Raw genomic sequence first — 57,671 nt, forward strand, 5'->3', positions numbered from 1 at the left:
ACAAAAAAACCGCACACCACCCCCCCCCCCCCCCCCCCCCTCCCTCGCACCTTTTTCTTTTTTTTTTCCCTTCTTTTTTCTCCCCCCCCCCCCCCCCCCCCCCCCCCCCCCCCCCCCCCCCCCCCCCCCCCCCCCCCCCCCGCTACATGCTAGTTGAGATCTAGCTTGAAATCGTAGTCAAGCTCGTCGATTAAAGACCAGCGATGCTGCTTGTTTTGTGTGCCTTTGCCAAGGATCCAGTAGTCATAGCTTTTGTTTATTTGCCCCTGACTGTGTTGAATTGTTAACCACGCATCGACAAAACTCAATATATCCAGGTTGCGCTTGGCGACAGCAAATCCAACTGGGTATTTTAGTTCGGCGCCTTTCGGTACGACAACGCCAAACTCTGGGTGGAACATACTCCAGGCAAAGCCAGCCTCAGCACTAATGACCATGGCATCAAATTGTTCATCTGCGTCGAAAAATGCCTGATGGCTTGATAGAGCTGAAACATCTATATGTTTATGTTTCTTGGCCAGATCTTGCATCAGTGGCGTATATTCAACATGTGCCAAACGCAAGTGGGTTTGGTTCAGTACCTGCTCTCGTGTCGAAAAATCCTTCAGACGATGATCTTTGGCTATTAGGGCTAATTGCAACTCAAGCACTGGATCACTGAATCTGACCTGGCTGAGATCTGCGATATTGATTTCTAATCCCGACATAGCGATGTCAAAAAAACCTTTGTTCAGATACTCGGCCAGCTGCGCTTTTTTAAACGGGATAAACTCGACTTTAACGTCCAGATCCGCAGCCAGTTTGTGTGCCAGGCTGATATCAAAGCCCACCAGTTCCCCTTTTTGGTTAAAATAGCTAAAAGGCACGTTGTCCACCAGATAGCCAACTCTGAGTAGATCCCGCTTCTTGATCACTTCAATATTGGTCAGTGAGAGTTCACCACTCTGATAGGCTTTAGGTACATGGTTGAGTACTTCCGCTGGAACTTTATCGGATACAACCATATTGGCAATGACTTCATCTGCGGCTTGTGTGCTCTGGGCCAAGTGATTGTTCGCAGAATAGCTCAGTAGCATAAAAGCCGGGAGGAGGGCGCTGAGCAGAGTCAGGTAGTAAACCGAGCGGATCCGCTTTAGGTGCAATTGGCGCTTAGTGTAAAAAATACTCAGCAGCACGAACGAGAAAATATAAATCACAGTAGTCGGCGAGACGATTTTGGCCGTCAGCACAGACATAGACAGATATAGCTGGTAACTGTCTGCGGGGATTTTAAGGCTATCGAGCAAGTAAGGGATTGCGATATGTACGTTAGCAAAGTAGCTCAGCATGGCCGACAGCGTTACATTTGGCATCTGTTCCAGTGAGACCGGGCTACCAGTCAGCCAGGCTGCAAAGGTAACGAACATCAGCGTTGTGAGTTTTCCGAGGCTTGGGAAAGTATAGGCGATGGGTACCAACACCTCTGCAATGTGGTCAGACTCTTCATCGCTTCGCTTAATTTTTGCCAGGTGGGCTTTAATTCCCTCCGTTATCACCGGTAATACGATAAAAACATTGCCCGTACTGAATGCCGTGATCCAGGCATTGCGCATGACCATGATGAGGTCTCGGTATTTAACCGGGGTAAGTGCAGCAACCAGCATAGGAAGCAGCGCAAACATCAGGTAAAAGCCCAGACACGTCACCAACACCAGGTAAATTTGCAGGTTGTTTAACTCCTCCATGCTAATGGTGCCTGCGGTACTTGCAGTCATGGCGAAGATCCCGATAGGGAAGAGCTTGATAATTTTCTTAGAGATCAGAGATAAACCCTGACCGACTACTTCCAGCACATCAAGCAAGTTATTCTTTTGACCATTTGAAATCAGGGAAAGTCCCAGCGCAATACAGAAAATAACGAGTGCGGGTACATTCCCTTCGGCCATCGAAGCAAAGGGATTGGCAGGAATATACTGACTGACAAAATCGACCTCTGGTGCACTGGCAACTAATGCGGGCGAGAAAAAAGTACCGGCATCATGACTGGGTAAGGTAAGGGAAAAAGCCCAGATTACAGCCAGCCCAACGAGCCATAGGCTGATCATCACTGTGGTTGCCTTAATTAGAATAGACTTAACCTGATCCGGATTAAATTTTCCCAGGCCAACGACCAGGCTAACGACAATATAAGGGAAAATGGTGATCTGCATCAGCTTAACAAAGCCTTCGCCAAGGGGTTTTAAAAATGCAACCCGTTCACCAAAAATCAGGCCACACACTATACCTAACAGCAGTGCCCACAGCATCCAATTGATGCGTTTTAACCAATCGATAACTAGCTTCATAATCCCAGTGCGCGAAATAAAAAGAGCGAGATTATATTGAGGTTAGCTGAAATTAATCTGAATGCAGTGTAAAGAAGGGGGAAAGTGATTGAATTAAGTGGCCAAATTACATCACTCGTAATTTGGCCGGTAGGGCGATTAGCACATTGCAGATGTACCACATGTTGCGCCTACACTCGGTGTACAAGTGTCTGTACATGCTCTGGTGTTACAGTAGTCCATAGCTGTGTAACGCAGGCCACCAGCGACCTGAGGTGTTGCGTCATTTACCAAAGTTGAGGCATTGATAGACAGGTTTTTCATTTTCTTTTTATTGATAACAAGCTTCATATTTAGATCCTTTGATTTTTTAGCACCCAACGTATCGTGGGCAAAACAGAAGATACTAGAAATAAATAAATTATCAACCTTTGTTTTAAATTATTATAAAAAAGTTGATAATCCGGTCGGCTTTTTCTAGTCGTTTTTTGCAACTGATGACGAGCAAACAGTGTTTTTTAACCTGGTATTTGGACTGCTTCACACGTGTATGGTTCCAGTTTGGCAGTGTTCTTAGCCGGAATCACAGATAGCGGGCATTTATTTGGTTGCTTTTGGCTGAAGAATGGACAGAGCCGTCAAATAGCTCAAATAGAACGTCAAGGGGCGAGGTTGTTAAAAAAACGCTGATTAGCGTATTAAAGTTACATGAAGAAAGCTCGATATAGCTAACATGTGTAAGTAGTCCAAAACCGCAGAAATACGCGCAAGTCAGAGGGGAGGCAATTCACAACGACACCTCAATGAGTGCATAAAGAGCGATGAGTTGGTTGTTGTCGTGTTGTGTGATTGACAGATGTCTCATCGTCTTTTTAGTACCGGTTTCATGCAATTCCTTTGATTTGCTTGTGCCTGAATCATTACGGGCACAAGCTTCATACCGAACTTGTATCGCATTTGCAGATATAGTTACAGGCTGTAATCTTCACCATTTTTTGCCCGATAGCACTTACGGTCTTGTTGTGTGACCAGGGCATGCTGTACGCCAGATACAAAGCTCATCCACATACGGCTGCCCTGTTCCCCTTCACCCGTGACTGGGCTGAGAGGCGTTTCATATTGCACATCATTTAAATGAGCGCGATCGTGTCGGCCCGGTTCACATGCGGTATCAAAACTCAGTTCAATATGCATAGCATCGGCCTTTTTCAATAAGATCGCACTGGGCGACTCGCGGTGACCACACAAAGCCACAAACTGTTTGCAGTCTTTCAACCCACAGTGCTGTCCGTCGGCGAAAAACACCATCAGATGGTTGTAGTAAACAACGTAAGAGCTCACATCTTTATGAGATCCGAACTCCAAAGGGCAGTGCTGATCCAGGTACTGCTTTGCGACGATCAGCTTTTGGCATTCTGTGCTGGTGTTTTCTAGTTCTGTATGCTGAATTTGTGCTTTCATGTGTGTATTCCCAGTTACCATTGTTACCCGATACCTGTTGTCAGTGTGAGGTGAGAGCGGATTGGCTCATAATTCACCGGTTGTCGTCACACGTCTAAATATCGCTACTATTATTAACATCCTGCACAGTCCTGTCGGCATGCAGGTTCTTCTGTTGACAAATTCAGTGTATGAAAAAAAGCCGGTAAATTTCACAAAAAGAATTTTACAGTGTAAATTTTACAAAAACTGGTCTGACCATGTGTTGTGGCATAGTAGTGAGGCGCAGGTTAGAGCCTTCATAGACGTAAACAGGAATGAAGCGGTGAAAAAAAATTCAGAACTCATGAGAAAGTCACACTTTCTGGGCACCAAAATTCGCAATTTACGCAAGCGAAATCACTTAACACTCGAGGATCTGTCCACGCGGTGCATTCGAGTTGATCCGCATTCAGCGCCTTCAGTGTCGTATTTATCCATGATTGAGCGGGGAAAGCGCACTCCCAGCAGCGAAATGCTGGAGAATCTCGCTGAGGTGTTTCAGAAACCGGTTGACTGGTTTTTGGATAACGAACCTGAAGCGAATGAGATTACCCCGCAAAAAGGCCGTCATGGCGGGATCAGCGGTATGGCACTGGAACCCAATTTTTTGTTTGATAACGAGATATTGCAGATTGCCATTCCTGAAATGTTATCTCAAACGGGGATCAGTGGACGCCAGTTTGCGCACCTATTGATCCGTGCGCACCAGGAACACCATCAGAATCACTTTCCGGATTTAGAACGAGCAGCCGAGGAGGTAGGAGGCAAAGATCTTTATCTAAACGCTGACAGCCTGTTATCCATGTTAAAGGCGCAGGGCCTCGTTGTGCACTGGTTTGATGAAGCGCCCAGAGAAGTCATTGATGAAAGTGGTCATATGTTTCAACGTGTGATCACCTCATACTTTGCCCCTCCAAACGAAGTACATGTCAATCGCATGCTACAGCACAATCAGCCCCGGCTGAAATACGATCTGGCGGTGCACCTTGGCCATGCGGTTTTGCACAACAGAGAAGGGCTTCAATGCGTGCTTGGTTCCGGGGGCGTCAGTGGTGGAACGAATGGCGATGAATCTGCACCTAACGCACAGGATATTCTATCTGCCTGGCATGATTTTGAATCCAGCTTTTTTGCTGGTGCTTTATTGTGTCCCAAAGTTGCCTATCGGCAGCTTTTGGACTCCTATGGATACGAAACACATATCCATCAGGCGCTTGGAATTTCACCTTCGGTTGCCATGCGCAGGATGACGGTTGCATCGCCATACCCTCACTGGCATTACTTTGACGCATATTTGCCAGGCAAGCTGAAGGCTGTTTATCGTGGCAATGGTATTCCGTTGCCCTGGGGCAATATGCGCAGTGTTGCGGATCCCTGTCAGCACTGGGCTGTGTTCAGGAAGTTTCAGCAACAGGCGATGCAGGCGAGTGCACAGCTCTCCGTACTTAATGTGAATAATCAGCCCAGACTCTATTGCTGTGAATCCATTAAAGTCAATGATGTAGCAGATAATCCACATGTGCTGTGTGCCGGTATTGATTTAAATCCGGCGATTGCAGCGCAGGGGTTAGATGCCAATGAAGTGGTGCAGGAATTACAGGCATTATGTATTAAACAAGGGGGGGCAAGTGTGGTGCCGTGGCATTTGAAAAAGCAGCTGCAAAGTGTCGCTAAGATTCTCAATATCAACTGGATAGAGCGGGGCATAGCCAACGATGTACGCGTTATCTGTACGCGCGGCAAGGCCTGTCCCCGACAGCCCGGGTGTTATGATTAGAGAATAGAAATCGCGATTTCGACTTCGTTGCTCTGATGATAAATCTCTATGTCCTGGCCAAAGGCACGTTGATACGGGCAGTCACTTTGTTCAAAGTAACGCCAGACCAGCTCCCAAAGCCGAATCGCCGTTTGGGGCATTTCGCCTTGTGCTGCGAAGCTTAAATAACGCCCGCCTGAAAAACGGTAGATCTGCAGTGCGTTGTCGTTATCGACTCGCTCTGAGAGACCAGGTGCATCGCAGGCCACCGTGATGTTGTAGTCACCATGTTGATCTGATTCATAATGTGAATAAATACCATAGAGTGTCGTGTTGTGCTCTATCAGAGAAGCGTAGTTGTGATAAAAACTCTGCCATAAATGAGCTATTTTACCATCTGTCTCTGTTTGTTCATGATGATTATTGGTGCGGGTACTGATCCCCACAAACTGACGTGAAGTCAACGTTTTTACTTCCATTAGATTCCCTGATTACTCGTCGTATATCGCGAAAATTGCTACTACTCCGAATATCTGTCCCTGTCTGCTGGCATAATCACAACGCTGAGTGTGACCTTTTAGCGTTTCAATAGAAGGTGGAGATTGCAATTTTATATGTATATTAAATAGCCACTTAGACTAATTTTAAAGCGAGAGAATGGTAACACAGTGTGAACTTTAGGCAAGCGAGTGGGAAGAAAAATCTCCATGTCTTTAGGCGTATTGTGGCGGCTGGGAACGCACCACAATACAATTCAACAAAGTGTGAGTGTTACTGTCCATCTTGTCCGCGCCAGTCCCAGTCAGGATAAAATGTGCCATTTACCGTGGCGTTGAGACCAGAAATAATAGAATTGGGTTTATCGACAGATTGCCACCCGCTTGCAGAGGCGTTTTTAAGTTCAAAAACCACATTGCCCCAAAGCCAGTAAGGGCCAGCAATGGAAGACTGATTGTAAGCTGCAAACAGGGTCTGACCACCCATCATGATTTCCTTGACGGTACTTTGATTGTCAACTTCTGCAACGGCTTTGCTCCAGATCTTGAGTAGCGTGATACTGGATTGGTTGTCGCCCAGAAAATACCCGTTACCAGAAACTTCGACGTCATCAAACTGATTGCTGCTGGTTGTTCGGGCCATTGAGGTATCCAGGATATTAAGCGCAATTTTTTGATTTCCTTGCATTAGATTTGCTACTGAACTACCCGAGACCTGAAGCTGAAAGTTGCTTTGGTTCTTAGCAAACAAGGTACTATTATCATCAGCAACAAAGGGATAAAACGGTGCTTTTGGATTGAATACATAGGCTGTTTTCAGGCCATCAATGGTGACAGTGGCATTGGCTTCAATGCGCAGCGCCCGGATCTTATCGGGCGTATCAATAGTGAAGTTTCTGAGTGACGATACAGCCGAACTGATGACAATGGCTGTTTGTTGTTGGTGCGAACTGTGCAGTGAGATGGTTGCATTGTCCGGCGAGCTGCCGCTTAGTGATAACCCGTCTCGCTCAATGAGGATAGGCCCTTCACATTGCCCCGAAAACACAACGGTCATCTCAAGCGACAATGAATGGAGGTAATCAAGCATACGCCTGAGCGCCTGTGGATCATTGTGACAATTGACGATGATTTCGTGATAACTGTTCAGTTCAGCCTCGTTATCGTGCTCTTCAATTAGCTGCTGTGCCGAGACACTGCAAGCTGAAATGCATAAGGGTGCGATGATCCTCGCGAGTGCGTTTAGTGATTTCATTCCTGTGACCTTTCATGTTGCTGTAATGAAAATAAAATGTAGCTTTGGTTGTTCTTTTGGTCAATTGATTTTACTAATTTGATTGCCCGTGCTTGCACATTAACCTGGTACAGGAAAATATAATGAGTAATGTCAGAGAGCTATGCCGGGGTGATTCACCCGGCATAGTGCAATCAGCGTCTTTAGTTCATTAGCTGACGTATGAATTTAACCGGGGCGCTGCCATAGCTCAGAAATTGCTCATGGAATGCTTTGAGGTTGAAATCGCCCTGCAGTTTTGTCTTTTGCTCTTCGCGCAGGTCGTAAATTTCACGAAATCCACTGTAATAACTGGTTAACTGCACCTGACTCAGTGTTGCGCGTCGCCACTTACCTTCTGCTTCTGCCTGCTCCTGGAAAGCCCCATTCATGAGCAGATCTAATCCCTGCTCTTTGCTGATCCCTTTAACCTGAATGCCGTAATCCAAAATGGTGTTACAGATCACACGGAGGTTCCATTTATAGTACATTAGCCACATTTCTGGCTCGAAATTACCATAGCCCTCTTCAAGCATCATACGTTCTGTATACACAGCCCAGCCTTCAACCATAGCGCCGTTACCGAATATACTTTTGACCAGAGACGGAGAGGTATTGGAATAAACAAGCTGGGTGTAGTGCCCTGGAACTGCTTCATGAATGTTGAGGATCTGCAATATCCAATGGTTGTATTCACGCAATAAAGAACCGGCTTGCTCATCGGTCAGGCCGTCGAGTGGCTCTACGTTGTAATACGTGTTTTCTTTTTTCTCATAAGGACCTGGTGCCGAAATGGATGCCAGCGCAAAGCCTCGCATGTAGTCTGGAGTCTGTCGAACAACCAGAGGTTTTTCCGGATCTAAAGTTAGCAAGTCCTTCTCCATGACAAAGCGTTCCAGTTCCGGGATCTGGCGCTTAATTTCATCTACAAACTGGGATTTATCGACATGGCGCTGAGACAGGTGCTTTATCAGTGTAGCAATGGCTTGGCTGTCATCTTCAGGGCGCGCGGTTTGCGGGAAGTATTTCGGCCAGAGCTGTGTAGTCAGCGTGACCATTTCCGCAGTGACCCGTGCTTTGTCGGCAAGTGCTTTTTCATACATCTGTTTAGCGGTGTAGCCCGATTGAATATCAAAAGCAAACTTCTCTTCATAGAGCGCTTCTCCAATCCGGAAACTGCGTGCTTTACCGGTTTTCTGCATTTCCTGCTCAAGCTCTGACAGGAAATCTATGTAGCCGTTAATTGCGGTTTTCGCGTTGGCAAAACGCTGTTTAAACAGCGCTTTTTCCTGTGCACTAAAAGAGGAGAGTGCATCAGCACGGGTTAATAAGTCATCGGTTAGTACGCTAAATGCCCCTTTATTTTGCTGGATCGCTAGTTGAGTATATTCTTGCGTCGGATCATCAATGTTGGCCTGTGCGGCACGATAATAGTCAGGGACGTATTGTAGCCGATTAAGAACCTGGCGGAGCTTTTGTTCTTCCGATTTAAAGCGGCTGTTCAGGATATTTGCGAACCCGTATGACACGTTGTAACTGCTCGGATCCCACTGCCAGCGTTTAAATTTTTCCTGGCCCCAGCGGGTACTTTTTAATTCGTTTTCAATCAGATAGTAGTCAATTTTCAGATTGTCACTGAGTTGCTCTGCATCGAAAGATTGCAGACTGGCCAGTTGCGCGTCAATAAAAGCCAGGTTTGCTGCACGATTAGCGGCATCGGGAATGGTGATCACGTCATCGTACTTGCCGTAGCCTCGATATACTGACAGTTCGGGGTATTGTTGCCAATATTGCTCAATAAATTGATTTGAAAAGGTTTTGAAGGCGGCATCTTGTTGTTGTTGGCCGGTTACTGAAGCTGTTGTCTGTATGCGTGACTGGTCTTGAGTTTGAACACAGCCAGCAAGGGCAAAGATGGCAGCCAGAGAAAGGCTGATCACCGTTTTTTTCATTCGCTTGTTCCTTTAATGTGGTTTTTCTTATCATAACAAGATTTCACGACCTTTGCCTGCTCTGGACTATCAATGAGCACAGCACCTGTACCCGCCTGAGCCATCACATCTTCAGGGTTGTACATAGGACAGCGGCTCATGGATAAACAGCCACACCCTATGCAGCCATCCACCATGTCACGGACACGCTGCATGTAGGCGATTTTTTCGTCCAGCTTTGCCTGCCACTGTCTGGACATATTTGCCCAGTCTTGTTTGCTCGGAGTGTCGCTATGTGGCAATGCCAACAGCGTTTCTTTGATTTCAGCCAGGGTGATCCCCATTTTTTGTCCCGCTTTAATAACGGCAATACGGCGTAAAACATCTTTTTTGTATCGTCTTTGATTTCCGGTATTACGCCAACTGCGGATCAAGCCTTTATTTTCATAGAAGTGAAGTGCAGACACTGCGACGTCGGCACGTTTTGCGACTTGTCCGACACTGAGTCTCGGCTCGTCTCGTTCCGGTTTATTGTTTGTCGTCATTGTTTCGCTTTACCTGAATCTTGGTTGAGGTTTTAGAGTAACAGCAAATAATACAATGGAGAACCACTATGAAATCAGTCATTTTATACTCAAGTTCAAAAAAACACGGGAATACTGCGCACTCAGTACAAAAGTTGGCACCAAAATTACAAGCAGATTGCATTTATCTCGATGATTATGAAATTAACGACTATTGCTATAACCACACCAATAGTGATGATGGTTTTCGCACCTTGTTTCGTCGCTTACTGAACTATGATCATATTGTTTTTGCGTCACCAGTTTACTGGTATGCAACGACGCCCAGAATGAAGGCATTCTTTGACCGTATCACAGAGTTTATGGATGACGAAGCATTACAGCCAGAGTTGAGAAGGCTGCGTAATAAAGAGTTTTCAATACTTTCAAATTCGATTAAACAGGCTGCGCCAGAGTGCTTCGTTGAGGTGTTCCAAAGAACCTGTGAGTACCTTGGTATGACCTGTCGCAGCCAAATTCATCATCAGTATCCGTATGAGGGAGACAAATAAAAAATGATTTTTCTGGTTAAAAAATAGGCGTTAATTATTTCATTAAACTAAACTGTCATTGCTGTGACACAGAGACTCGATTATCAGGTTCTGTGCACAGCAAAAAATCAGTAACCGTCGAAACCAGGAATTACCCATGAAGATATACAAGCTGCGCAACTGGCTTGTTATATTGTCAGTTTTCATTCTTGCCTCCTGCCTGGGAGACGATGACGACGACAATACTAAAACGCCAGATACAACTGCACAAACCACAGAGATCAAAGTGAGCCCGGCTTTGGGATTAACCCGAAATGCTACAGTCAGGCTTGTTCTACTTGCCAATAATACGCCAATTGAAGGGGCAACCGGTAACACCGGAGAGTCCGGCGTTGCAACCATAACCCTTTCATCAGCTATCGATGAACCTTTTATCGTCGAGGTGATAGGCGGAGGGAGCGCTGAATATTTTGATGAAGCCAAAGGTACATTTCTGGCTTTGCCGGCAGATGCCACACTACGCGCTGTTTTGGGAGCTTTTCAGTCTGAAGTTGGGGTTACAACACTGACCGAAATTGCCGCAACAGCGATATTGAATACAGGGGCTACAAGTACAGCAGCCATAGAGCTGGTTAACGAGCAGGTACGTGTTGCTCTGGCTCCGGCTCTGACCGACATAACCGCTCCACCTCAGTTAATTGGTGCGAACAGCGGTGTGACTGCAAGCAGTGATCAGGCGGGCATATATGCTGTTTCTCTTGCTGCCTTAGCGCAGCTTGGTGATTCGTCGAGTTCACCGGCACTAGCGATTGTAGATGCGTTGCGCGCTGACTTTCTGGATTTAACGATTGACGGAAAGGTTGGCGATAAAGTGTTCGAATCACCTTTGTACAACGCCAGTAATTTTATCAGTGAATACACCAGTGCCATTGAGGCATACGCACAACAGGTAGGGTTAACAGCTGACCTCAATACAACTTTTTCTTTGGACAACATCAAGAAAACGCTTGAAGGGTTGGGTGACATTTTTGCAGGCTTGGATCTTGGCTCGCTTGAGCTGGATTTTGTACCTGGCGGTTTATCTTCTGGATCAGGAGGTGATTCAGGCGGTGACAATACCGGTGAAGGCAACACTTTGACCATCACTGGTACTTCGACCGTGGCGGGTGTCACGACAGAAATACCCAAAATCACTATCAATAACGTTCCTGCGCCAGATCCCAATGATCTTGAAACCATTAAAAAGCAGATTGAGGATTCGTTTGTTCAACAAAATCTGACAGTGAATGATCTGGTTTTTGAATTGGTGAGCAGTTCGGCAACCGAGATTGTGGTATCTGTGCGTTATTCTGTGACCACTCAGGGGGTAACTGTCTCGTCTGATTTAACTTATACCTGGACGCTGACCGGTGATGACAATAACGACGTGATGCTACCAGAAGTACTCAAAGGCCAGGCATTTGAATTGATGTTTATGTTAGCGAATAACGGCAGTAGCTATGCCGACGGTCAGAAAGTCAAATTTACTTTCTCAAGTTCTGGCATGATGTTTATAGACACTGACCCGGACGCGAGCAATGGAGACGAAATGTCGCTTGATGGTGTGATGATGGAGGGATCTGAATATGTCTACAAAGACGATGGCGGGTTTATGTACAAGGTATCTGTAACAGCCACAGGCATTAAGGAAATCAATCTGTTCACCATGGAAAATCAATTACTCGGCTCTTTTGTCGCTGCAGGTGTTACCAATTTGGATCTGGTAACGGCAAAAGCAGGGGAGTACAGAGTAACCGGCACGGGTCATGCGCGTGGAACAGTGGTGATTGGCTCTGATGGTGCCATCGACTTCGACACTGGCATTACTTATGCCCAAAGCGATATTACAAGAATTGATGATCGTACCGGACCGGAGCTGGAAGAGCCTCGTATCCAGGTGAATTATGGACAGGATGACGATGGGCCAGTGATCAACCTGTTTTTGTCGCAAGACCGTATGCAGATCACCAGTATCCAGTACAGAATACGTTCTGAAGGCGTGGATGTCATGGTGACGGTTGAAGGCACAGTGACGGGTGGTGGTGGCGGTTAATCACTAAACTTAATGAGTAAAAGCGGGTGAAAACCCGCTTTTACTGTTATATGACTGCCTGATTCAGGCACGCTTGTTTAGTGTGCTTACCACTTAAACAGTTTACACCTTTGCTGGGTGTTGCCCTGATAATTGGAGACAACCACGTGTCCAACTTTTGACTCGCGGATTGGGTCGAAGCTGAAGGTATTCATGTTGACGTCAATCGTTCCGTTGCTGTTGAGCTTGTATGACACTTGTAGCTTGGTGCTACCGACTTCAAACAGGCTTAAGAACTCATCGTTGAGCAGGTATTGGTCAATCACAACACCATTGTTTTCATCAATAGCATAATGGCCCAGGTTTTCGTTGATTGTCAGCAAACTATAGTTGCGAACATTTTTTCGCGCTCCCTCTCCATAGGTCACGATCCAGTCAGCCTTGTCGTCTACAGATTCGCCAATTTCCAGTGACATTGGAAATTGGTATAGCGTTCCGCGAACAGGGGAGATTACCTCGCACTGACCTTTGTAATATCCCTGCCATTGCTGTGGTGAAGCCTGTGCGGTTGCGCTCAGCATTGTTATTGTTGTGAGTGCCAAAGCAGATTTGATCATCTTATTCATACTATTTTCCTTTGTGATAGTGTTTACCCAATTAAGGTAATTGTAACCAGTTAAACTTGCAATACTGGATGTAATGCTTTGTAAATAGAGTGTCTTTTAAGTAGCCTGCTTGTATACTACCTGTTTGGGGACTTCGAAATCGGCAAAAGATTGTTATTAATATCAGATCCTTAACAACCAATTGCCAAAGCTAAATATGAGGATGAATATGTTTATAAGAACGGCGCTGGTTCTGCTGCTTTCTTTGTGTGTATCGCCAGCTCAGGCTCAGCCATTGGAATTCGCCGGTGGTGCTGACCGAGCGAATGTGATTGACGCTACAAAATTACTGAGTCTGGCGCCTCAGTATCATCAGAGCGAAGTAACGGTGAAAGGTAAAGTGACCAAAGTATGTAAAAAGCGCGGTTGCTGGATGACGCTGAATGTAGATAACACAGAGCAAATCACTGTAAAAGTGCGTGATGGTGATATGGTATTTCCAATGTCGGCGGTTGGCAAAACCGCCTATGCAACAGGCCGGTTTGAAGTGTTTGAACTGACATTGGAAAAATCGCGTAGGTATCTGGCTCACAAAGCCGAAGAAAATGGCGAAGTGTTTGATGCAGATGCGATACAGAAGCCGATTACTGTGTACAGGCTTAAGCCCCGCGCAGTCACGATTCTCTGAGCAAACGCCGGATATACTCCATAATGTTTCCACGGTTGTGTGCTGTACTTAGGTTTTACCTTTGTTATACCAAAAAGGCCACAATGTGACTGCAGACAGTAACTATGGACTCAAGCCCGTTCCAGAGTCAGCCAGAAAAGGAGGCATTGCTTTATCCCTGCTGATGCTGGGACTCACATTTTTCTCCGCCAGCATGTGGACCGGAGGCACCCTGGGGACGGGGCTTTCATTCGATGATTTTTTTCTGGCAGTTTTAGTCGGCAACTTATTGCTGGGCATATACACATCAGCATTGGGTTATATAGGTGCATCCACCGGATTGTCTACCCATTTGCTGGCACGATTTTCATTTGGTGTGAAGGGATCATGGTTGCCTTCCATGCTATTGGGCGGCACTCAGGTCGGTTGGTTTGGTGTTGGGGTGGCTATGTTTGCCATACCTGTCCACAAGGCAACAGGGTTTGATACCAATGTGCTGATCATATTGGCTGGCCTTGCAATGACCACAACGGTTTATTTCGGTATTTCCGCATTAATGGCGTTGTCTGTCATTGCTGTACCAGCGATTGCTTTGCTGGGAGGGTACTCCGTGTGGCTTGCTGTGCAAGAAGTGGGTGGGATCAGCGAGCTACAGTCGTTGGTACCAGCAGATCCTATGCCTATGAGTGCTGCAATCGCTTTGGTGGTTGGGTCGTTTATTTCAGCCGGTACGTTAACTGCCGACTTTGTACGTTTTGCTCGCCGACCCTCAAGTGCGGTGTTGATCACTCTGATAGCCTTTTTTTTGGGTAACAGCTTAATGTTCATTTTTGGCGCTGCCGGTGGTGCGGTAATGGGAGAATCTGACATCGCACAGGTGTTGATGCTGCAAGGTTTACTTATTCCCGCCATTGTGGTTTTAGGTCTGAACATTTGGACGACTAATGACAATGCACTGTATGCCTCAGGACTTGGCTTTGCGAATATCACCGGCTGGTCCAGTCGCAATCTGGCTGTGATCAATGGACTAATTGGCACACTCAGTGCGCTGTGGCTCTACAATCATTTTGTCAGTTGGCTTACCTTTTTGTCTGCGGCCATTCCGCCAATTGGTGGTGTACTGATAGCCGATTATTTAATAAATAAACAGCGTTACCATGCATTTGAGCAAATGCAATGGCAAACTGTGCGTTGGAGCGCCATTGCTGCTGTCTTTGTAGGCGTGTTGGTTGGGCATCTGTTGCCTGGTATTGTCCCCTTAAATGCCGTACTTTCGGCGGCGCTCTGTTATTCGGTTGTTTCTCGGTGGGAGAGCTGTATTGCGCGATAACTGCGGCTGAGTGTGCGTGCGGATTGATACCTAAAATGATACAATTCGTGCCCTTCACACTCTCATTTGGCACTCAATGGACGACACCGAAAAGTATTTTAATATTCGTGTAATACTACCGCTGTTAGCAAGTATTGTGGCAATTACTCCTTTAGCGATAGACATGTACCTGCCCGCAATGCTGGTGATAGCCGACAGCCTTGGTACAGACATGCCTCAGGTCCAGGTTTCGCTCAGTATTTATCTTGCTGGTTATGCTATTGGTATGATGGTATTTGGTCCACTGGCAGATCAATTAGGCCGGCGAAAATTGGCATTGTTTGGGCTGGGTGGATTTGCCGTTAGCTCATTTTTAATTGCATTTAGCAGCGATGTTTCGCAATTGTGGTTCTTGCGTGCTGCACAAGCGTTTACTGGCTCAGCGGCAACTGTCGTGGTGCCTGGGATCATACGACATATCTATCAGGCCAACACGGCAAAAGGTATGTCCTATGTCTCTATGATCATGATGGTCGCGCCCCTGATAGCCCCCAGTGTGGGATCGGCCATTATGGGGCTGGCAAGCTGGCAGTGGATTTTTCTTACGCTGGCAAGTTATGCCGTTGTGGTCATGATCCTCGCTTACTTCTATCTTGTGGAAGTGCCTATTTATAAAAGTGACAAGCGCGGTTTTCACTTGTTTCTGGATAGCTATGCAACGGTATTGGGTAAACGCAGTGCGTTGCCCGATATCCTGAGTTCTATGCTGGTATCTTTTGGCTTCTTTTGTTTTCTCACCTCTGTGTCCTTTGTTTATCTCGATTACTTTGGAGTATCTGAACAGCTTTTTGGGGTGCTGTTTGCCTTTAATGTTGTGGCGCTGATGCTGGGAAACTTTATAAATACGCGGCTGGTGCCTAAAGTGGGCTCACGCAAAATGTTGTATTACGGCCTGTTGCTTGGTTTGCTCAGTGCATCCGCGTTATTAATGTTTAGCCTGATGGATTTGTCTTTGTATTATATTGTGCTGAGTATTGCGCCTTTGATGATGAGCTTGGGGGTCAGCGCAGCTAACGCAGATGCGCTCATTTTACTGGAGTTTGAGAAAAACTCGGGTACAGCGACGGCAGTGATCGGAACGCTTAGGTTTGGTAGCGGGGCTTTAGTAGGGCCTTTGCTTGCCTTACTCCACGCTAACAACACGGTTCCTTTTTCGGCAATGATGTTTGGCGCGGTTGCTATCACGGCTTTGGTTCAGGGTTTGCATTTTATTACGCATCGCCACAAATAACCTGGCCAAAGAGATAATACCAATTTCACTTAATACCTGTTCAATTTGAAGGATCAAATATGACGCTAACTGTGTTAAAAATTTCTCATTTAGAACAACTAAATAGCAAAATTTTTGCCTGGTTATCGACCATATTTTCTCGCCTCAAAATAGAACACTTAATTAAGCAAATTGGTATTTGATAAAAACGAAAATGCCAGCCCGGGTAAGGCTGGCATAACTTAATTGGTCTGTGAAGTTGTCTGGATTACAGCTTATTGTTTACCAGCGCGTCTAATTCAGACAACGATGCCGCAATTTTCACACCAGGTACATTGGTACCTATGGTTGCTTCAAAAGAGCCTTCAACAGAAGAGCGGAACGACGTAAAGCCGATGCGATATACACCACGTACCAGTGCTTCAGTCGGGTTATTCATCGACGTTGTTTTACGCAACAATGAGTTATAGCTAGCGCCACTTGGATTCGCTGGCAATTCACTGCTGTCATCATTGCGCCCCAGGTTTTGCAGTACTTTCCCGCCGTCAGCAATGCTGCCGCTGTCTATGATGTTCATACGATCTAAGACGATATAGGTATCGAAAAACTTGTTGGCGTCCTTTGCCATACCTGGTTTAAAGTTCGCATGGACAAAGTCTTTGTCACCAGGCGTAGCAACGGCTGGTGAAATCATTGAAACGCCAATTTCATCTACTGCTGCGGGCACCCAGACATACAGGTAGTAAGTGTCTTTACCTTTATATTTACCCTCTGGCACAACAGATTTATCAACATAGCCAAAGTAGTTGCTGTAATTGGCATAAGGGAGACGTGCTTCAATCCCGGCTACACCTTCAGAAACAGAGCTTTTAAGGTGTGGGCCAGTACTCATACAACCTGCAAGAGTGGTTAGCGCAATAAGAGGGAGGATCTTTCCGGATAACTTCATTTTCATTGTGTTGACTCCATGTCACCATTTTAAATTCGTTCGAATTATAGGCATGTACTGGAGAAAGTAAAACAGTTTTTTACAGTTCAACTGCCGGTTAGGTGAAGCTAATTCGTACATAGAGATGCTTACACAGCTCTGTGGCAAGATAGCCCTGTGTTTCAAAGAGAATTTTGCGTGTTTTTAGGTACGCAATTTCTGTTTGATTGATTATGAATGACTCACTCTCGAATAGCCGATACGAAGTGGGTTTTACACGTGGCTGTGTTCAACTTTTACGTCAATTACTGCACCTTCGCGTCCTTTACAAGACTGAATTTTTTTGTGTCTGAGATACATTACTCCTGCTAATAAATAGCAAAAGCTAATTAGAAAAGTTATTAAAAAACATTATTTAACAAAGTGTTTTTCCGAATTGTATCAGTACTTGTTGCGTAGTTATTTCAAGTGAAATAATCGGAAACAATTTGAATTGAGAAAGTAATTGCCTATAGCGGTGTAAAGTCTGTATAAAAAATGACAAAGGTTTTCTTTGGTTATGTTTTGATGATAAATAAGTCTATATTAATAATTACAAATACAAATGACGTTCACGCACTTTTGTTCGGGAGTTATCTTAATAAAAACGGAGTTCATGTTGATTTCTGGTATTGTGATAAATACCCGAATTATTGTAACGCATCTATTGTTTTTTCATCAAAAGAGAGAACAAAAATAAAAATTCGTTTAAATAATGGTGTTGAAAAAATGCTATCTGAGTATGGACTGGTATGGCTAAGAAAGCTGAGCAGGCCGAAATTACAGGAGTTTGTTCATGAAGATGACTTAGCGTTTTCAGAATCAGAGTCCTATAAGCACCTATGCAATTTTTTGACTATCGCGTCTCGATACTCAAATTGGATAAATACCTTTGAAGCGACAGAGTTTGCTGAGCGAAAGCTCGTTCAACTAGAAGCAGCCAGGGATATCGGATTCAAACTTCCTGAGACAGTTGTAACCAGTATACTTCAAGAATCTCGCCCGCTTTTTGAACAGCATGAAGATGTTATATTTAAATCCTATACGCAAACTTCATGGTCAGTTGATGACGAACTTAAGTATAACCATACCGCAAGAATTGAATATCAAGAGGAATTTGCTGAGGGTTTAGCTTTTACACCGAGTATTTTTCAGAATTTTGTCGATAAAGCCTATGAACTCCGGGTAGTGGTATTCGGGAATGAACTTGTAGCAATGAAAATAAAATCAAGTTCAGAGGAGTCAAGAGTTGACTGGCGAGGTCATGAAAGTACTTTACAATATGAGCATTATTTACTTGATGATTCATTGAGTACGAAATGCCTTGCTTTGCTAAAAAAACTAAATCTGAAGTTTGCCTGTATTGATATTGTTGCGAGCATTGATGGTTCTTATACTTTTCTGGAGTTAAATACAGCAGGAAATTTTCTATGGATGGATGTTGAGTTTCCTGAGCTTAATGTATGCAATAAGTTATTAAGATACATTTTAAAAAGGTTGGGTGGAGAGGCCCATTGTAAAATAGATCTAAATGAATTCTACGATAGCGAGGTTTACCAAAATTGGTATGTTTCGATGTCATGAATACCACTAGTAATCATAAAAGTAAGGAAAAAGAAAATGAAAGAAAATAATAAACCTAGAGTATTAGCCCACACATTCTCACGCCAACTAAAAAAGGATGAAGCTTCACAGGTTGCTGGCGGGATCCGAATGCGAGCAACAGGTACGACTAATGGTAAAGGAGATCGATTTGGTAGTGGTGATGACGTGATCTGGGAGTGATTAGAGTCTGACTAGAAAAACCTGTGCATATAGGTGCACAGGTTTATTTTTAAACCATAAATACAGCAGGATGAGAGTGTATTTCGTTAACAAAATATACAGAGAAAATATAAAGACACCCAAAAATAAAAAATATAAAGACACCCAAAATATACAGATATAAAAAAGAAAAATATACAGGCGGCCAGTGCCTAAGTATATAGACACCCTGCGTTACCTGGCCCTATTATGGATCTTTAATGGATGGATGTGAGCGCTCTGTCGAATAAAAAGGTGTGAAACCACGAGAGGCCATTGGTGAGGAATTTTTGCTAAAAAATAAGTTATTTCAACCTTCAGGCACGGGCAAGCGCTGCCAGTGTGCGACAGCCATCACTTGAAGTTAGGATAATGGTAAGTCTAACCCAATAATTGTTCACAATTAGATAGATTAGGACGTCGCCTTTTTTGCAGATGTGCACAGTATTCATTCATAGCATGACGCCTGCCGACTGCACCATGGAAAACTTTGGTAAATTGCGTGGTGAGTTTTAGCCAGTTTTCGGGCTTAATTTGCAATCTGGCGAGGATAGGCTGGACTTCGCTGATATGACCTCGTTTGTCAGCTCGGATGCATCGGCCTGTGAGCTCGACCAGTTCAATGTAGTATTTAAGCTCAAAGGGTAATCCTTTAGGCATGTTTTGTCTGGGGTTGCCTGCAAAGGGCACAAGGTTCTCTGGTTGTTTGCCTTGCTGTGCATGTTCAATACGTTTTTTGATACTGGTGAACTCAGAGGTTTCGGGTGTGCTGGCCATTTTGGCCCGGATAGGGTTGAGGTCTACATAGGCCATGCAGGCGGCTAGAGCGGCTTCATCAAGTAACGCCTGGGATTTGAATCTGCCTTCCCAAAACCGGCCTGTACAGCCATCTTCTTTGTTTGCCCTGCGGGCAATGTCTTCGTTCAGAACACGCATAAACCAGCTGATGCTGGCCAGTCTTTCGCGATATTTTTCTATAATATCGTCGAGCATAATGCGCTCGGACGGATTAAGCTCGTTACCTTCGATGAATTTGTGCGTCAGCCAGTTTCCTTTAAAAAGCTTATGCCAGCGGATAACGATGGCTTTGTCATTCAATCGATTGGCTTTTTTATCATCCACATATAAAACGATGTGAGTATGGTTATTCATAACAGCATAAGCGCAGATATCAATGCAGAAAATGGATGCGAGCAGGAGTAGCTTTTCTTCAACCCATTCACGGCGATGCTCATAAGATTGGCCTGTTAATGGATCTTCACCGCATAAAAAGGCACGCCTGACACAGCGGGAGATGCAATGGTAGTATTTTGTGTCAACTAAGCTGACCTGGCTTTTCCGTGCCGTTGGCATTGGGTCCGTCCTTATCCTTGGAGCAGATTACAAGCATAGATGGTTGGAGTGTGGCAGACAAGTCTTTGAGTGGGTGTCTCAAGAGATCTTTTGTCTTAAGAGATATTTGCCTTGCTTAAGATTGCTTTGCTGGTGCTAAACCTCCTCCATTGGGCGCATATTAATCCCTGTCTTAATTTCGACACACTCGCCTGTTTCATCTGTGCCAAAACCGGTACGCCTCTTTCAGCCATCCATTAAGTTAAAAAGTAAAGGCAAATAAAAACAAAAGCTTATGATCTTTCAAATTCTGGTACATCCCTTGCGACGACTTCAGCAAGTTTGATCTACAACAGAAGAGAAAGGCAGGTGGATATACAAAGAAAACTTAGACCGTCTGTGCGCTGGAAAAAACTGAATTGTGTGTTGCTGGTTATGGTGAAAACGAAGAACAAAAACACAAAAACACAGACACCCAGGGTTATCTGTTGCTTTATAGCTCTGAGAGACAAGTTTTGAATGGGTGTCCCTTAAGATCCCCTTAAGATCCCTAAGATCTTACATGCCGTCGCACAGGTGTTTTTAAACCTACGTATGCCATGAGTCGCATTGAGCTATGTAACAAGGCATTAAATAGGGTTTGCGGCCTCGCCGTTAGCAGTGATGAAAAATTCGGTGAATGGTGATGAAACTTCATACATAACTTAATTTTACTCGCTGTGCTATTTGAGCTGTCCCTCTTATGGGATGATTTTTACTAATATAAGAAAGGAATAATATGCGCTTTTTAGTTAAAACCTGTTTGCTGGCAGGTTGTTTATCAAGTACTTCTGGTTGGGCAAATAGCCCTGTTAAATCGAGCTTTAACGAATATTTTGCGTTTGACTGGGGACCATGCCCAAGCCAGTTTCAAAGCCCTGATAACCGCAATGAATGTACTCTGGCTCAGGTGCCATTGAATTGGGATGACCCAACAGGCAAGCAAATTGACGTGTTAGTCTCAAAACATCCTGCACGTTCGGGTAACAGCCGCGGGCAAATATGGTTTTTACAGGGCGGACCGGGTGGTTCAGGGAGCTTTTTTGTTAATCAGTTTGACAGCTCACTGGCACCTTTTACGAATGACTACGACTTATATGTGCTTGAACACCGTGGGGTAGGCTGGTCGACCCATTTGGGGTGTAACAATCCACCTTCCCAAGATTACGAGGCCTATTGGCAAGGTTGTTTTGACGATTTATATAACCAGTGGGGAGAAGGGCTATATCAGTTTAATACCACTTCAGCCGCGAAAGATCTCGATTATGTGATAGGTAAAAGCAAGGTATTAGACTGGCTGCCAAGTCATGTTTATGGCGTGTCATATGGCACTTTTTGGGCACAGCGTTTCAGTCAGGTGGCGCCGACTGGCGCGCAAAGTCTGATATTAGATTCCGTGTTTCCTGCAACCGGGGCTGGGTTAGATCTTTGGGATGAGAACTACGGCAAAATTTTTACTCAGTTAAGCCATTATTGTGATCAGGATGCTCTGTGTAGTAGCAAGTTTCATGGCGAGGCAGATCAAGCAATTCGCTCGCTGTTACAGCGTGTGTTTAGTGGTGAACATTGTCCTGATTTGGCATTTATTCGCGACGAATTACAAGCGTTTGCAACCATATCTATGACGCGTTCGTTAGAACAAATATTAATGCCTGCTTTTTATCGTCTGGCACGTTGCAACAACGATGACGTCTTGGCGCTCAACAATTTACATCAGTTTATATTGAGAGGGGAAGGTCGTGAGTTAGTTCAACTGCCCGCCAAAGATCCGCTGGGTTATTCCAGTGTCATTGCACGGTTAATTAGTAATAATGAGCTCAATGACGTGGAGCGAGATTTAACACAGCGTTTGGCGTTCTGTCAGGATGCTGTAGCCTGTTATCCCACTTACTTCCTGCTGCAAAAGGAGGTTGATAAAACCATTTGGGGTAATCGCTACAGCGATGAATTTATCTATCAAAATATGCATCATTATATGCCAACCCTGGCCATCAATGGCGATGTAGATCCACAAACGCCACACTATGATATACCGCTGATACAAGCTACTTTTACTAATATTAATCAACGTTATGTGGAGTTTCAACAAACCGAACACGGTGTGGTTTTTGTCACACACATGAACGAGGGAAGTGAAACCTGTGGTGCTCAAGTTATGATGAGCTTTATTGAAAATCTATGGTCTGAGCCAGATACCAGTTGTTTGAGTAATCTCAAAGGGCTCAGCTTTGCAGCTTCTGAGTTTGAAAGTCTAATGCTCTTTGGTACAAGCGATGCCTACGAGGGGACAGTGCAAACCATGACAATCGAGCAGCGTTTGGCGCTCAAACAAGCTCAGCCGGAACAGTTTGCTCAAGCTTTTGGCACATTCACCAGGTTGGTAGACTGGTAAAGACGAACCAGGGTCCACCCCGTTTGAAAGTGTAGCCAGCATCACTTAAATAATATTGCGGGCTGCTAAAAACTCAATTGCTTATCGGCATAACGTGAATGGTGGCTGAGAGATTCGCGGTACTTGAATAGAAAAGACTGTTTATCGTTGGTAAGTCAGGCTTGGCCGGAACTAATTCGGTATATAGCCCGAGTTTGATGGCAGACTGGTAGAAAGTGTTCTAGTACGTATGGCGAGACACTAATACACTCTGAGCAACCACCATAAACAAAAAAGGCTTGCCAATCTGGCAAGCCTTTTATTTTTTTACCATAAAAACAGAAGTTTACTTATTCTTCTCTTTCACTGCTTTTAATTTAGCGGCATGGTCAATCTCATACTCAGGCATGTCTTTGTTGCCGTGGATCAGGTAATTGTCCATCCAGCGCATTAAACGCAGGCTGTAGTCGTACTGAGCCGCAACTTTGCGGTTACCATGGCCTTCACCCGGGTAGTAGATAAGACGTACGTCTTTGTCTTGCACCTTCATGTAGCGGTACAGCTCCATCGATTGAGCCGGGTGAACGCGCGGGTCGTCTTTACCATGCATGATTAACAGTGGCGTTTTTGACTGACCAGCCCAGTAAATTGGGCTGCGCTCAAGGTACCACTGCCATTTTTGCCACGGGTAAGAGCGGGCGTGAACCAGGAACATTTCGTTTGAAATGTCTGTAGTACCGAACTTAGACAGTTGGTTAGTCACACCTACAAACATGACACTGGCCGCGAAGTGTTCGGTCAGTTTAGTTGCGCCCCAGGCAGACGCATAACCACCGTAAGAGCCACCTGTGATACCAACGCGCTTGGTGTCAACCAGGCCCATGTTAACCAGGTATTCTTTCATGTCGACCAGATCGTCAAACTCTTTACCTGCATAGTCGCCCTGACCGAGTTTTGAGTAATCAACACCTTTACCTGTAGAGCCACGATAGTTCGGATAGAATACCGCATAACCACGGGCCGCACCCATTTGACCTGGATCCGAGTAGCTGGTCAGCCAGCCGTTTCTGTCATGACTCTCAGGACCACCGTGTACCGCCATGATCAGAGGGTAACGTGTGCCTTCCTGGTAGTCCAATGGGTAGATAAGCACACCACCAATCTCAACACCGTCACGGGCCTTGAAGCTAATCGCTTCCTGCTTTGCCAGACGCTTGGTGTTCAACCAAGGATTTGAATCGGTTAAGCGGGTTGGCTTTTTAGAGCGCACCATAAACACTTCGCTTGGGTGTTTCGGGCTTTCTGCACGTACGCCAATGGTCTTATCTGAATCAGATACTGACAGGCTGTGGGCGATGAACTTGCCTTCTTTAACCAGCTTTTTGTATTTGCTTGAACCTACTTTGACCTGGCCAATGAAGGTTTCAACGCCTACATCAGCAATAAAGTTCAGTACGTTTTTGCGGTTTGACCATTCGAAGTCTTTGAAGTGGCCCATAAAGTTAGGGATCCATTCTTCTACTTTACCGGTTTTGGCGTTGGCCAGATACAAACGGCCCTTGGCAGGATCGTGCTTATCTTCGGCACCCAGAATCGCAATGTACTTGCCATCATGAGAGAACTCAGCTTCTCCCAGTTTACCCTCGGTTTTGAATGAGGTGGTGATTTTCTGCGTTGCCACATCCATCACATGCCACTGAGATTTCATATACTGATCATCAATCAGCGCCGTTGGCTGGGTTTTTACCAATAATTTGCTGGCATCGTCAGACCAGTTAATGTCGCTCACATAACCCTCGACAGGCACAACGGCAGGCGTCAGGGGTTTGTTTGTTTGTACCAGGTCCACTAAATGTAGCTGTTTGTTTTTCAGACCAAGTTCATACACTTCGGCCATAAAGCCCAGCTTTTTAAGCTCTTTTTCGCTTGCGTCTTTGGCTGGCATAGCCAGAATTGCAACTTGCTTACCGTTAGGGCTCAGACGATACTTGTTGATTGAAGTGCCTTTGAGCGACAGTACTTTTTGGGCTTCACCGCCGTCTACTGCAATGCGGTATAGTGAGGTGAACTTGTCTTCTTTTTTCTTGGCTGTGAAGTAAATGAATTTGCCATCTGCAGACCATTCAATTTTACCTACGTTAATCTTACCTGTGATAAAAGGCACTTCATTGCCTTCGTCATCAACCACATATAATTCACTGTAGTTTTTACCATTGCTGTCTACATACAGCTCACGGGGTACGGAGCGACGAAACGCAACCGATTCGCCATCCGGGCTGACTGCTGCCTGAATCACGCGCTGAATAGTTGGGATATCTTCAACTGTGATGGTGTCATTTGCCGATGCGGCAAAGGTGCTGGCACTGGCAAGGCCAATAGCAAGCGCGAGGGTAGTTTTTATCAGTTTCATAAATGTTCTCTGGATTACACTTTTTATAAACTAGACCGCAGGGTGTAGTGCGAGTGGGCAACATTTTACGTTAGCATAGGCTGAAAACCAGTGTTTGCGATTAACTGTCAGCTTTATGGGATAAATAATTGCGACATATCAATTAAATGACATCTTTTAATGCTGAGGGGTCACTATGTCAGAGTCACAGAAACATCCTTTGGATACCAAAATACCACCTCCGGTTGTTTTATTGCTACACATGCTTTTGAGTTGGGGAATGGTCCAGATTACCGGGCACTTTACTATGGCCGAGTCATTTAAAATTGGCGGCACTTTGGTATTGAGTACGATAGGCGCTGTCGTGGCTCTGGCGGGTGTTTGGGCGTTTCGTCGTCATAAAACCAGCGTTGATCCGGTGCATGTAGATAAAGTATCGGCATTGGTCACTGGAGGCATTTATCACTTTACCCGCAATCCTATGTATGTGGGGTTGCTGTGCTTACTGGTTGCACAAAACTGGTATTTAGCATCGCCAGCTGGTGCACTCGTTGTATTGAGCTTTATCGGTTATATGACACGCTTTCAGATTAAACCTGAGGAGCGCTTTTTATTAAAAGCCTATGGCCAGGCCTATCGTGACTTTCTGAGCACAACTCGGCGCTGGCTCTGACTAGTCTAACGTGTTGAAACCTGGTTAAATTGCGCTCTGATATCATCCGGCATCCCCCAGGAATGCTTAACTAAAATGGTTTTGAACAGGTCTTGCCAGGCTTTACTTTGTTGATTAGCTAACAAACTTTGCTGCTTAATGAGCAGATGCTTTATTTCTGAGACGTTGTGGTAATCCGGCCATAGTGCTTCTGCTGCGGTAAATTGTGAAATTCAAATTAGATTTAATGCAAAGGGAAGTGAATTGGAATTTTTAGTGGGCAAGGGAATTACCGATACGTTCAAATCTCAAGGACGAAAAGCATAGCAGGCAACCCCGCAGCAAGCGTAGGTTGCCGTATATAGATTACAGGCTCTTTTTAGGTGGCAATGCCACATTGGCAAAGATAAGGCCCGCAATCAATGACATAAAGATTAAAAACGTTTGCTGGCCGATGTGGTCGGCGGCAACAAAGCTCTGGCCTTCTATCAGTGAATTCAGGCCAATATAGGTTTTGGAACCGGGTACCAGCACTATCAAGCCCTGCATGGCGACTATCGAAGCCGGTGCGTTAACGGTGCGGTTAAACACATTGCTGAACACGCCCACGGCAAAGGCGCCGACAAAGGTGCCCAGCGAATAATCCAGATAGACCGCGGAGCCGATACTGGCTGCATAGGCAATAAAGCCCGACGCAATCGACCAGCTGGCGTGCTTGAGCTTAGTGCGAAAAATCACAATCAGGCTGCTACACAGCAGTAAAATGGCCATCCAGGCAGTCCATTTCGGGAGCGGGTCGGGTTGTACATAGTCGCTCTGACCAAACAGGAAAAAGCCAATACTGATACCCAGAAACGCGCCAAAATAAAGCTTAAACAACAGCATAATAGCATCCATGACCCGTGCAGTACCCGACACCAGGTGACGAGCGGATAACTCTGCAAACCCCAGTGCCAATGCCAGTCCCGGAATGAATACGATAATGGCAGAGAGCACGACAAGACGAATGTTCACCATGGGATCCAGATAGGATGAAATGGCACAGGCCGCCAGCGCAGACACTATGGCTACTACCGGTTCCAGCATATGGGTTACCCGCTTAGAGCGGGTTGACCACAGCACAAATAGAAATACCAGGATAGACAGCACCGCAGACCACAGCACATCGTTCCAGCTGGTTCCCATCAACATGGCAAACGCACCGCCAGACACTGCAAATGCAAAGCCCGTCAACAAGCGTCCATATGGGTCTTTTGCTTTGGTTATCGCGTCCAGATTCTGATCTGCCTGCTCTATACTCAATTCACCCGCCAACATACGATTGACCACATCGTCGGTATCAGCAAGTGACCCCAGGTTATGATCACCTGGCTCAACACGGGCAACATGGGTGTACTCGTCTTCATGCCCTTCAGTCCAGATCACAAAAGTGACTGAAGTCGGTGACATGACAAAGGACGACTTAAGGCCCAGGTGGGTAGCAACCTCCATCAGATGGGCTTCCAGACGATAAGCCGGAGTTCCGTATTGATGAAGCATTTTTCCTAATTTAACAATAAACTTGCGTTTTTGTGTAAAGGTGGCTGAATTCAACGGCGTGTAACCTAATAATAAGTGAAAATCGACAGCGATACAGTGAGTATGGAAGCCAACAGCTGGTTAGACTCCCATACTGAGTTTAGGCAATAACCTAAATTGCCGCGAATTCTAACGGGTTCTCACGCAAATTCAACGCATTTTATTTGCATTTTTTGCTTCAATCCATTGGGACATATATTGGGTACTGCGCAGTGTATGGTGGCGCAGCATGCTGCCGGTGAAATTGGCACGTCTGTGAGCGTTTAGGTTATTTATTGTATTGATAACCTTTTGTTTTAGTTGCTCCTCCAGCGGTCGTTTGTCATAGCGAGCCTGAAGCAGGGATTGCCCGTTCTGTTGAGCTTGCTGATAACGAACTTGATCCTGATATAAGGCGACGGCTTCAGCCGCAAAGGTTTCAGGGCAGTCGCTTATCGCACCATGCCAGGGCAAGTCACCATGCATGCCTTCGGCACCTATCTGTGTGGTCACACACGGGGTTTGCGTGATCATGGCTTCGAGCAGTTTGCCTTTAATCCCGGCACCAAAGCGCAGTGGTGCAAGACAGACCTTACTTTGTGCCATCACACCCAGTGCATCTTTCGCCCAGCCTTTGATTAAAAAGCCTGTTTTGGGATTGTGCAGAGCGGTCGCTTTAGGTGGGGGATAAGATCCGTATATATGTAGCTCCGCGTCCGGGAGATGCTTGCGGATCACGGGCCAGATCTGCTGCAAATAGAGTACGGCATCCCAGTTAGGAGCATGACGAAAATTGCCTATGGTCATAAAGTGTTTACGCTCATGGAAGTCAGGTAAATCTGAACTGAGCGCATTCAAGTCGACCATGAAGGGAAGGTGGTGTAACAACTCTGGTGAGACATTAAATTGTGTCGTGAGTAACTCGAGCTCATAGTCGGAAATAATCAGCGACAGGTCGCAGCGTAAAATGGCTGCGATTTCACGCTTGGCTAATTCACTATCGAGTAAGCTGTCCAGTGTGAAAGCTTGCTGTGTTTTATGCGCTGCATGGCGTGCGTTACGCAGACATTGTAAGTCTTCTGTATCGAGGATCTTAAGCGCATCGGGTGCAAACTTATCAACCCGCCAGCCAAATTGCTCTTCCATCATAAAACGGTCATACATCACAATGTCAGGCTTGAGTTTGCAGACGTACTCATCGAAGCTACTGCAGTTGAGTGCAATAGGCGTACAGGTAATCTGTTCCAAACTAAGATCGGCCATATGCTCGGTTTGTTGGGCAGGGCTGGCAAATTCCACTTGCCAGTTCTGAGCGCGGAAAAAGCGCAGCAAGGACATCATATGACTGCCGGCTGCAGATGAGTTCGGCTCCGGCCAGACATAACCAATTACTAAAACTTGTGTCATTTAAATTGAGGATTCTCTGAGTTGCAGCGATACATCGACTAAGGTACGTACCGCAGGTTGTGATTTATTCATGATCTCTGCCAGTGCCTGGCAGGTTCGTTTGCCTATGTCATCTGCATCAATCCGCACGGATGACAGGGCTGGTTTCATTAGTCTGGAGTCGGCCAGGTCATCGAAACCGACGACTTTAATATCTTTGCCAGGCACCAGGTTGTGTTCACGCATAGCTTCCATAACACCGTAGGCGATGACGTCACTAAAGCACACCACGGCCTGAGTCTGGGGAGCATCCTGATATAGGGTGTTAAAAGCTTCCCGACCTCCCTGGCGATTAGTCGGGGCTGTAATCTGTGGCATCGGCTGAGACACATTGCGCAGAGCAAGTGCGCTACGAAAGCCCGCAACGCGCTCGTGATAGTCTGAGATATCGGGTGTACCGCCCAAAAATGCTAGGTTTTCTAACCCCTGATCAAGCAAATGCAGGGTTGCCAGATGGGTGCCTTTTTGGTTATCTGGCAGAATACAGGGTGCATTGCTGTAGGGGATTTCCCGCATGATGTTAATAACCGGAAAGCCAGACTCAACGAGCTGGTTCACCCATTCCATCGTGGTGCCAGGCGCAGGTACCATAACAAACGCGCTAACATTGTACTCTTTAAGCGTATTGACGACTTGATGCTGGCGAGCCAGATCTTCACTGGTATTAACCAGCATAGGCACCATCCCCAGCGCATAAATGTGCTTTTCCAGGCCCACCGCCAGCTGTGCGGAGTAGGGGTTAGTCAGGTCGTTTATCACCAAAGCGACCAGGTTGGAGCGCTTGCTGCGCAGGGCTGCTGCATCACGATTGTACACGTAACCCAACTTGGTGATAGCGGCGAGCACCTTTTCCCGGCTTTTATCACTGACTTTGTCTGAATGTGTAAGGACCAGTGACACGGTAGACTTGGATACCTGCGCTTCTCTGGCGACATCGAAAATGGTCACTTTGTCTGGCTTTTTATTGTTGTTCATAATGGCCTGAATAACTGTGCAAACGGTTGACGAACGCTTAGTTTACCGTAACTTCGCGTCTGGATACACTTTATAGCAGTCAGCAGTAATACGTAACCAACCTGAGGGATTAAATTTGCCGCTAACCGTGTTAAAAAATCTCATTTAAAACAACTAAATATCTAATTTCCTGCCTCGCCTATATGGATGTAGATGCCTCAGCGATAGCAGGGCGCGGGAGCGGTGTTATCGCCGAAATTCACTCGCCTCATGATTGGCTACTTTATTGTGTTGCTTGCTATTAAACTAGTGCACATTTAAGGAATTTCGTTATATCATGAGAGGTTAAGATACAAATTCAAAGGTAGAGAAGTGGTGAAAAAGAGCCCGGTTGTGCTGTTTTTTTTAGCTTGTTGTGTGTGGGTACATGCTGCGATGGCGGTGTCTGAAGGGTATCAGGTACCCAAAGAAGAGATCGCTCAACTCGTAGATGTGGCGCCAATGCCTGAGGTCTTGCTTAATGAGCAACATGTCTGGATGGCGTTACTGACACAGTCACCCACGTCAGAGCATAACACCGAAATAGGTGTGGGCTATGGAGATTTGCAATTCAATCCGACCACATTTATGCGTCTGGGGTTAACGACCTACTCAGGGCTGAGCTTTAAACATGTTGCCACTGGTGCTGAGGTGCAAGTCAATAATTTACCGGCTGGTGAAGTATATGCCCCGCGTTGGAGTGCTGATGGCCGTTACCTGGCTTTTATCTTGCTCTCCAAGCAGGACGGCCGTCTTTGGATTTATGATATTGAACAACGTGAGCTGAGTGCGCTGTCGCGCTATCCGCTTAACGGAGTCACCACTGAGGTGCCTTACCACTGGCTGCCAGACAGTTCCGCGCTGGTTATTAATAGTGCCATCAATCATACCGGTGAGCAGCAGCAACCGGTGCAACAATCGCCGCTGGCAGGACCCGTGGTAGCGCAATCGCATGGGGCCCTGAGTCCGCTTAAGCAAACCAGTCAAACGCTCTCTACTGAAGACTTTGCCCATTATGCTCAGGGTCAGTTAATCAAAGTTCCTTTGCAAGGCCGCCCTTCAGCCATTGGCGGACCTGCTTATTTCCATCATTTTGAACCGTCGCCAGACGCCACCAATTTAATCGTCGCGATGGCGATGCTGGAAGCGCCACAGCAGCAACAAACCAATCAACGTTCGCTTGCTAATCACCCCAGTGTCTGGCAAGTGTGGGGAATGACAGGATTTGCATTGTATGAGCTTTACCGGCCTGTGTTACCGAGTGAACCAGCGATGGAGCACAGCGAAGAAAATACGGTCCTGACGGCTATCTCTGCGCCACCTTCTCCACCTGTGCGCAGTCATTTTCAATGGCGTGCAGATAAAGGTGCTACTGTGATTTGGGCACAAGAAGAAGATGCGCAGAATGAGTACGGTCTGTACCATATTTCTTCGCCCTTTAAACGAGCGCCGCGTTTGTTTATGGCATTGCAGGAACCTTTTGTTCGTATGGACTGGGGCGACTCAAACATTGCTTTACTGACTCAGGCTGAAAACGCGCGTTTCTTAACAACGTCGGTGATTAATCCACTCGCGCCACAGCGCAACCCATTGGAAGTGGCCAGGTACCGAGTGACGGAAGCGACCTCCGAACAGTGGTTGACTGCGCGTAATGATTTGGGTGTTCAGGTACTTAAAGTGGTGGGAAGTCGATATTTATTTATCCGTGGAGTAGAAAAGGTACAAGAGCAGGATTTGCCGTTCTTGGACAGGTTCGATGCCAGAACGAACACCCGTACCCGGATATGGCAATCTCAGGCACCGTATTTTGAAGAGTTTATTGCACTGTTGGATGATGAGGGGATGCGCTTTATCACTCGTCGTCAATCGAAACAGGAGCAACCTAACTATTTTGTCCATGATCGGACATTCAGCTCGCTGGAACAGATCACTCATTTCAGACATCCATATCCGGCGTTACGAGGCCTGTCTCAGGAGGTCCTGAATTTTGACGGTGGTGATGGGACGCAAATATCCGGAACGCTTTATCTGCCAGCTAATTACGATCCCAGTCTTGGCCGGGTGCCTGTGCTAATGTGGGTAAAAGCCCCCAGTCACGTAAAACACACTTTCAACTCCCCGCACTATTTTGTGCCCGTGGATCATCTCGGTCCTTTGCCCCATTTGGCTCAGGGTTATGCGGTATTTGAAATTGATGCGTTTAGCTTGCCTGGCGAGCAGGGGAGTGTGGCACAATTACGAGCACAGTGGCAGGCTACAGCTCAGGCTGCTGTCGCGGTGTTAGCGCAGCAAGGCATCGCAGATGTTAACAAAGTGGCCATTGGTGGTCATGGTGCTGCCGCTACCGTGGTGCTTGACCTGTTGGCCAACACCGAGCTATTTGTCACGGGGATCGCACGCAGCGGTACTTATAATTATACGTTGGCACCATTTGCCTTTGAAAAGCAAACTGGCACTTTATGGCAGGACCCGCAAGCTTACCTGATGAGCTCACCATTAGCCTATGCTGATAAAATATCGGCGTCTGTGCTGTTGATACATGGCTATCAGGATCGTAAGCCAGGTCATTTTGCCGTTCAAAGTGAGCGTCTGTTCAGTGCGCTCAATGATCTTGGCAAGCGGGCACGGCTGGTGTTGTTACCAGAGAGTAACCACAATTACGCAAATCGTCAGGATGTCTTGCACTTGCTTTGGGAGCAGCAGAGCTGGCTACAACGTCATTTTGATCCTCTTCCTGCGATTGAAGAAATCAATCAGGTCCCGGAAGGATTAAGATTCAAGCTTGAGCCAGAGCCTCAAACGCCCTGGCCTATGTAATGTTAAGTGTGATCATTCTTTAGAGGAAAGAGAGCTGCCTAATGACGCGGCAATCACCATAAAGATTGCGAGCCACTGCCAGCCACTGAGTAGCTCGCCTAAGATCACTAAGCCGGCCAGTGCGGCAATGGCTGGCTCCATGCTCATCATGATACTAAAGCCCTGCGCCGGCATTTTCTTCAACGCCACCATTTCCAGGCTGTAGGGCAGTGCGCTGGACAACAGCCCTATGGCGATACCCAGCGGGATTAATGACCAGTCGAGTAATGCGCTGCCTTGTGATATCACACCAACCGGAACAACGGCGAAAGCGGCAACGCTCATTCCAATGGCAACCGTAGCGCCTCCTGAGCCGTGACCACCACTTTTTTTACCAAATAAGATATACCCCGCCCAACAGGCACCTGCTGTAAGAGCCAGTAAAACCCCGATGGGATCCAGTCCATCGACTTCTCCCATATTAGGCAGCAACAGCAAAATGCCAGCAAGTGCGAGCGCTACCCAGAGGTAATCACGCTTACGTCGTGAGGAAAATAGCGCGACTGCCAGTGGCCCTGTGAATTCCAATGCAACGCCAATGCCCAGCGGAATGCGTTCTATTGCATAATAAAATGTCAGATTCATGATGCCCAGACTCAGGCCATACAAGATCACCGGCCGCCAGTTTTTAGGTAAATGTCGCCAGGGGCGGAAAACCAGACACAAAATAAGAGCTGAAAAGCCCAACCGGTAGGCCGTGGTGCCCTCAGGACCAACATGGGGAAACAGCTGTTTGGCGATTGAAGCACCGGATTGAATGGTGACCATGGCAAGCAACAAGCACGCGATGGCATATAAAAAGCTCTTGTTTAAAACATGCATCGAGAAGTCTCGCAAAAAATGAAGGTCGCTAGTCTACTTGTCAAAATAGTGCTGCTCAATAGCTTTGTATACATTATTCGATAAAGTATGATAATACCGATAGGTATGCTATTTTCTGTTTAACTTTAATTATCAAAATGTAGTGTTTTTATTTCATTGAGTGATTCAAATTAACCTGAAGAAACGCCGTGTTCTCCAATCTGGATATTAACTGTGTGTTGCTTTCGTTATATAATAATATTCGTATATAGGAGAGCAGTTCAGTGAAAAGTATTTTTGTGACAGGTGCAAACCCTGATTTGGTGCTAATGGTTGTGTCATTGCTTAGCCATCACAGGCGGGACATCGACGTTTCTACAATTTTGCAAGCAGAGCAGAGTATCAGCCCTATGGCAAAGGAGGCCCTTGGGGCTTTTGGTTTGTTGAGTAACATGGAGTGTGTGTCTTGCGGTGCAAAGCCTGAAGAATGTGAGTTAACTATTCATATCGCGGATAGTATTGGAGCAACGCATGACTATGCCCTTCCACAACAGGCACTGAACTGGCAAGTTACCTTAGATGAGTCGCCAGAGCCCTACAATCCTTATCGCAAGGTCCTGTACGATATCAATGAGAAAGTACGTGATTTACTTATGCAGCCTCAGGCATTGATCCCAGTCACATCCATGACATTTTACAAAGCAATGAGCGATGAGTTACGGCTGAAAACGCTGCTGCTGATTCTACTTGAACAAGAGCTTTGCGTATGTGAGCTCATGGTCGCATTGGATGAACCCAGTCAGCCTAAAGTCTCCCGGCACCTTGCACAGCTGAGAAAGGCAGGCATATTGACGGTGCGCAAGCAGAGTCAATGGGTCTACTATGCGTTGAATGTGGCATTACCCGACTGGATGTTAAAAGTGCTGCAGAGCACTTTGTTTGGCGAGCCAGCATGTATTGCTCAGGAGCTGACCAGACTTGCGAAGATGGGAGACAGACCAGCACGACAGCTAAGTTGTTGTCGCTAGCGTGTGCTTAGCCTTTGTTAAGGTAAGTGAGCCAGTCTTGTTCATGTCTGAGCATCATGGCATGTTTCTTCGACCCTAAATGGGCAAGCTTGTCGTGCTCGCTGAAAAATGGTCCGGCGCGACACATTCCACAATGATCCTGGTTCAGATAAGCTGGTTGGTAGAGTGATGCGCTCAGATCCGCGTGGGGCTTTGCTGACCAATAGTAGGTGATGCCGCTGGTATCTTTAACATGTTTGTCTCTGTCAACATTACGTATGCGATAACCCGGAAAAGCGTGAATATCGAAGTCAGATTGACCGAGATATTGGTAGTCTGTGCCGCGGCATAAAGAGTCTTCCAGATTCCATTCACAATAAGGCTTGACGTCTTTTGAAGTGATCAGTGCCAGCATAGGGCCAGCCGGGTCAAGCGCATAACGGTGGCTAAAATCAACAAAATGACGTAATAAACGGCGATTGAGCGTGTTTGTTGATAGCTTTTGGTCATCAAACGCCTGTTTACTGGTAAAGGCTGGGATCAGTGGAAACTGAAAGATTACCGCATCGAACAGGGCTCCATCCAGGCTTTGCCAGCTTTCCGGTTTGGTCACGTCAAATCCCGTTAATACTGGTATACAGTCCTGACGCAGGGCGTCTAATGCATGATGTTGGTATTTTGCTCTCAGCGTTGCTTCATCGTCATAGATACTGGCGCAAATATGGCCGGGTTTTAGCTGTTTGCTAAGGGATAAGGAAAAGCTCAGATCGCCATCGCCGACGGTGAGAACGCGCCAATTCGCATCTATCAACATAATTACTACCAGGGGAAAATAACCAAAGCGCGATGATAGCAGAAGAGTGGTGACGGAGAAACCAGGGCAACCTTAGGGCGACTAACAAAGACGGTGCCCTAAGGTTGAACGATTTAATATCAGTGAGTTACTTCATCCAGTAGTCTCAGTACATCGCGACTGGCTTGTTCCATACGGTTCAGCTCAGCGATGGCTTTTTGCTTTTCTCCCGCAACAAACAGGGTCATGGCTTCTACACCGGCCCGATGGACCTCTTTGTGTGGGCCATCAATGCGGTTGATTATCCCTGATTTATTGAGCACTTTATTTCCTTCACCACCGAGCCACTTGCCGAGACGGCAGCTGGTATGATCCGCAAATTCATTGATTTGCTTGTTACTGTTGCCGGCGATCACGCCATAGACTTCCCCTTTCCACACTACATGGTCCAGTTTTGCTGTCTGCACGAAGGTTTGCAAAGACGCTGAGACGATTGTTTTTTTCATTGAACCACAACAACTCACAATATTGCCGTACTCATCATTCAGATGCGCAATACTTGACGATAAGTCATTGTTAGAGCTTTGGATCACATTTACACCATCAACGGTTAGCTGGGTTGTATCAATGATTTTCTTAACTAAGTCAGATACCTCATTGGCTGACTCGTTAGTATTGTTCGCCAGTGCACGCACCTCGTCGGCAACGACACTAAAGCCCCGGCCAGCTTCTCCTGCACGTGCGGCTTCAATCGCGGCATTAAGCGCCAGGAGGTTGGTTTGGTCGGATATTTTTGAGATTGTGGTAACAAAGGTATTGATGTTATCCGCCATATGGGAGAGGCCAGAAATGTTGTCTGTCATGCTGGCCATGTTAGTAGACAGGCTGGACATGCCAGACAGGATCTTTTCCAAAGAGGATTCCGATGTTTCGAACGACGCACTTACCTGGGAAATAGAGCTACTTTCTTCTTCAATTTGATGCAGGCTGCGTAAGACGGCATCTCGTACTTCATGGATCTGTCCCAATCCGGACAGGGCACATTGTAAAAGCTGGTTGTCTGTGTTGTCGTTTAACTGTTTTTGAGCCTCGATAAGCTCGTTCTGTATTGCCTGCTTTTCCGCCTCCAGTTGCTCATAGGCCTGATGTTGAGCGGCCAGCTCAGCTTTTAGCTGCTGTATTTCCGATTGGTGGCTGGCATTGGCAAAAAGATTCTTTAACACTGGGGGTTCCTTCGACTATCAAAACTGCCAGCAGCATAGCAGCAGAGACACTAAAGTGCTAGATTAATGTAAATAAACAATGATCTACATAAAGAAGAAGTAAAGAGGTAGGTGTTTTCTACCGGCAAATTAAGCGTGGTAAATGAGTGTTAAGTTATCAGGAGATTATGGCTTCCTGATCTTAGTACGAATGCTTTTACCGGCTTTGTTTTCGTACATGCTCAAATCAGCCTGATGAAGTAGTGCATCCGGATCCTGAGCGGGATCTGCGGCTGCTTTTCCGATACTGACGCCAACGCCATATTCAAATACCTCTTCAAGTAGCATGGCTCTGAGTTCATCTTCCTGCAGGTTAGCCTCTTGTGTAAAGGCAACAAATTCGTCTCCACCAATGCGAAAACATGCGTCGGCGGAAAACTGCCTGGCCATGGCCTGCGCCACTTTCTTGAGTATCTCGTCGCCGGTGTGATGTCCATGGTGGTCGTTGGCTAGTTTAAAGTTATCCAGATCAAAATAATAAAGGAAGCTACTGTTTTTACAAAGAGACTCGAATCGTTCAAAGCAGGCACGGCGATTGCCAAGCTCGGTTAGCTCGTCATGAGTTGCGTCAAACTTGAGTTGCTGCTCCAACTCGTGACGGCGGGCTATTTCTTTATTCAGTGCCGAGATAGTCTCTTTTTTCTGCTGAATGATAGTGTGTAGGCCATAACAGGTTAGCAAAAAGCCTAAGTGCTTGAGTGAGGTATCAAAGATGTTGACCAACATCAGCTCTGCGCCCATCAGGTCGTCAAACAGATCCAACAACAGGCCACCACAATAGAGCACCCAAGCATATAATATCAGCTGGTGCTTTAAATGTGGCAGGCCAAGCACCAATACGGTCAACGCAATGGCAAACCAAATGAGCTCCTCTACCGTGGCACCAAAGGGCTGATGATTGTTATACAGTAATACAATCACTAAGCCTGTTGCGAGCCAGATCAAAGCGAGCAGAAGTTTTTGTCGCATAATCCATCCTCAGTCTGCTTATAGGTATAGCAGGTTTTACTCGCTTTAGTGGGTGACATACGTCAGGCGCTCAGCTCCAGAGCCTGAGCTATCATGAATAAATGGCTGACAAATACGACAGAAGTGAGTGTAAAGCGCATTTTTTTGTAATCCTGGTGGGTTTCTTGCCACTTTGGTGCAATCCGTTCAAACAACAGTATGATCCAATAAGAGACTGCCAGATAACTTAATAGAGCCACCTGTGAAACAAGGGCCAGCAAAGGAAAAGGCACAATAACCAGGATTGCGATCACGGCTTGTTGTTGTGACTGCTCTCCCGGGCGCCACAGACTACCAGCCAAAAACGCCAATACACCCAGACTGTAGTAACTAAAGGTATCAATGGCCGCCGCTGAACTACCAACCATCAGAGTTAATGCGACGCACAGCAAAAAAGGAATAAAGCCAATATAGGCCAGCATAATATGGTTGAAGTATGGATGCATTCAGGTCTCTTAAAAGTTTGTTCTGACTCATGTTTTAATTATATCTGATATACGCATAAACTTTGCCAAAGTTTCATCAGTTTTTCGGATTGAAGCAATCAAAACAATCCATTTTAATAAAATAACATTCCCCTCTATCTTAGTAATCACACAACGACAACAAGGCGGCATCAAAGTCACACTTGTTATCCATTAACTTGACAACTAAGAGAGAAACAACATGACGACCTCTTTGATTAACACTCAAATTCAACCTTTTAATGCAACTGCTTTTCATCACGGCGAGTTCGTTGATGTCAGCGAAAAAGATTTACTTGGCAAATGGTCTATTGTCTTTTTCTACCCGGCAGATTTCACTTTTGTGTGTCCAACTGAACTCGGTGACCTTGCTGATCACTACGCACAACTACAAGAAATGGGCGTGGAAGTATACTCAGTTTCAACAGACACCCACTTTACTCACAAAGCCTGGCATGATGCGTCTGAAACCATTAAGAAAATTCAATTCCCAATGGTCGGTGACCCGACTGGCAAAATTACCCGCAATTTCGGTGTAATGATCGAGGAAGAAGGGCTGGCATTGCGTGGTACCTTCGTAATCAATCCGGAAGGTGAAATTAAGGTGGTTGAAACTCACGACCTGGGCATTGGTCGCAGTGCAAAAGAGCTTGTGCGCAAAGTTCAGGCGGCACAGTACATTGCGTCTCACGATGGTGAAGTATGTCCCGCGTCTTGGCAACCAGGTGAAGAAACACTGGCACCATCTTTAGACCTGGTTGGTAAGCTGTAATTCCCAGTTAAGCCAATGAGAGGGAAAAGTTTGTCGCGTTTAGCGCTATTGATAGCTTGATGACAAGGCTTTTTCCTTAAATTGGCGATAGCGTTAAGCAAATTACACGGGTCCGGGCTATCTGAGCCCGGACCTGCTAAATCAAAAAAAATCGCCCCTAAAAGGCATAACTCAACGGGTGTAATGACAGAAATATTGAGGAAGTACAGAATGTTAGATAATCAAATAAAAAGTCAGTTGCAAACCCATTTCGCTGCACTGGTAGACCCCATAGAACTGTTGTTGGGGCTGGATGATAGCGCAAAGTCGGCTGAGGTGGCGTCGCTGGCACAAGAACTCGCATCATTGAGTGAGTTAATTACCATTGGCAAATCAGAACATAGCCAGCGTACTCCCAGTTTAACTGTGTATTCTCCTGTACGTGATACCCGAGTGGAGTTTGCCGGTGTGCCCATGGGGCATGAATTTACCAGTTTAGTGTTGGCTTTGCTTCATACTGGCGGACACCAGGCAAAAGTCTCTGAACAAATGCTGGCGGTGATCCAGTCTATTGAGGACGAGCTTAGCTTTGAAGTCTATATATCCCTGAGCTGCCAAACCTGTCCTCAGGTTGTGCAGGCCCTGAACCTGATGGCGGCGCACAATGCCAAAATCAAGGCGACCATGATAGATGGCGCATTGTTTCCTGAGGAAGTTGAGCAACGAAACGTTCTGGCTGTACCGAGCGTTTATCTCAATGGCCAATTATTTAGCCAGGGCGCAATTTCCCTGCCCGAAATCCTGGCCAAACTGGACAGCAAACACAGTGAGCGACAGGCTGCCGAGCTTGCGCAAAAATCTGAGTTTGATGTTTTGGTTGTTGGAGGCGGCCCTGCAGGTGCAGCTGCTGCCATTTACGCGGCCCGAAAAGGCCTTAATACTGGCATCGTGGCCGAACGCTTCGGCGGTCAGGTTGCAGATACTTTGAGCATTGAAAACTTTATATCCGTGCCAGCCACAGAGGGCCCTAAATTGGTTGCTCAGTTGGAAGAGCATGTCAACGAGTACCAGGTGGATGTAATTAAGCACCAGCGAGCGAGTAGACTCAATCAAGGCAATAAGCTTGAGCTGACTTTGGAAAGCGGTGCAACCTTGAAAGCAAAATCACTCGTGATTGCTACTGGCGCAAGATGGCGGACCATGAATGTGCCGGGAGAGCAAGAATATAAAGGCAGAGGCGTAGCGTATTGCCCGCACTGTGATGGTCCTTTGTTTAAAGGCAAACCTGTTGCCGTAATAGGTGGAGGAAATTCCGGCATTGAGGCTGCCATTGATCTGGCTAATCAGGTTGAACACGTCACCGTGCTGGAGTTTGCCGATTCGCTAAAAGCAGATGAAGTGCTGATTAAAAAGGCGCGCAGCTTAAAAAACGTCGCTATCATCACTCATGCCCAAACAACCGAAGTGTTGGGAGATGGTAACAAGGTGACAGGCTTGACCTATGTGGACAGGCAAAGTAATCAAAGTCACCAACTTGAGTTGGCTGGTATTTTTGTACAAATCGGGTTGATCCCGAATACGGAGTGGCTGGAGGGAAGCGGGATTGCGCTGACACCCTTTGGCGAAATTGCTATTGATTCCAAAGGTGCGACCAGCATCAACGGTGTATTTGCCGCGGGAGATGTGACAACCGAGCCATTCAAGCAAATTATCATCGCCATGGGAGGCGGGGCCACAGCCAGTCTTGGGGCTTTTGATTACCTTATAAGACATCAGTCAGATATGGCTGAGCAGGCAGCCTAACCTAAAACAACGAACATAGAGCGAGTTACACCCAAGCCTGTACTCATCTGAGTACAGTAAAGCCACAACCGGGTTATCACTGGTTGTGGCTTTTTTATATCTGAGCTTTACAATTCTATGGTTAGACTATACTTGCGAGTGTACTTCGATGTGCTGACGAAAAGTCACTTTGATTATTGCGCTTCACAGGTTGTACAGTATGCAGTAAAAGTGAGCCCAGTACCCGAAGAACAAGGTGATATAGCATTTTAGCGGCTATATCAGTCTTCGTACGTAAACAAGGCTGCAACAATGAAAACCTCTATCGCGTCTGGTGCCCCGCGAAATACCTTAGGTCTGGTTTTTTGCTCGTCACTGTTGATTGCACTGGCTGGGTGTGGGGTTGATTCCCCCAGTGCAACAACAACTAACACACCTCCAACTCAATCTGATCCGCCTCAATCAGATCCCCCACAATCTGATGCTCCGACAACAAAGGGATACAAAGTCACCCTGAACACGACTCAACCGATATCCGCCTATGAACTGAAACTGAACTTTAGTGTTACGCCTAATGACGGGTCGATGACCATGAGTAACAGTTTTATTGTATCGGACGGTACTTTGGTTGCACTTGGGCCTGTATCCAGCGACCAAGGGAAGGCGCTGCATTTTGGGGCGCTCACTTATGGGAATACCAGTGGCTTTAACGGCTCTGCTGAGGTCTTGAAATTTGAAGTCAATACGGATGCAGGCACGCTTGATGTGAGCAGCAGCAAAACACTCTGTATGAATCGACTGGCGCAGCAAGTCAGTTGCAGCATTTCGGTCAGTGAACAGTGAGGGCGCAATGATGAAATACTTATATTTTACAGCGCTGCTTGGTTTACTGAGTATGCCGACTCTTGCAACCGAAGGCTCCACGGCCGGCGCGAATTATGACAAGTCATTGTCTCGACCTCAGGCTGCTGAACAGGCTGCGGCTGTGGGGATGACGCCTATCACCTTCAGTGAATTCCCAACAGGTACAGCAATCACTGATCAGTATGCCGACAGGGGCATTATATTTGGTGGTGATGCGCCGTTTATTACGTCTGACAGTGCCAATCCTACGAGTCCTGTATTATCGGGAACACCTCAGTATAACGGTGCCATTGAAGGACGTTTTGTGGATCCCCTGACGGGTGAGCCGACGACGGTAAATAGTTTTTCGCTGGACGCGGGGTATTTTGATAACCTGAGTTCAACGCGGTTACAGTGGTTTAATCCCGAAGGTCAATTGATCCGCGAAGTCCTGGATTCGCAATTTGGTATTGAGCACTTTGCTATTCGAGATGAAAACATTGCCTCGTTTCGGATTGAGATTATTGCTCAGGAAGACGCGGGGTATGCCATAGACAACGTCGCATTTAATCTCATTGAAGCTGCGTTTGATCACACATTTAATCTGGACAAAGTGATCCTTTCTCCGGGCGCTTTGACTGCCAATCAATTTTCTATTTATTTCAAAGATCTGGAGGCGCTCAACGGCGCGACACTGGAGGATGTCTGTAATTATCAGTTTCATGCGCAAGACAGTAACTTAAAAGTCACCGCTGAAAACTGCAACGTTAACACAGATAAAAAGACCTTCAGACTAGACTTTTCTTTGGCTGAGGCACCGTACAATCTCAGCAATGCTCAGGTGTCGGTATGTAAATCTGAGGAGTGTGAAACGATAGAGGATGTGAACAGCCTCAATGTGTATACCACCGCATTCAACGTCTCAACGGATGGCTTTTCATTCCAAAACGGCGACTGGAATAAGTTCATGCTAACAGAGGTCAAAGATGTATCTCTTTCCTCTTTCTTGTGCTGGAAATTCGATCGTTGTACACCGGATCAGCTATCTTATCTGGGCTTTATGCGTAAAGTTGCTCGTTCATTTTCAAGCTTTCTGGCACCGGCGAATAAACGCAAAGCCTATGATGTCATTGGTTATTATCGCCTCAAAGACTATACACAAGGCTTTGACAGGCTAGACCGGCGTTTTCTGGGCGTGTGCCATGGTATGGCTGCGTCGGCGATTGCTAATTATAACAATGCCAGTGAGAGCGTCGCTTGGGGAGCTAACATTGATGCCACGCTGACACGGGCACAGCTGATTTCTACTTTCCAGAATCATTGGGACAACCGCAACACGGAATCACCTAAGCCTTATGTGAAGGCCGTTGGCAGTTATGATGTTAAGTCGGATGCCGCAGATGCATTTCATGGTTTGTCCAAAATTGGCTTTTACTTTTTATCACAATCGGCCTTTAAAGGTGACGCTTGGATAGGCTCTCATCCGAGAACCATATTCCCGGGCATCTCGGCAATGAATGCGTTTTATTCGCCTCACTTTATGGAAAATAAAATCGCCAGTTTGCGCTTTACCATTAATCGTCCAAAAAGGGGCGGTGGGCATTCTATTCTGGCAGCCGGGTTGATCCAGTATAACGATGTGTCTTTGTATATCACTCATGACAATAACTTCCCGGGCGAATATACCATGATGGAGTTCACTGACTCCTTGACTTTGAAGCACTTTATATTCTCCGGAGCGCCAGATGATGGCACGGAACCTTATGATCAACATGGAGACTTTAAGTTAACAAACTACTACAACGCATCGAGTTATGCGCAATTTGGTGCCTATACGGACGTCACGGATCAGCTACGCATCTATGGTCAGCCTGGCGCCAGTGAACGGTCGCAAGATACTTTGAATGAAGAGGAAGATACGCCTGCTAGTGTGGTTGAACTGGAACACCCACAACACATCACCGTTTTGATTGCGGGTGGCAAATTGGTGGGGGTAAACCGCCAAAGCGACCAAAGTGCGGTGTTGCTATCGCCAATTCTTGACGAACCAGATACGGCGCACGCGTATTTGAAAAACTCAGAGCTGGTCACTGAGTTTATTCTGCCTTTGTCTGATACTTACAGCATTGAGGTTGAGAAATACCCTCAATATCCTGAAGTAGAAGTCTATGTGACTATTCCGCAGACCAACGGCAAAGTTTTGGTGCTGAACTATGAAGATGTGGTCGCGCAGAGCAATGAGGATAGTGCAACCGTATTACTGACCGTAGGGCAACAAAACACGGATGCAAACATCAGTGTCAACGGCGTTGCGCAAGCGCCAACTTATGCTCAGGAGAGCAGTTTTGTCGTGGCACAGGTGTCGTCGCTTAAGGCGATTGTAAATGGCGCGGTTGTCTCATTGAGCTGGCAAAATCCGCAAGGTGGTAACCTCAAAGAAGTCGTTGTCACCAGAACCACGGGCAGCCTGCCGACTTCCATCACAGATGGTAGTACGATATTTACCGGGCTGGCATCTGAGTTTGTAGATAGCGCATCGGCAAATACTCAGTATTACTACAATGTATACTCGGTGGCTGAGGATTCTACCTCTGAGCCAAACAGCATCTACGTAGACACACACCAGGCGACCTTGCATGGTCAGGTACATGATGGCAATGAAATGGGCATTGCCGGTGTTGAGGTTGTACTTACGAACGGGGTGGGCTTGAGCCAGATAGAAATTGCTCGTCAGCTTACTGATGATAAAGGGGTGTTTAGTTTCGCGAACTTAGCCAAAGGCTCGTATAAACTGAGTTTTAGTCACGCTTCTTATCAATTCGAAACTTCAGACGATGCGGTGAATTTGACTGAAGCAAGCCAGGAAGTTAAACAACTTGGTGTAGCTGTGCCTGTCTTACTGCTCAATGTTGAAAATGCCATAGGTACGGAGCAGCAGGTCAGTATCAATTGGTCAGGTCTTCATATTGCAGATTCTGACACTGTAGATATTGCTTATCAGGTTGAAGGAACGACGACCGAAATTGCGACGGGTATAGAGTTTTCACAAGGCCGTTATCTGTGGGATGTTTCTGCCCCGGGTGATACATCTGTGACTGTAGTGGTGATGCTCAGCAAGGATAAAACCATACTCAGTGAGCAACAGGTTTTTGTTTTGAAAGAAGTTAGCCCATATGATTTTAGTGGAGACAGTGAGTTGTCGGCTGATGATGTATCAGCGATAGTGAGCGGATGGTCTGCCACTTCAGGAGACACGCAATTTGAACAACGATTTGACCTGAATGAGGATGGAGAAATAGACCTCAAAGATATTATGCAGGTCGTCGCTGCCCTTAACCAGAAGTAAATACACAAATACAGGCCGGGCATTTTTCGCCCGGCCTGAACCTGCATAGATTTATTGTTACAATTGCAAGGCTGCATTTGTCGATAATATGTTGCAAGATATTGGGTTAATCTCACTCACTGTTTTGTACACGGTTTATGTCCGATATTTATTTTGCAGACTACCGATTTGATTTGACCCGTATGGCACTGTATCGAACAGAATATCGCGTGCCGCTTAAGCCCAAACAGGCCTTATTACTCCACTTACTTCTGACCCATCATAAAGAGATAGTCAGCAAAACGCAGATCCTGGATGAAGTCTGGGGTGAGACTGTGGTATCTGAACAGGTCATCTTTCAGACCATAAGCCAGCTCAGAAGCATATTGGGTGACGATGCAATACACACCTACGCTCGCCTGGGGTATCAATGGCAGTGGCCTGTTACTGAGAGGCCTGTTACTGAGACACCCATTGAGAAGCCTGTTACTGAGACACCCATGGAAACCGACTTTGTTGCCAGACACAGAGAGCCTTTCTGGTGGGGAATAGCAGTGTTGCTTGTTTGCTTGTCTGTTTATGTAACAGCGAGTCTGTATAACTACAAGAAGCCGTCAGTGGAAGCGCAATTCACCATTTTGCACATGGGTGACTCAGAGGCTGGCATTTTGTCATTTTCTGACATAGCTGAGCAGGCGATTGATATGTCTGGACTGGATCAGGTCCAGCAAGAGCCGGGTGAAGTGAGTATAGAGCAAGCATTTGAAACTCCGGAGCTGTTATGGTTAAAGGGCCAGAAAAACTGGCAGATGTGGGGCAAGCTTTATCAAGAATCTAGCGGTGTTTTTATACATTATGGCATCACCAGATCTGGCATAGTCTGGGAAGGCTACGTTTATGCGTTGGATGAGAGTGAGTTAGCAACAAGCCTGACCCGGCGTCTGACTACTCTGAAATCGCTGGGACTGTTTGCAGACAATCATGTCACGACACATGAGTTGGTTGTACTCTCTATGAGCCGACAGGCACCGGATGACCCTGAGCTTATTCTTGCTGCCGGCCGTTATTATATTGATCAGGGACAATTTGATTTGGCGATCACCTATCTGGATCGTCTGATTGAGCAATTCGATGGCCATCAGCACAAGCCCTATGTGGCACTGGCTCACTGGCACAAGGGGAAGGTTTACAAAATGCGTAGCCAGCACATGCTGGCTACGGCAAGTTTACGGGATATGTCAGAGGTGCTGCATGATACTCAGCTTGAGCCACTAAAGCACCGCTATGTGACGACATTGGCCTGGCTTAGCTATGAGCTGGGTAACTGGTCATTAATGAACCAGGTGTTAGATCAGGCATTAGCAGAGACCATGACAGATAGTGTTGATGGCTTGCGTCGATTTGAGCTGCACATATTGTATTCCATACTGGCTAAAAAAACCGGACAGGTAGAGAAACAGTACCATCATCTTAATCTGGCTCAGTCCGTTCTGACCGCACACGAACTGGACAGGAGCAATCAGGCAATCGTGCTCTACCATTTTGCCATATTTAGTGGCAACGACAGCGATGCTGAGCCTTATCTGAAGCAGGTTGTAGCGCTACCTCGTACGAGCAAAAACTATTGGGTTCAGGATGAGGCGATGGCACTGTTAGTGGAGTATGCATTGGCGCAGGGTGATTACGAAGCAGCACATGCCTTGATCCTGCCTGAGTCACAGAATCCCAGGGCATTGCTATTAAAGGCTCAGATTCATGCCGCACAGGCGCAAGAGGCGCATATGATGACGGTGCTGAAACGTGCATTTACACTGGCTCAGCAGCGTTTTGATGGCCAAAGTGCACAGACAGCCGCGCTAAGGCTCTACCGCGCTAGTTCCAGCACTCAGGAAGAGAAACTGTATTATCTGGCGTATCTGAAAGCGAATACCGGGGTTGACTGGCTGCGCCACCAGCAAATCTCAGAACGAGAGCTGGCGGCTTTATAATTGCCCCAATGTGGCACTGTTCGATACGTCTGTTTAAGAACTCGAATTACTGCTCCAAGCTGGCTAAGGGATTAAACTGTAACCAGTCAACCATAAACCAGGTTTGCGTGCCAGCCCGTACTTCTATTGGTGCATCGGAGGCTATCAGTTTTGCTGGTACTTTGACTATCTCCAATGTATCGGGCGTCATACCTGTGACCCGGGCAACCAGGTGGTGTCCCTGCCAAATCTCGATTTGGCTTCCCTTATCGGCTCTGAGTCGCATCTGCAGTTCGACGTCTTGTTGTGTGTGGCTTTTAAACTGGTAACTGCTCCATGCCGGTAGTAAAGGCTTGTCACCGGTAGGGTAGTGATGGGGGTTATCGTTGAATGCCAGGCTTTGTTGGTTTTTCTCTTTATGGTCAATCAGGTAAACGTGCTCTTGCATCACATAATGTTCGGCCTCAATGCGCTGCCCAGGCTCAAAGGTGGTATGATGTCCGGTTTCTACCTGCACACTGAAAGGCCCCTGGCCAGGGCTTGTCGTCGCTGCAACCCTGTAGCTTGCTTGTCCTGCTCCGGGCAGCTGATCTGTAAACTGACCCAGGCTCAGGTCTTTGGCTACCTGTGTTTGTTTTCGACTGAGCTGGCCATTCGGGTCGACGTAACTTCGGAACACTGAGTACCGGGTAGATTGATCAGCAAGTTCCTGCCAGCTAATAGTGACCTGATTGTTTTGATTGCGAACAGCGCGCACGCCTGCCGGGGCGGGTGGAAGCTGCCTGAGTTGTTGGTGTGCAAGTCGTTGCTGGCGCTGTGCATCAGCAAGCTCCCTGGCAAATACCTCATTGAATGGTCTCTCACTTCCTTCGGCTGGTTGTTCAAGCACTAAACGAAACCCCTCTATACTGCCATAAAAATCAGCCGCAATGGTGTCTGCATTGAAGACGCCACGCGTTTGCCAGTGCCAGCCTTCACCCGCAACATCATAATGCGTGCATTGTTTTGGATTCTTGTTATCCCAGCGCTGGCAGCTTTGCAGTAGCTCCTTCACATTGCCCATCATATCGTGCAGGCCCAGTGGGTTGGGGCGATACATGCCTACGACCGTGTGATAAACCGCACCATCGTTACAGTTTGCACTGCTCCGGTAACGGTGTTGATGGTCAATCTGCATCCCTGCCAGGTTTGCGAGATCTTCGGTATTCTCATACTTACAGATCTGTGTTTGCTGCCAGTCCTCACCAAATGGAGAGCGGCTTGTGGTCCGTGCAGAGGCGGCCAGTCGCCATTCCTTTAGAGTGGGCAACCGGTAGGGTTTGCCGGTTTGTTCAGATAACCATTGTGCATAGGCCGTCGCACCAGGTATACCTATGCAAACAACAGGGCGGTAGGGGTTGTGAGTCAATTCAGGGTTATCCCAGTTACCCGGAGAGTCAGGATCAGGCCAGCGTGTTGAGGTAAAGAGCATACACTTTTTTGGCACCTGATAACCTGTTGCTTCAACAAAACGGGAAAATTCCGCAACCGTGACTTCATATTTGCCCATCTGCAGGTTTATCTGCTGGTCTTTATCAACAACAGGGACGAGGGCTGGTTCAATCGGTGTCACCTGTGTTGAGGCTGAAACTGTGCTCAGTAACAGAGCGTGAATTGGTAAAGTCATAGGATCTCCTCTCAATGTTTATACAGACACTAAGGGTGAGCGTGATGAGAGTCCTATTTTATTTCTGATAGTTAGCCAATGAGAAGTTGAATAGAGTATATAAGTATAAATATCATATGGTTAATTGATGGTAATGCGGCGAAAAAACGTCGCCGCAAAGTTTTTACCCGGGCCTTTTTATGCTCAGTATGCGTTGCATGTGGAGTTAAAAGGGCGGACAGACAAGTTATACTGGCGCACTCAATTAGCCCCAGATAATACAATCCGGACGATTGTCTTTGAAAGTCCAGCAGGCATTGATTGAATTACAAAAATTGGTATTGGGACAGTTTGGAAACCCAGTTGCTACTGCGCCGCCGACCTGAGGGGTTTGCTGTGCTGATAAAGTGTTGTTTTGAGACAGTGACTTAATCTTTTTTTTGTTTAACGAGAGTTTCATTTTCATTTCCTTTGTCGTGTTAGGAAGCGCATTGAACGCTTCATCGTGGACCCCTGCAACACAAAAAAGATGCTGCAGGGAGTAAACCTATTGTTCCTTCATGTCTGCTTCATGCCAGGAGAATTGCCCGGAGAAAGTGGTGCAGTTCATCGTCGCCAGCTCGGCATTGGCAACATAAAGCTGGTTGGTATCTGACTGAGGATAGGTAAAATACTCGCTGCATTGTGCGCTCTGGCCCGGGCCAATGACCACCTCAGTACCGGCTTTGAGTGTACAACGCACCAGCATGTCCAGTGGTGAGTATTTGGGGCAAATATTGAATTCAGCGCGATACAGAGAAATCGGCCCGGTCGGCTTTTGCAGTGACCACCATTTGCCCAGTTTCGATCCTTCGTAGGTACTGTTCCAGGCACGCCAAATGACCAGGTCCTGAACAGCCTGATAGTTTTGCGCATTACACAGCCCACCCTGGCCGCTATCCAGAATGATGCCCGGCGGAACAGTCTGATCAGCAAGTAATCGCAAACCGGGATGTTCAAGTTGTGGCATCTCGCAACTGGGGACCACATTGGTTGAGTGTGATTGCGGCATATAAGTCTGGCTACAGCCACCGAGTAACAGCACTGATATTATCGTTGCCCGAGCAATTGAAAACATGTTAATTGACTTTGTGCTTAAATTTACCTTCTGGTAACTATATTGCCTTTTGCATAGGAATAAAAGAGGGGGTGTACTAAATTTGCCATGATTTGGTATTGGTTTTTGAGTGTGGTAGCAATCTGTATTTTCTTTTTGAGTCCAGAAGCTCACGAGTTTAGAAAATTTCAATTTAATCGGCTTGTGGAGTTAGGGTTTAAACACTAGGTTTACTTTTTTAACAAAAAAGGAACTTGCTATGTCTCGCTTAATATTCATTTTACTGGGGCTGAGTGTTAGCCTGAGTTGTTTTGCCAATATTCTGCCCGCTACCCATCATGCGTTGGTCTATGAAGGCCGCATTCATAAAAACTATCAAGACGGCAGTGTTGAATTCAACTGGCCAGGCACAGCCATTCATACTCAGCTGGTGGGTAAATCCTTAGCAGTTAACTTAATGGGCCACGGCGAGCAGTTCGACATTCTGGTTGACGGCAAGTTACATAAAAAGATAGCTACGACGCAAACGGGAGAGGCACAAAGCTTTATATTGTTTGAGCAACCACAGCCAAAACGCGTGCACATTGAAGTGGTCAAGCGCTGGGAGCACTACGAGGCGCGCAGCAAACTTCTTAGTTTTGAGGTAGATGGCCGGCTCGAAGGTACCTGGGAGGTGCAACCACATATTCTCTTTATAGGCGATTCGATTAGTGCCGGCTTTGGCAGTGAATCTACCAAAAGGCAGTGCACCTGGCAGGAGATCAATGATACCAGCAACGCCCGGCTGGCTTTCCCTTATCTGGCTGCGCAGCAATTAAGTAGCTCCTTTACGCAGGTTTCATATTCCGGTTTAGGCTTAATTCGCAACTGGAATGGCAACCAGTCGCATCATACACTGGTCGATTATGTAGATAAAATATCAGCGGTGTTTGGCGATGAATTGCCCTATCAGGAAAGGTACCCCGAGTTAATCGTACTTGAGTTTGGCACCAATGATTTTAGTACCGACCCTCAACCCCATGAGCCATGGCAAACCATTGAAGAGGTAAAAGCTGCATGGGAGGAAGCCATGGTCGAGTTCGTTCACTCTTTGCGCAGTCGTTATCCGGAAGTGGCCATAGTGGTTATGCCCCGACCCGCTTACCCCTACGATTTTATCATTCCGGCGACGGACACCGCATTGAAACAGTTGGCCAGCGAAGGGGTCGAACATGTGTATGCCAATACCTTTGTTTCTCCTCTGGAAGGCTGTATCTGGCACCCCACGGCGCAGGAACATAAGGATATTGCATCCGGATTGGTCGATTTTATCAAACAACATGACCTGCTCTGATTGCCGGATACTCAGGCGATAAAGTCGTTTTTCTTCAATCCTGTTGTAATGCGAGCAGGTAATCTGACTGCCATGGAAGACACAACAGGAAAAGACCATGAAAAGAGCCAACTATTTACAATGTGCCCCTAAACTGATGCAACACCTGTTTGTTCAGGAACAATTACTGAATGAGGAAGTAACGCGTCACTTGGATACAAAACTGTGGGAGCTGGTTAAACTCAGAGCGTCTCAGCTAAACCAGTGCGGCTACTGTATTGCCATGCATAGCCGCCAGGCGATGGAGCAGGGAGAATGCGCCAAACGGATCATCGCACTAAACGCCTGGCGAGATATGTCGGGCTTTACGACGCAGGAGCGGCTGGCACTCACTTTATGCGAGCAATTGACAAACCTTCAACCCATTGAGGATACTCTGTATGCACAATTGTCAGACGTGTTCAGTGGTGATGCCCTGGTTACTCTGACGGTTGCCATCAATGCTATTAATGCCTGGAACCGAGTTGTCAAAATGTTTAAACCTGACCCAGATGAACAGTGAGCTAATTTTACAGCGCCATCAACCGGATGGCGAAACAGGGCGATACGTGCAGGCCGTGTGGTTTGCACGTGCTACGCAGGCGGGTACTCGCTGGTTACCCTGCGATGGTGCTCAGGGCGTTTTATTTTTGCTCAAAGGTGAGTTGACGCTGGATGAGCATAAAATATCTGCGCCTTTTCATATTCAGGCCCCTTCAAAACAATCTGCAGAACTCAGTTACAGCGCCGGAGCCGAATTTGCTGGGATCCGCTTATTCCCAGCGAGATTCAAGGCACTTCAGGAAGCGGTTCATCCAGTGTTATCGGCATCCGGATTATGTGCGCTGGCTGAGCAGCTCAAACAAGCGCCGGCACTGCATACTCTGCAGCAGTGGCTGGACACTTTTGCTGCCTCAGCGCCGAACTTGAGCTGTGACCTGCAATACACTTATCAGCTGATTAATCAGCTGATGCAATTAAATCCGCTTGAAGACGCTTATCGTGCTGTACCCCTGTGTATGCGCCAGCTTGAGCGTCAGGTAAAAGAACAGTCAGAGCTGACTCCCAAATATCTTGCTCGTATTTATCGGATCCGCAATGCGCAGCAAAAACTCAGAGATAACCCTATGACAAATCTGGCACAATTAGCATTGGCTTGCGGGTTTTCTGATCAGGCGCACCTTACCCGGGAGTTTAAGGACATTCTGCGCATCACCCCGGGTAAATATGCCCGCCAATTATTTGTGTAAATAGCGATTTTTTTATTGCCAGCAACGCCGATTGGGCGTATATATCGCGCTCGAATTCCGTTTAACCGTCAGGTGTGTAATTGGACCTTATATGGGTTTTTTTGCTCATAATAATGAGCGCTGTGTTTGCTTTATGCGAAATATCTCTGGCTGCTGCGCGTAAAGTAAAACTACAAAGCCGGCTGGATCTGGGCGATCTCCGCGCCAAAAAAGTGATGTATTTACAGGCCAACGCACACCAGTTTTTTGCGGCTGTTCAGGTGGTGCTGAACGCCCTGGCCATTGTTGCCGGTATGATTGGCGAGTCGGTATTTACGCCCTACATCTATCAGGCATCGCAAGTCATTTTGGGTCTGCTTGTTGCTGATGTGGCGCAATACCATACGATTTTGTTGCAGGTTTCAACGGTGCTGTCTTTTTTGCTGATCACGGCCATGTTTGTGTTGTTTGCCGATCTGCTGCCTAAGCGGGTTGCCATGGTGATCCCCGAATCTATTGCAATGCGCTTTATCAGCCTGATGCTGGCAAGCGTTTGGCTGTTTAAACCTGTGATTTGGCTATTTAACCTGATGGCGGATGTGATTATTCGCGCATTTAAATTGCCCAATCAGCGCGATGAACTGATCACCCGGGATGACTTGTTTGCAGTGGTTGACCAAAGTGCTGAGCAGGGAGAGTTGGGGGCACATGAGCACAATATTATCGGCAATGTACTGGATCTGGACCAGACCAGCATTACTCAGGCAATGATCAATCGTGATGCCGTTGAATGGCTCAATATCCATGACGATGAAAAAGCGCTGGCAAAACAAATTCAAAACCACAGTTTTCAGCAGTATTTACTCTGTGATGCTAGCCTGGATCAGGTGATTGCGGCCGTGGAGGCGAAGCAGCTGTTAAGTAATCTGATTGCAGGCCGACCCCTGCTCGATGCACAGCAGGAGGCTTTTTTACGGCCGGTTATCCTGCTCGATACACTGAGCTTATCGGATGCACTGAACGCGCTAAAAGCACATCCTTGCAATACTGCGGTGGTGATCAATGAGTTTGCGACTGTGGTGGGTATGGTGACATTGTCTAGCATTCTAAACTTTATTGCGCTCAAAGACAGCGAGGCGATAGAAGCCCAGTTTCGGCAAAAAGATGCATCACGCTGGCTGGTGCAAGGTGACATGTCGATGAAAGATTTCCAGCTGTCGGTGGTTGAGCATGAGTTTATGCCCGTTGACGCAATAGAGACGCTGGCGGGGTATCTGATCCATCACTGCCGACATTTTCCGCATCAGGGCGAAACAATAGAAATTGAGGGCTTTACCTTTAAAGTGACAGAGATACAGGGCCTGGCCATCAAGCAGATTGAAGTGAGCCGTAGCTAAACCTTCCACGATTGGCATCCGCGATTGGCATCTTCAAGTCAACTGTGCGCCGAAAGGTGGCGTAGTGCATTGTGTTTTAAATCAGTGTTTCAAATCAAAGTGCCAGACAGTATTTCAGTCGGGCACTTTCACTCACTTTACAAGCCTGCATCTGTCTTCTAGAGTTTTGAATAACCGTTAATTTTAGGGGAGCTGCACACTTATACTGGCTCCCTATCGAGCAGCCAGTGCATTTATCTACGCCTTCTTTATTGCTTATGGCGGGTGCAGGGGTGGTTGCCTCCGCACTGGCCTTAGTGTTTTTGTGGCTGGCCAACCGCGATGTAAAAGCCACGCTATACTGGGCGTTGTCACCAATCTGCCTGGCACTTTGCATGATCCTGTTTGGGGTGCAAAACGAGCTGCCATTGAGTGTCCGTTATCTGTTGCCCAATTTGTTTGGTCAGGCTGCCCTGATTTTGGTGCTCATTGGCTGTTACCATGCCTGCGAACAAGTTGTACCGCTGCGCCAGATTGCCTGCTATTACGGGGCATTTTTGCTCATTCACTGTATTTTCACTTACGTCGTTTCAAATTACGCGTCACGGCTGATCTTAGGTATGCTCACGCTCACCATTACATCAGGGTGGATCTGGGCTTGTCTGTATCGTTTCGGTCGGCCTCGTTATTCGGTGTCATTTGTACTGATCAGCCTGAGTCTGGGCTTTGTCACGCTGTTTGCCCTGGGTAAAGCGTTTGATGTTTTGTCAGACCCCGCGACCAATAGCCTTCAGCAAGATCAGACATTGAAAGCGCAATTATTCGTGATTTCCTTGTTTATGAGTCAGTTGGTGTTTAATTTTGCGTTTGCGATCATGACCGGGGAATATCGCAATGCCAAAAACCGTGAAATTCAGCATCAATTGATAGAGTCGAATCAGGCACTGCAGCAGGCAAAGCAACGTGCAGAGCAGCACTCCAAAATGAAATCTGAATTTTTGGCCAACATGAGTCATGAGATCCGCACACCAATCAATGGTGTGATTGGGTGTCTGAACTTATTGCTCAGTCATGACCTGGATGCACAGCAGAAACAATACGCCAAGCTGGCTGACGCCAGCGCCCATTCGTTACTGGGCGTGATCAACGATATTCTGGACTTCTCTAAAATTGAATCGGGCAAACTGGAGATTAATGTAGAGTCTGTTGATCTCTATGAGTTGGTTGATTCAGTGGTGAAGTCGTTTGCGATTACGCTGGATCAAAAGCAGCTTACTTTGCTGGTAGATTGCCACGCTCTGAAACATCGTTTTGTCCGTCTTGATCCGGTCAGGGCGCGGCAAATCCTGACCAACCTGCTAAGTAATGCTGTTAAATTTACTGACACAGGTACGCTTCAGCTGATTTTGAGGTGTGACGAGGTGGAACTGTCAGTCACCCAAAATTCGGTCACTGCGTTGCAGTGCGATGTCATTGATTCTGGCATTGGCATTAAACCCCAAGCCAGGCACAAACTGTTTAGTTCTTTCAGTCAATGTGATGCCTCGACAACCCGTAAATATGGTGGCACCGGATTGGGGCTTGCTATTGTTAAGCAACTTTGCAAGTTGATGAACGGAGATATTGAGCTGGTTGAAAGCACCGAGCCCGGCGCCCATTTTCGCTTTCATTTTGAGGTTGAGGCGCAAAAAGGCGGGCTGTGGGGCAGGGATATTGCGCCACAAGGAGCGCGTGTGGCGGTGTTGTCACAGCAGCCCGGATTAACACAAATTGTCTGCCGGCAGCTTGAGGTGTTGGGTTGCCAGGCACAGGTGTTGATGTTACCCCTTGCCGGCGATATCAGCCACGATGTACTGATTTTGGATATGATTGAACCTGCGTATAAGGAGAAACAGTTAGAAGCGCTCAGGGTCCTATCGGAGAGTCGAAAAATCCTCGCTATTTGCAATATGGAATGTGAGATACAGCACGAGCCGGTTTTTGCTCAGCACCAGATAACGGTCGTGTATCCACCGGTTACCGCCAAAGACCTGGTCCAGATGTTTTCAGGTAATTCTGGTTCTAAGCTACCCAAGCCGGTGGCGGGGGAGTCGCCCTTACGTGGCGTACGTGTGTTGCTTGCGGAAGATAACCCGATCAATCAGGTGGTTGCCAGTAAAATGCTGGCAAGTTGGGAGGTAGAAGTACAACTGGCGGAGTCCGGAAAACAAGCTGTGGATATGCTCAAAGCCATGCCAGAGCATGCCTTACCGGATTTAGTGTTGATGGACTGCCAGATGCCCGTTATGGATGGCTATGAAGCAACCCGGCATATCCGCAGCAGCCCGGAGCTGGAGGCTTGTCGTGACCTACCCATTATCGCGCTGACTGCCAATGCCATGCAGGGGGAGCGCAAAACTTGTCTGGCCTGCGGTATGAGTGGTTATGTCAGTAAACCCATTCAGGCCGATGTCCTGCAAGCTGAGATGCTCAAAATGCTGGTGGACAAAGCCGCAGGCCAAACGAAGTAGGCGCTCAGCGGCGAAAGAACTCTCTTTGTCTCTATTTAGAGCTTCCGCCCCAGGCGTTTCTCTATCTGTCGCTTTTCCCATTGCGCGCCAAACAAGTCAAAGACCTCAAACGCGCTCGCCCAGTGACTGAGCAGTCCTATCCCCCAGCCGAGTGCAGGCCACCAGGCCCAGATATACTCTGGACTGGTGAAAATGTTTATGCCAAACAGTACGGCGTTGACTAAAACATAGGTGATTAAGTGCGAGTAAAAATCTTTTATGGCGCGTACCTGCTCTATGACACGTTGTTCCTGATGGGATATGGTTTGATGGTTCATATCATTCGGCTCCTCTTTGAGATCTGCAACATCAGTTTCAAAAACAGCAGCCAACGATTTTAATGACTCCAGACTGGGACTCTGGCCTCGCTCAATTCGCTGAATAGTACGAATACTCAATCCGCTAAGCGTTGCCAGCTGTTCCTGCGACCAACCGCGTTGTAATCTGAGTTTCCTGATAATCATTATTTTTCCTGTTTGCTGCTCTGTCACTTGTTTTACGCCTATCCTCGCCGATAGTGTACGTCAGCGTAACGACACCGGAATGACAAAGTATATATTTCAATATGTTAGATGAAGGGTAACGCACTGTCTCTGGACCACACAATTGCGAAAACCTCCCTCGCAGTATAATACTATCTGGGGGTTAAGCACACCGACATGTCAAAGGCTTGGCAGACTATAAGTAGATAACTGTCGGGCATTAGTTCGTTTTCAACTCCTGAGGCAGTACAATATGAAATACTGTGCCTTCTCCGGGCTCACTGGATAACGCAATACTGCCTTTCAAGCGAGTTTCGACTAGCTTTTTCACTATATACAAACCCAGCCCACTGCCGCCTGTGCCTACCCGGGTTGTGTAGTATTTATCAAACACCTTGCTGGTCTGTTCACATTCAATCCCTTTACCATTGTCTTTTATGCTCAGGGCGACATTGCCATCCAGATGCTCTACATGAATATCTACAGTGCCAGCAGTTTGTTCTTCAAATGCGTGGATCAGTGCGTTATTGATCAGGTTGATCAACACCTGAGACAAGGCTCCGGTATCTGACACAATGTGGAGTGTTTGCGGGCAGTTAATAGAAACTGTGTGGGGAGTACGTTTTAACTTGGGCGTCAGGACGTATTGAATATTGTGCAGGTAGTCGTGTAAGTTGCACTGTGAAATAGTACCACTGAACTCGCCCACCACTATGTTCTTAAAGCTGTCTATCAGGTGCATCACATTATCCATACTGGATAGCACTATCTCACAGCTTTGGGCCGTATTATCAATAAAGGTTTGCAAATCCTGCTTTGCCAGGGTTTGCTTTTGTAACTGCTGGCCAAGTTCTTGCTGTTTTTCATTCAGATGTGACACTGCGGTACGCACCACGCTTAAAGGGGTACCCAGCTCATGGGTGAGCTCTCCAACCAGCTCACCAATATGGCTAAAATGTTGCGAGGTCTCCAGTTGTTGCTCTTTGAGCTTTGAGAGTTTCTCCAGCTCCAGCGTCTTATCCCTTAGCGTGGAAATAAGCTCATCACGTAAATTGATCAATGCTTGTAATTGCAGGTGAGTAGATACGCGGGCCAGTAATTCTTCTTGGCGAATGGGTTTTGTGACGTAATCGACCGCGCCGACACTAAAGGCTTCAACGATGTCACTTAATTCGCTTTTGCCGGTGACAAAGATAACCGGGATCTCTTTCACTTTGTCCAGTGACTTTAGCCGGCGGCAGGTTTCAAACCCGTCTATGCCGGGCATCATGACGTCGAGTAAGATTAAGTGGGGAAGGAAAATGGTGGCAATATTAA

At 46.7% G+C, this 57,671-nt stretch carries 46 protein-coding genes (1 of these 46 running past the window's edge); 22 read left to right on the forward strand and 24 right to left on the reverse strand.

The annotated features are described in order from the left end of the window. Positions 1-149 precede the first annotated feature (149 nt). From ACXAH1_RS16950 to ACXAH1_RS16960, 3 genes are all read right to left on the reverse strand, one after another. Positions 150-2,285 (reverse strand): cation:dicarboxylate symporter family transporter, encoded by a 2,136-nt coding sequence (locus tag ACXAH1_RS16950; RefSeq protein WP_475198456.1) that lies wholly within the window; start codon positions 2,283-2,285, stop codon positions 150-152. A 177-nt stretch (positions 2,286-2,462) separates the two neighbouring features. After that, positions 2,463-2,654: a hypothetical protein gene (locus tag ACXAH1_RS16955; protein ID WP_054013305.1), complete on the reverse strand. Its 192-nt coding sequence runs from the start codon at positions 2,652-2,654 to the stop codon at positions 2,463-2,465. 618 nt (positions 2,655-3,272) lie between these two features. Then, complete coding sequence (locus tag ACXAH1_RS16960; RefSeq protein WP_253047503.1) at positions 3,273-3,764, reverse strand: aldolase/citrate lyase/malate synthase family protein; 492 nt, start codon at positions 3,762-3,764, stop codon at positions 3,273-3,275. A 304-nt stretch (positions 3,765-4,068) separates the two neighbouring features. Here ACXAH1_RS16960 and ACXAH1_RS16965 point away from each other — a divergent pair, with 304 nt between their 5' ends. Then, on the forward strand, positions 4,069-5,562 hold the full coding sequence (locus ACXAH1_RS16965) for a DUF3612 domain-containing protein (protein ID WP_253047506.1): 1,494 nt from the start codon (positions 4,069-4,071) through the stop codon (positions 5,560-5,562). Here the strand turns inward: ACXAH1_RS16965 and ACXAH1_RS16970 are convergent. The 4 genes from ACXAH1_RS16970 to soxR form a co-directional block, all read right to left on the reverse strand. Further along, positions 5,559-6,020: a GyrI-like domain-containing protein gene (locus ACXAH1_RS16970; RefSeq protein ID WP_475198291.1), complete on the reverse strand. Its 462-nt coding sequence runs from the start codon at positions 6,018-6,020 to the stop codon at positions 5,559-5,561. The genes ACXAH1_RS16965 and ACXAH1_RS16970 overlap by 4 nt on opposite strands. A 292-nt stretch (positions 6,021-6,312) precedes the next feature. Further along, entirely contained in the window at positions 6,313-7,293 is a 981-nt protein-coding gene (locus tag ACXAH1_RS16975) for a hypothetical protein (protein WP_475198294.1), read from the reverse strand. 182 nt (positions 7,294-7,475) lie between these two features. Further along, positions 7,476-9,263 carry a DUF885 domain-containing protein gene (locus ACXAH1_RS16980; RefSeq protein WP_475198296.1) on the reverse strand — a complete coding sequence of 596 codons (1,788 nt, stop codon included), beginning with the start codon at positions 9,261-9,263 and terminating at the stop codon, positions 7,476-7,478. Continuing rightward, the gene (soxR, locus tag ACXAH1_RS16985; protein ID WP_253047517.1) at positions 9,260-9,787 is read right to left on the reverse strand and encodes a redox-sensitive transcriptional activator SoxR; all 528 of its coding nucleotides are present in this window, start codon (positions 9,785-9,787) and stop codon (positions 9,260-9,262) included. Before soxR ends, ACXAH1_RS16980 begins: the two co-directional genes overlap by 4 nt. A gap of 68 nt (positions 9,788-9,855) precedes the next feature. Here soxR and ACXAH1_RS16990 point away from each other — a divergent pair, with 68 nt between their 5' ends. Both ACXAH1_RS16990 and ACXAH1_RS16995 read left to right on the forward strand, forming a co-directional pair. After that, positions 9,856-10,317, forward strand: a complete 462-nt coding sequence (locus ACXAH1_RS16990) for a flavodoxin family protein (protein WP_475198298.1) — start codon at positions 9,856-9,858, stop codon at positions 10,315-10,317. Positions 10,318-10,453: 136 nt separating this feature from the next. Further along, positions 10,454-12,388 carry a hypothetical protein gene (locus ACXAH1_RS16995; RefSeq protein ID WP_475198299.1) on the forward strand — a complete coding sequence of 645 codons (1,935 nt, stop codon included), beginning with the start codon at positions 10,454-10,456 and terminating at the stop codon, positions 12,386-12,388. Between the two features lie 86 nt (positions 12,389-12,474). Here ACXAH1_RS16995 and ACXAH1_RS17000 read toward each other — a convergent pair whose 3' ends face one another. Further along, positions 12,475-12,993 (reverse strand): hypothetical protein, encoded by a 519-nt coding sequence (locus ACXAH1_RS17000; RefSeq protein WP_475198300.1) that lies wholly within the window; start codon positions 12,991-12,993, stop codon positions 12,475-12,477. A gap of 208 nt (positions 12,994-13,201) precedes the next feature. Here ACXAH1_RS17000 and ACXAH1_RS17005 point away from each other — a divergent pair, with 208 nt between their 5' ends. From ACXAH1_RS17005 to ACXAH1_RS17015, 3 genes are all read left to right on the forward strand, one after another. Continuing rightward, positions 13,202-13,660 carry a DUF4920 domain-containing protein gene (locus ACXAH1_RS17005; RefSeq protein WP_475198302.1) on the forward strand — a complete coding sequence of 153 codons (459 nt, stop codon included), beginning with the start codon at positions 13,202-13,204 and terminating at the stop codon, positions 13,658-13,660. A gap of 85 nt (positions 13,661-13,745) precedes the next feature. Next, positions 13,746-14,969, forward strand: a complete 1,224-nt coding sequence (gene codB, locus ACXAH1_RS17010; RefSeq protein WP_475198457.1) for a cytosine permease — start codon at positions 13,746-13,748, stop codon at positions 14,967-14,969. A 76-nt stretch (positions 14,970-15,045) separates the two neighbouring features. After that, complete coding sequence (locus ACXAH1_RS17015) at positions 15,046-16,239, forward strand: multidrug effflux MFS transporter (protein ID WP_475198303.1); 1,194 nt, start codon at positions 15,046-15,048, stop codon at positions 16,237-16,239. A 247-nt stretch (positions 16,240-16,486) separates the two neighbouring features. On the opposite strand, the gene ACXAH1_RS17020 is transcribed toward ACXAH1_RS17015, so the two are convergent. Then, positions 16,487-17,173: a LipL32 family surface lipoprotein gene (locus ACXAH1_RS17020; RefSeq protein ID WP_253047536.1), complete on the reverse strand. Its 687-nt coding sequence runs from the start codon at positions 17,171-17,173 to the stop codon at positions 16,487-16,489. A gap of 510 nt (positions 17,174-17,683) precedes the next feature. Between ACXAH1_RS17020 and ACXAH1_RS17025 the strand changes: the two genes are divergently transcribed. Continuing rightward, complete coding sequence (locus ACXAH1_RS17025) at positions 17,684-18,769, forward strand: ATP-grasp domain-containing protein (protein ID WP_475198306.1); 1,086 nt, start codon at positions 17,684-17,686, stop codon at positions 18,767-18,769. 36 nt (positions 18,770-18,805) lie between these two features. Further along, the gene (locus tag ACXAH1_RS17030; protein WP_475198308.1) at positions 18,806-18,970 is read left to right on the forward strand and encodes a hypothetical protein; all 165 of its coding nucleotides are present in this window, start codon (positions 18,806-18,808) and stop codon (positions 18,968-18,970) included. A gap of 399 nt (positions 18,971-19,369) precedes the next feature. Here the strand turns inward: ACXAH1_RS17030 and ACXAH1_RS17035 are convergent, their stop codons facing one another. Beyond that, positions 19,370-20,341, reverse strand: coding sequence for a transposase (locus tag ACXAH1_RS17035; RefSeq protein WP_475198310.1), 972 nt, complete (start codon positions 20,339-20,341; stop codon positions 19,370-19,372). 757 nt (positions 20,342-21,098) lie between these two features. Here ACXAH1_RS17035 and ACXAH1_RS17040 point away from each other — a divergent pair. Continuing rightward, a complete protein-coding gene (locus tag ACXAH1_RS17040) occupies positions 21,099-22,751 on the forward strand; it encodes an alpha/beta fold hydrolase (protein WP_475198311.1) in 1,653 nt (550 codons plus the stop codon). 325 nt (positions 22,752-23,076) lie between these two features. Here ACXAH1_RS17040 and ACXAH1_RS17045 read toward each other — a convergent pair whose 3' ends face one another. Continuing rightward, entirely contained in the window at positions 23,077-25,140 is a 2,064-nt protein-coding gene (locus ACXAH1_RS17045) for a S9 family peptidase (protein WP_475198313.1), read from the reverse strand. 175 nt (positions 25,141-25,315) lie between these two features. Here ACXAH1_RS17045 and ACXAH1_RS17050 point away from each other — a divergent pair, with 175 nt between their 5' ends. After that, the gene (locus ACXAH1_RS17050) at positions 25,316-25,792 is read left to right on the forward strand and encodes a methyltransferase family protein (protein WP_475198315.1); all 477 of its coding nucleotides are present in this window, start codon (positions 25,316-25,318) and stop codon (positions 25,790-25,792) included. A gap of 345 nt (positions 25,793-26,137) precedes the next feature. Here ACXAH1_RS17050 and ACXAH1_RS17055 read toward each other — a convergent pair whose 3' ends face one another. From ACXAH1_RS17055 to ACXAH1_RS17065, 3 genes are all read right to left on the reverse strand, one after another. After that, entirely contained in the window at positions 26,138-27,364 is a 1,227-nt protein-coding gene (locus ACXAH1_RS17055) for a threonine/serine exporter family protein (protein ID WP_138551667.1), read from the reverse strand. A 135-nt stretch (positions 27,365-27,499) separates the two neighbouring features. Beyond that, positions 27,500-28,735 (reverse strand): glycosyltransferase, encoded by a 1,236-nt coding sequence (locus tag ACXAH1_RS17060; RefSeq protein ID WP_475198316.1) that lies wholly within the window; start codon positions 28,733-28,735, stop codon positions 27,500-27,502. Next, positions 28,736-29,749, reverse strand: coding sequence for a LacI family DNA-binding transcriptional regulator (locus tag ACXAH1_RS17065; RefSeq protein ID WP_475198318.1), 1,014 nt, complete (start codon positions 29,747-29,749; stop codon positions 28,736-28,738). A 372-nt stretch (positions 29,750-30,121) separates the two neighbouring features. On the opposite strand from ACXAH1_RS17065, the gene ACXAH1_RS17070 reads away from it, so the two are divergent. After that, the gene (locus ACXAH1_RS17070; RefSeq protein ID WP_475198321.1) at positions 30,122-32,584 is read left to right on the forward strand and encodes a S9 family peptidase; all 2,463 of its coding nucleotides are present in this window, start codon (positions 30,122-30,124) and stop codon (positions 32,582-32,584) included. A gap of 12 nt (positions 32,585-32,596) precedes the next feature. On the opposite strand, the gene ACXAH1_RS17075 is transcribed toward ACXAH1_RS17070, so the two are convergent. Beyond that, the gene (locus tag ACXAH1_RS17075) at positions 32,597-33,445 is read right to left on the reverse strand and encodes an EamA family transporter (protein WP_138551671.1); all 849 of its coding nucleotides are present in this window, start codon (positions 33,443-33,445) and stop codon (positions 32,597-32,599) included. A 263-nt stretch (positions 33,446-33,708) separates the two neighbouring features. Here ACXAH1_RS17075 and ACXAH1_RS17080 point away from each other — a divergent pair, with 263 nt between their 5' ends. Next, complete coding sequence (locus tag ACXAH1_RS17080) at positions 33,709-34,452, forward strand: metalloregulator ArsR/SmtB family transcription factor (protein WP_475198326.1); 744 nt, start codon at positions 33,709-33,711, stop codon at positions 34,450-34,452. 7 nt (positions 34,453-34,459) lie between these two features. Here the strand turns inward: ACXAH1_RS17080 and ACXAH1_RS17085 are convergent, their stop codons facing one another. The 4 genes from ACXAH1_RS17085 to ACXAH1_RS17100 form a co-directional block, all read right to left on the reverse strand. Continuing rightward, positions 34,460-35,245, reverse strand: a complete 786-nt coding sequence (locus ACXAH1_RS17085; RefSeq protein ID WP_475198328.1) for a class I SAM-dependent methyltransferase — start codon at positions 35,243-35,245, stop codon at positions 34,460-34,462. Positions 35,246-35,364: 119 nt separating this feature from the next. Beyond that, entirely contained in the window at positions 35,365-36,447 is a 1,083-nt protein-coding gene (locus tag ACXAH1_RS17090) for a methyl-accepting chemotaxis protein (RefSeq protein WP_475198330.1), read from the reverse strand. Between the two features lie 165 nt (positions 36,448-36,612). Beyond that, a complete protein-coding gene (locus ACXAH1_RS17095) occupies positions 36,613-37,455 on the reverse strand; it encodes a GGDEF domain-containing protein (RefSeq protein ID WP_475198331.1) in 843 nt (280 codons plus the stop codon). Between the two features lie 62 nt (positions 37,456-37,517). After that, positions 37,518-37,940, reverse strand: coding sequence for a DUF3429 family protein (locus tag ACXAH1_RS17100; protein WP_475198333.1), 423 nt, complete (start codon positions 37,938-37,940; stop codon positions 37,518-37,520). Between the two features lie 220 nt (positions 37,941-38,160). On the opposite strand from ACXAH1_RS17100, the gene ahpC reads away from it, so the two are divergent. The 5 genes from ahpC to ACXAH1_RS17125 all read left to right on the forward strand — a co-directional run bounded on the left by ahpC (position 38,161) and on the right by ACXAH1_RS17125 (position 46,647). Beyond that, on the forward strand, positions 38,161-38,730 hold the full coding sequence (gene ahpC / locus ACXAH1_RS17105; RefSeq protein ID WP_475198335.1) for an alkyl hydroperoxide reductase subunit C: 570 nt from the start codon (positions 38,161-38,163) through the stop codon (positions 38,728-38,730). A gap of 210 nt (positions 38,731-38,940) precedes the next feature. After that, positions 38,941-40,512, forward strand: a complete 1,572-nt coding sequence (gene ahpF, locus ACXAH1_RS17110) for an alkyl hydroperoxide reductase subunit F (RefSeq protein WP_475198337.1) — start codon at positions 38,941-38,943, stop codon at positions 40,510-40,512. A 291-nt stretch (positions 40,513-40,803) separates the two neighbouring features. Further along, positions 40,804-41,334, forward strand: a complete 531-nt coding sequence (locus ACXAH1_RS17115) for a hypothetical protein (RefSeq protein ID WP_475198338.1) — start codon at positions 40,804-40,806, stop codon at positions 41,332-41,334. 7 nt (positions 41,335-41,341) lie between these two features. Beyond that, entirely contained in the window at positions 41,342-44,680 is a 3,339-nt protein-coding gene (locus ACXAH1_RS17120; protein ID WP_475198340.1) for an SdrD B-like domain-containing protein, read from the forward strand. 137 nt (positions 44,681-44,817) lie between these two features. Beyond that, positions 44,818-46,647 carry a winged helix-turn-helix domain-containing protein gene (locus tag ACXAH1_RS17125; RefSeq protein WP_475198343.1) on the forward strand — a complete coding sequence of 610 codons (1,830 nt, stop codon included), beginning with the start codon at positions 44,818-44,820 and terminating at the stop codon, positions 46,645-46,647. Positions 46,648-46,693: 46 nt separating this feature from the next. On the opposite strand, the gene ACXAH1_RS17130 is transcribed toward ACXAH1_RS17125, so the two are convergent. From ACXAH1_RS17130 to ACXAH1_RS17140, 3 genes are all read right to left on the reverse strand, one after another. After that, positions 46,694-48,292, reverse strand: coding sequence for a formylglycine-generating enzyme family protein (locus ACXAH1_RS17130; protein ID WP_475198346.1), 1,599 nt, complete (start codon positions 48,290-48,292; stop codon positions 46,694-46,696). Positions 48,293-48,536: 244 nt separating this feature from the next. Continuing rightward, entirely contained in the window at positions 48,537-48,731 is a 195-nt protein-coding gene (locus ACXAH1_RS17135) for a hypothetical protein (protein ID WP_475198347.1), read from the reverse strand. A gap of 87 nt (positions 48,732-48,818) precedes the next feature. Then, positions 48,819-49,388: a hypothetical protein gene (locus ACXAH1_RS17140; protein ID WP_475198350.1), complete on the reverse strand. Its 570-nt coding sequence runs from the start codon at positions 49,386-49,388 to the stop codon at positions 48,819-48,821. A 238-nt stretch (positions 49,389-49,626) separates the two neighbouring features. Between ACXAH1_RS17140 and ACXAH1_RS17145 the strand changes: the two genes are divergently transcribed. From ACXAH1_RS17145 to ACXAH1_RS17165, 5 genes are all read left to right on the forward strand, one after another. After that, positions 49,627-50,700, forward strand: a complete 1,074-nt coding sequence (locus tag ACXAH1_RS17145) for an SGNH/GDSL hydrolase family protein (RefSeq protein ID WP_475198351.1) — start codon at positions 49,627-49,629, stop codon at positions 50,698-50,700. Between the two features lie 97 nt (positions 50,701-50,797). Beyond that, positions 50,798-51,241 carry a carboxymuconolactone decarboxylase family protein gene (locus tag ACXAH1_RS17150; protein ID WP_475198354.1) on the forward strand — a complete coding sequence of 148 codons (444 nt, stop codon included), beginning with the start codon at positions 50,798-50,800 and terminating at the stop codon, positions 51,239-51,241. Continuing rightward, positions 51,204-51,968, forward strand: a complete 765-nt coding sequence (locus ACXAH1_RS17155; RefSeq protein ID WP_475198355.1) for an AraC family transcriptional regulator — start codon at positions 51,204-51,206, stop codon at positions 51,966-51,968. Before ACXAH1_RS17150 ends, ACXAH1_RS17155 begins: the two co-directional genes overlap by 38 nt. Positions 51,969-52,069: 101 nt before the next feature. Next, complete coding sequence (locus ACXAH1_RS17160; RefSeq protein ID WP_475198357.1) at positions 52,070-53,344, forward strand: hemolysin family protein; 1,275 nt, start codon at positions 52,070-52,072, stop codon at positions 53,342-53,344. Between the two features lie 227 nt (positions 53,345-53,571). Then, positions 53,572-55,833, forward strand: a complete 2,262-nt coding sequence (locus ACXAH1_RS17165; RefSeq protein WP_475198358.1) for an ATP-binding protein — start codon at positions 53,572-53,574, stop codon at positions 55,831-55,833. A 35-nt stretch (positions 55,834-55,868) separates the two neighbouring features. On the opposite strand, the gene ACXAH1_RS17170 is transcribed toward ACXAH1_RS17165, so the two are convergent. Beyond that, positions 55,869-56,336, reverse strand: a complete 468-nt coding sequence (locus ACXAH1_RS17170) for a 2TM domain-containing protein (RefSeq protein ID WP_475198360.1) — start codon at positions 56,334-56,336, stop codon at positions 55,869-55,871. Positions 56,337-56,574: 238 nt separating this feature from the next. After that, a protein-coding gene (locus ACXAH1_RS17175) for a hybrid sensor histidine kinase/response regulator (protein WP_475198362.1) crosses the window boundary here: on the reverse strand, positions 56,575-57,671 show its 3' portion. The gene runs 139 nt beyond the window's last position; only the last 1,097 of its 1,236 coding nucleotides appear in the window; its start codon lies off the right edge, out of view; its stop codon occupies positions 56,575-56,577.

This window comes from Pseudoalteromonas sp. AWH4_217 (assembly GCF_056161105.1).

What these genes read in the sequence shown, in the direction of transcription:
- ahpF (WP_475198337.1), top strand. Translation starts at nt 38,941, where the DNA reads ATGTTAGATAATCAAATAAAAAGTCAGTTGCAAACCCATTTCGCTGCA.
- ACXAH1_RS17125 (WP_475198343.1), top strand. Translation starts at nt 44,818, where the DNA reads ATGTCCGATATTTATTTTGCAGACTACCGATTTGATTTGACCCGTATG.
- ACXAH1_RS17130 (WP_475198346.1), bottom strand. Translation starts at nt 48,292, where the DNA reads ATGACTTTACCAATTCACGCTCTGTTACTGAGCACAGTTTCAGCCTCA.
- ACXAH1_RS17015 (WP_475198303.1), top strand. Translation starts at nt 15,046, where the DNA reads ATGGACGACACCGAAAAGTATTTTAATATTCGTGTAATACTACCGCTG.
- ACXAH1_RS17020 (WP_253047536.1), bottom strand. Translation starts at nt 17,173, where the DNA reads ATGAAAATGAAGTTATCCGGAAAGATCCTCCCTCTTATTGCGCTAACC.
- ACXAH1_RS17000 (WP_475198300.1), bottom strand. Translation starts at nt 12,993, where the DNA reads ATGAATAAGATGATCAAATCTGCTTTGGCACTCACAACAATAACAATG.
- ACXAH1_RS17025 (WP_475198306.1), top strand. Translation starts at nt 17,684, where the DNA reads ATGACAAAGGTTTTCTTTGGTTATGTTTTGATGATAAATAAGTCTATA.
- soxR (WP_253047517.1), bottom strand. Translation starts at nt 9,787, where the DNA reads ATGACGACAAACAATAAACCGGAACGAGACGAGCCGAGACTCAGTGTC.
- ACXAH1_RS17005 (WP_475198302.1), top strand. Translation starts at nt 13,202, where the DNA reads ATGTTTATAAGAACGGCGCTGGTTCTGCTGCTTTCTTTGTGTGTATCG.
- ACXAH1_RS17135 (WP_475198347.1), bottom strand. Translation starts at nt 48,731, where the DNA reads ATGAAACTCTCGTTAAACAAAAAAAAGATTAAGTCACTGTCTCAAAAC.
- ahpC (WP_475198335.1), top strand. Translation starts at nt 38,161, where the DNA reads ATGACGACCTCTTTGATTAACACTCAAATTCAACCTTTTAATGCAACT.
- ACXAH1_RS17140 (WP_475198350.1), bottom strand. Translation starts at nt 49,388, where the DNA reads ATGTTTTCAATTGCTCGGGCAACGATAATATCAGTGCTGTTACTCGGT.
- ACXAH1_RS17045 (WP_475198313.1), bottom strand. Translation starts at nt 25,140, where the DNA reads ATGAAACTGATAAAAACTACCCTCGCGCTTGCTATTGGCCTTGCCAGT.
- ACXAH1_RS17115 (WP_475198338.1), top strand. Translation starts at nt 40,804, where the DNA reads ATGAAAACCTCTATCGCGTCTGGTGCCCCGCGAAATACCTTAGGTCTG.
- ACXAH1_RS17120 (WP_475198340.1), top strand. Translation starts at nt 41,342, where the DNA reads ATGATGAAATACTTATATTTTACAGCGCTGCTTGGTTTACTGAGTATG.
- ACXAH1_RS16955 (WP_054013305.1), bottom strand. Translation starts at nt 2,654, where the DNA reads ATGAAGCTTGTTATCAATAAAAAGAAAATGAAAAACCTGTCTATCAAT.
- ACXAH1_RS17065 (WP_475198318.1), bottom strand. Translation starts at nt 29,749, where the DNA reads ATGAACAACAATAAAAAGCCAGACAAAGTGACCATTTTCGATGTCGCC.
- ACXAH1_RS17085 (WP_475198328.1), bottom strand. Translation starts at nt 35,245, where the DNA reads ATGTTGATAGATGCGAATTGGCGCGTTCTCACCGTCGGCGATGGCGAT.
- ACXAH1_RS16970 (WP_475198291.1), bottom strand. Translation starts at nt 6,020, where the DNA reads ATGGAAGTAAAAACGTTGACTTCACGTCAGTTTGTGGGGATCAGTACC.
- ACXAH1_RS17040 (WP_475198311.1), top strand. Translation starts at nt 21,099, where the DNA reads ATGCGCTTTTTAGTTAAAACCTGTTTGCTGGCAGGTTGTTTATCAAGT.
- ACXAH1_RS16995 (WP_475198299.1), top strand. Translation starts at nt 10,454, where the DNA reads ATGAAGATATACAAGCTGCGCAACTGGCTTGTTATATTGTCAGTTTTC.
- ACXAH1_RS17145 (WP_475198351.1), top strand. Translation starts at nt 49,627, where the DNA reads ATGTCTCGCTTAATATTCATTTTACTGGGGCTGAGTGTTAGCCTGAGT.
- ACXAH1_RS16960 (WP_253047503.1), bottom strand. Translation starts at nt 3,764, where the DNA reads ATGAAAGCACAAATTCAGCATACAGAACTAGAAAACACCAGCACAGAA.
- ACXAH1_RS16990 (WP_475198298.1), top strand. Translation starts at nt 9,856, where the DNA reads ATGAAATCAGTCATTTTATACTCAAGTTCAAAAAAACACGGGAATACT.
- ACXAH1_RS17170 (WP_475198360.1), bottom strand. Translation starts at nt 56,336, where the DNA reads ATGATTATCAGGAAACTCAGATTACAACGCGGTTGGTCGCAGGAACAG.
- ACXAH1_RS17100 (WP_475198333.1), bottom strand. Translation starts at nt 37,940, where the DNA reads ATGCATCCATACTTCAACCATATTATGCTGGCCTATATTGGCTTTATT.
- ACXAH1_RS17030 (WP_475198308.1), top strand. Translation starts at nt 18,806, where the DNA reads ATGAAAGAAAATAATAAACCTAGAGTATTAGCCCACACATTCTCACGC.
- ACXAH1_RS17060 (WP_475198316.1), bottom strand. Translation starts at nt 28,735, where the DNA reads ATGACACAAGTTTTAGTAATTGGTTATGTCTGGCCGGAGCCGAACTCA.
- ACXAH1_RS16980 (WP_475198296.1), bottom strand. Translation starts at nt 9,263, where the DNA reads ATGAAAAAAACGGTGATCAGCCTTTCTCTGGCTGCCATCTTTGCCCTT.
- ACXAH1_RS16975 (WP_475198294.1), bottom strand. Translation starts at nt 7,293, where the DNA reads ATGAAATCACTAAACGCACTCGCGAGGATCATCGCACCCTTATGCATT.
- ACXAH1_RS17150 (WP_475198354.1), top strand. Translation starts at nt 50,798, where the DNA reads ATGAAAAGAGCCAACTATTTACAATGTGCCCCTAAACTGATGCAACAC.
- ACXAH1_RS17035 (WP_475198310.1), bottom strand. Translation starts at nt 20,341, where the DNA reads ATGCCAACGGCACGGAAAAGCCAGGTCAGCTTAGTTGACACAAAATAC.
- ACXAH1_RS17050 (WP_475198315.1), top strand. Translation starts at nt 25,316, where the DNA reads ATGTCAGAGTCACAGAAACATCCTTTGGATACCAAAATACCACCTCCG.
- ACXAH1_RS17075 (WP_138551671.1), bottom strand. Translation starts at nt 33,445, where the DNA reads ATGCATGTTTTAAACAAGAGCTTTTTATATGCCATCGCGTGCTTGTTG.
- ACXAH1_RS16950 (WP_475198456.1), bottom strand. Translation starts at nt 2,285, where the DNA reads ATGCTGTGGGCACTGCTGTTAGGTATAGTGTGTGGCCTGATTTTTGGT.
- ACXAH1_RS17095 (WP_475198331.1), bottom strand. Translation starts at nt 37,455, where the DNA reads ATGCGACAAAAACTTCTGCTCGCTTTGATCTGGCTCGCAACAGGCTTA.